Raw genomic sequence first — 57,671 nt, forward strand, 5'->3', positions numbered from 1 at the left:
ATAGAAAAGAGTTTATTCTATGGTACTTGTTCCTCAAGAATAAACAAAATGGCAATAGGTTTTCTTAGCCATATTTGAACTCTACCATGAATAAAAAAAGCCGGACTTTCGTCCGGCCATGGTATCGTTCGCAAATATTATTGCTGGCAGGTTGCACCTCTGCAGAGCCTGGGTACTCTTATATCTGCATTTGCTATATACTGCTTTTTTTAACTAATTCCACCAACTATTTTTGGCATCATTACCATTATTTCTTTAAAATAAGATCGCCGCCGGTATACCTAAACTTTTGAGGCCGATCTGCCAAATACCTTACCTGGTATCCGGCAAAAGCAATACCGTTGATATTTATTGTCAGCCTGATGGTATCGGGCAGGTTGCTGGTACTTATCCTGAATGTTTTGCCTGTTAAGGCATACAACTTTGAAAAATCGAGGCTATCCTTTTCGGATTTTAATAACCTTATTGTACCGGTGCTATCCGTACTCATGTTATCCTGAAAATAAGATAGTTTATAGCTTTTATCGCCCATCATTACACCCTTGTTGGTAAAAGTGAATGCCGGTTTGTTGTTAAATGGGAGTATAACAAAATCCTTTACAGGAGTGCCTGTTTTATCGGTTATTATAATAACTACCCGCGAATCATGAATAGATTTGCTAAACGAAACCCGGTATGAGATATTATCAGCTTTTTGGGGGTAGGGCGTTAACCGCACGGTATCGCCGGTTATCTGCCATTTGCCAATACTTGAAGTTGATTGTCCTTCGCAGGCATGCACCCAGGTAAACGTAGAATCGCTGTTGAGATAGATATTTTGCCCGCAAAATCCCTCACTAAAACCGTACTTTTTAGTGGATACGGGTTTCACGTTAGCTAAAGCCGGGCTGAAAACATCTATAATTTTCTTTGGCGCATCGTCATGACAGGATGCAAAAAGCATAACAGTAAGCAGGCAGCCGGTTATTTGCTTCATCAGCTTATCTCAAATAAACCGCGTCTTCTTCACCCTCTTCATCCATCACTACATCTACATGTTCTTTTATAACGGTTGATAAAGCCATCCCGGCAAAATCAGTAGTTATCGGGAAACTTTTGTGATTACGATCTATCAAAACCGCCGTGCGTAATTTTTTTAACGGCACATCCAGGAAAACGCCAAAGCCATACGCCAGTGTTTTGCCACTGTTTAATACATCATCAACCAGTATCACTACCTTGTTGCTGCAGTCATCCACGTCAAAATCTATATTAGCCTGCAGGCTGCTGCTTTGCTTATCCAGTTCGATAGATAATAGTTTGCTGCTAAATGGAGCGATGTTATCCAAAATGGCTTTCAGGCGCCCGGCTATATGGTTGCCACGGGGTAATATGCCGGCTATCAGTATCTCTTCCTCTTCAAAATTATCTTCCAGTATCTGGTAAGCCATACGGTCCAGCTTTTGCTGTATCTGTTGCCGGTTTAATATCAGGAGTTTCTTTTCGGGCATGGGAAGAAAGCTTTGTAAGTTTTAACGATGAACCGTTACAATGTTGGTTTTATGCGTGGTAAATATACAAGTCCGTTTTAAGGTTTCAAGTTTAAACGCTGCACAATCTATTTTTTATAAGGCACATAAACAAAGTTTGCGCCCTCAGGCACTACAACAAACACGCACATATATTCATTGGGATTTTTGTAGCTGTTGATAAAGCGTTCTTTCAATTCCGGTTTAATTACACCGCGTTCGGTAAATTCCTCCAGGGTTGAAGCGTGAATACTCCAGTCCGAATTCAAATCGTGCCTGTCCAATATCAATTCGCCTAATTTTAGCTCATGCTGGTGGGCTATAAAAATTGGATATGATGATAAACCCTCCACCATAATTTCGATGGCCACCTCATGTATCGAATCCTTAAAAAATTTAAGATCGCGTTCCAGGCTCAACAGCGGGCTATTCTTAGCCGGCTCAAGGTTCTCTTTATTACCTTCGTTTAACAGATCTTCGGGTTGCATATGTCAGAAAACTCTAAAAAATAAATTCTAAACGCTAATGGGAAAACTCTAAACTTTAATCGGAAAATTCTAAAGAAGAAAGAGATAGAGGTAAAAAATCCACCATTCCTCTTCCTGATCCCCATGCTTACCCCCTTAACACCAATAATACCACATTTTCCACATGTTGTGTATGCGGGAACATATCTACAGGTTGTATTTTAACGGTATCGTATTTTTCTTTTAATACCAGCAAATCGCGGGCCTGGGTAGCGGCATTACAGCTTACATAAACAATTTTAGGTGCCTCAATTTCCATCAGGCGGGCAACCACATCGGGGTGCATACCGGCACGCGGCGGGTCGGTGATAATCACATCCGGCTTACCGTGCTCAGCCACAAACCCGGCCACCAATACATCTTTCATATCACCCGCGTAAAATTTGGTATTGGTGATGTTGTTAATAGCCGAGTTTACTTTAGCATCCTCAATGGCAGTGGGCACATACTCTACCCCTACCACCTCTTTTACGCTGCCTGCTATAAAATTGGCAATGGTGCCGGCGCCGGTGTACAGGTCATATACCAGCTCGTTACCGGTAAAGCCTGCAAAGTCGCGGGTTATCTCGTAAAGGCGCAGGGCCTGGATGCTGTTGGTTTGGTAGAACGATTTGGGGCCTATACGGAATTTAATCCCGTTCATTTCCTCATGAATGTACTCGGGGCCTTTAAAGGCTATTACATCCTGGTCAAAAATGGTATCGTTCTTTTTTTGGTTGATGATGTATAACAATGAAGTTGTTTCCGGGAAACCGGCATCAATAAAATTCATCAGCTTATCCACCTCTTCCTGTTCCACGTAAGCAAATACCACAATAACCATGATCTCGCCTGTAGATGATGTACGCACAATCAGGTTTCGCAATGTTCCCTCGTGGTTACGCAGGTTATAAAATGAATACCCCTGCTCAATCACAAAATCGCGGATGCTGTTGCGCAGACTATTTGATGGCTCGGCCTGCAGATAGCAATGCTTTACATCCAAAATTTTATCAAAGCGGCCGGGGATATGAAAGCCAAGGGCGTTCATGTCCAGCGCTTCATCTTCTTTGTTCTCGCCATCGTATAACCAGCGCTTATCACTAAAGGTATATTCCAGCTTGTTGCGGTAGTAACGGTCGGCCGGCGATGGGATGATATCCATGATGCCATCCACCTCAATTTTGGCTATCCGGCCAAGGGCATCGGCAACAGATTTTTGTTTGAATTTAAGTTGGGCCTCATAGGTCATGTGCTGCCATTTGCAGCCGCCGCAGGTACCAAAGTGTTCACAAAATGGAGTGGTACGGTATTCCGAAGCTTGTTTCAGGTTAAAAATTTTGCCTTCGCCAAAATTCTTTTTGCTTTTGTAAACCTGTACATCTACAACATCGCCGGGTATGGCTTTATCAACAAAAAGCACAAAGTCGTCGGTTTTGCCCACGCCTTTTCCTTCTTCGGCAATATCTATTATGCGAACGTCTTCAAAAAACTTCTGTTTTGCAACTTTATTCATCAGGCTGCAAAGGTAACAATCAGAATCAAGAAGTTAGAATCAAGACCTCTAAATCTAAAAGTAAGTACTCAAACCGAAGACTTTGTAAAAGAATATAATCAATTATTCAAGATCGAAATCTCGTCTTCATTATCTCTTCTTCAATACTTATACCTATCGCCCCAAAGTTTCTTCAACTTCTCTTTTGATTCATTTTCGCGGGCATTATTACCGGGTTCATAAATTTTTGTACCGCGGATGGCGTCGGGCAAAAAGTCAAGGTCGGTGAAATTGCCTTCGTAGCTGTGGGCGTATTTATAATCTTTACCGTAGCCAATATTTTTCATGAATTTGGTGGGCGCGTTACGCAGGTGCAGGGGCACAGGTAAATCGCCGGTTTGCTTTACCAACGCCATAGCCGCGCCGATGGCAGTTGTGGCCGAATTACTTTTGGGCGAGGTGGCCAGGTAAATTGCCGTTTGCGATAATATCAGCTGCGATTCGGGCATGCCTATCTTGTTCACTGCCTCAAAACAGCTTTGGGCCAATAACAGCGCATTGGGATTGGCATTGCCAATATCCTCTGATGACAGGATGAGCATGCGGCGGGCAATGAACAAAGGATCTTCCCCGCCTGCAATCATCCTGGCCAGCCAGTACACTGCGCCGTTAGGATCGCTGCCGCGCATGGATTTGATAAAGGCCGAAATGATATCATAATGCTGCTCGCCGGTTTTATCATACAGGGCCATGTTTTGCTGCACGTGGTCCAGCACAATTTCATCGGTTAAAATTATTTCGGGGCTGTCGAAAGCGTTTACCAGCAGCTCGAAAATATTTAGCAGCTTACGGGCATCGCCCCCGGAGAGACGCATAATGGCCTCGTGGTCCTGTATCGTAATGCGCTTTTCTTTCAATACCACGTCTTCCCGCATCGATTTCTCCAGCAGGTTCAGCAAATCTTCTTCGGCAAGTGGCTGTAAAATATAAACCTGGCATCGCGACAGCAAAGCCGAGATGACTTCGAAGGAAGGATTCTCGGTTGTGGCGCCTATCAGCGTAACAATGCCGCGCTCAACAGCCCCCAGCAACGAGTCCTGCTGCGATTTGGAGAAGCGGTGAATCTCGTCAATAAACAATATCGGCAGCGTTTGACCGCCTTGCTTTAGCAGGGATGCTTTTTCAATAACCTCCCGCACATCCTTCACGCCCGAGTTAATGGCACTGAGCGCAAAAAAAGGCCGATTTAAGGATTGTGATATAATATAAGCCAACGTAGTTTTACCCACGCCCGGCGGCCCCCAAAACAGCATGGATGGCAATGCGCCCGATTCGATGGCTTTACGTAACACCGCCCCCGGCCCAACCAGGTGTTTTTGCCCCACATAATCGTCAAGCGATTTTGGTCGCATCCGTTCGGCTAATGGTGGGAGGTTGGTCATATCGTAGATGTGCAAATTTCAGATTTCAGATGTGCAGATGATGAGCTGCAAATGCTGTTAAGGGTGAATCATTCAAATGTGCAAAATGCCGCTGAATAAACAAAGCCTCACCGTTATTAAACGATGAGGCTTTCATAAAGTTTTGTAAGATCAGGTCATCATTTAACTATCCGACCTGTTTTTCATCTGCACATTTGAAATCTAAAATCTGCACATCCAGCCTTAATCTGCACATCTATTAAGCTAAGCCGTCTTCCTGTGCGCGTTTCAGTTTCCGTTTTTCAACTACCGCCGATACCAGGATGCCAACTTCGTACAAAGCAAATAATGGGATACTTACTACGGTCATGGTCATCATATCCGGGGTAGGAGTAACTACCGCTGCTACTATCAAAATAATTACGATAGCATAACGCCTGGTTTCTCGCATAAATTTGGCGGTAAGGATACCCAGGTTTGATAATACATAAACCAATATGGGTAATTCAAATACTATACCAGTGGCCAGTGTTAATGTAGATACTGATGACAGGTAGGAGTCGATGTCAAATAAATTTTCGATAGTTGAACTTACCGTATAACCCGAAAGAAAGTTGATAGATTCGGGGGTGATCACATAATAGCCAAATAAAACCCCGAGTAGAAACAAAGCGGTGGCATAAAACACAAACCCCGATGCAGCTTTACGTTCTTTTTCGTGCAAGGCCGGACGGATAAAACGCCATAACTCAAACAACAGGTACGGAAAGCCCAATGTAAGGCCAATAATTAATGACGAGTTGATTTGCAGGGTAAACTGCCCGGCCATTTCCGTATTTATTAAATGGATATGGATTTTATCGATACAAAAACCCGGACGGTGCAAAAGGTCGCCCAGTGCACAAAGCATCCGGTATGTCCAGAAGGTTGGTTTACTTGGCCCCATGATGACCGTATCAAAGATCCATGAGTAATAATAAAACACAACGCTTGTAATTACTACAATGGCTAAGGCAGATCGTATCAAATGCCCCCTTAAGGCTTCCAGATGGTCGAAAAAGGACATTTCGGCCTCCATCGTTTTGCCTTTATCTTTTATGGCTTTAATTAATTTATTGTCGCTCATTGTATGTTAAATACCGCTGTATAAACGCTATTGTGCTAAGTACGTTTTATTGAATGAAGATAGTTTGAATTTATTTTACATTTCAAACGTTTCCATAAACTTGGTGGTAAAATTACCGGCCCTGAAGTTTGGATCTTTCAGCAATTTTAAATGGAATGGGATGGTTGTTTTTACCCCCTCAATCACAAACTCGCTTAAAGCACGCTCCATGGTGCTCAAAGCTTCGTCGCGGGTTTGGGCGCAGCAAATTACCTTGGCAATCATCGAATCGTAGTTTGGCGGTATTACATATCCGGTGTATACATGGGTATCTATGCGCACACCATGACCACCCGGCGAGTGAAAGTTGGTGATTTTACCCGGTGACGGGCGGAAGTTGTTGTAAGGGTCTTCGGCATTAATACGGCACTCAATGGCATGCATGGTTGGCTCGTAATTTTTACCCGAAATTGGGATACCGGCAGCCACTTTAATTTGTTCTTTAATCAAATCAAAATTAATTACCTCTTCGGTAACCGGGTGCTCAACCTGTATGCGGGTATTCATTTCCATGAAGTAAAAGTTACGGTCTTTATCAACCAAAAACTCTACTGTACCGGCACCTTCATATTTAACGGCTTTGGCGCCTTTAATAGCGGCTTCGCCCATTTTTTTACGTAGTTTTTCGGTCATGAAAGGCGAAGGCGATTCTTCAACCAGTTTCTGGTGACGGCGCTGGATAGAGCAATCACGTTCAGACAGGTGGCAAACTTTGCCATACTGGTCACCTACTACCTGTATTTCTATGTGGCGTGGGTCTTGCACGTATTTTTCAAGGTACAAGCCATCGTTACCAAAAGCAGCGCCCGACTCGGCACGGGCCGAATCCCAGGCATTTTCAAATTCTTCGTCTTTCCAAACAATGCGCATACCCCGGCCACCGCCACCGGCAGTTGCTTTTAATATTACAGGGTAGCCTATTTTATTTGCTATCGCGATGCCCGATTTAATATCAGATAACAAACCGTCGGAGCCAGGCACAATAGGTACGCCTGCCTTTTTCATGGTTTCTTTAGCCGAAGCCTTATCGCCCATGGAATTAATCTGATCGGCTGTAGCACCTATGAATTTAATACCATACTCGGCGCAAATGGCCGAAAATTTGGCATTTTCCGAAAGGAAACCATAGCCAGGATGGATAGCATCAGCATTGGTTAATTCGGCAGCCGAAATAATGTTTGGAATATTTAAATACGAATCGCGGCTTGGTGGGGGACCTATGCAAACAGCTTCGTCAGCAAAACGTACATGAAGGCTATCGCGGTCGGCAGTTGAATATACAGCTATGGTTTTAATACCCATCTCTTTACAGGTACGGATAATTCGCAGAGCGATCTCGCCCCGATTAGCTATTAATATTTTTTTAAACATGGTTTCTTTGATGTGCAAATTACAAATGTGCAAATATGCAGATGAAAAATATTAATGATTGATGTCAAATTGTGTAAACTACAAATGTGCAAATGAATTAAAAATCATCTGCACATCTGGAATCCGCACATCAGCACATCGTTATATAGGTTCTACTAAAAATAAAGGCTGGTCGTACTCTACAGGTGATGCGTTATCAACCAATACTTTAACAATACGGCCAGATATTTCTGACTCGATTTCGTTGAAAAGCTTCATGGCTTCTATGATACAAACCACGCTGCCGGTTTTAATTTCGTCGCCAACGTTTACAAACAATGGCTTATCAGGGCTTGCCGAGCGGTAAAAAGTACCAATCATCGGCGATTTGATTGTCAGATACTTTGATGTATCCGGACCAGCGGGTGCTGCCGGGGCAACGGGTTCAATTGCAACCGGTGCGGGTGGCAATACAGCAGGCGCGGTTTGCGCCGGTATGCTGGCATGGATAACCTGCGGCTGTGTTTCGTTGGTTTTTATCGTAATCTTAAAATCCTTTTGCTCAATTGACACTTCGTTTACGCCAGATTTCGACACAAAGCGAATAAGGTCCTGAATTTGTTTAATATCCATAGTTGGGATTAATTGGTTGGGGACAAATTTTATATCTAAAGGTATACAAATGTATGCAAATGTGCAGATTACAGTTATGCAAATATGCAGATTACACTTGTATAAATTTTGTTTTAATTAGTTATCAATTAGGTAATATTAACATTTAATAATAAGCAGATGTTTTAAATTTCTGACGTACAAATCCTCACATCTGAAATCTGCACATTCCTTTTTTCATCTGCACATTTGCACAACTGAAATCTGCACATCTTAATACGCCCATCTTAAATAGATGCTACCCCAGGTAAAGCCGCCACCAAAGGCTGCCAGTATAAGGGTATCACCTTTTTTAAATTTACTTTCCCACTCCCATAAACATAATGGGATGGTGCCGTTTGTTGTATTGCCGTAACGTTCAATGTTAATAATTACTTTATCATCGCTTAAGCCTGTGCGCCTTGCGGTAGCGTCGATAATACGCTTGTTGGCCTGGTGTGGTACAAGCCAGGCAACGTCCTCGCCGGTAAGGCCATTGCGCTCCATTACCTCGTGGGCTACATCGGCCATGTTGGTAACAGCAAATTTAAAAACAGCCTGCCCTTCCTGGTAAGCAAAATGCTCGCGGGCATCAACTGTTTCATGCGATGCCGGTTTTACAGATCCGCCTGCCTTTTGGTGCAGGTAGGTAACTCCCGAGCCATCGCTTTTTAAAATCGAATCCATGATGCCGTTACCTTCATCGTTTGGCTCAAGCAATACGGCGCCGCAGCCATCGCCAAAAATAATACAGGTAGCACGATCCTGGTAATTGGTTATCGACGACATTTTATCGCCGCCAACCACCAATACTTTTTTGTGTTTACCACTCTCGATAAACTGTGAGCCGGTAGCCAGGCCAAAAATAAAACCCGAGCAAGCGGCCGAAAGATCATATCCCCAGGCATTTTTAGCACCTATTTTATTAGCTAAAATATTGGCTGTAGCCGGGAAAACATAGTCGGGCGTAGTTGTACAAAAAATGATCAGGTCAATTTCCTCGGCACCTATGCCGCGTTTTTTCAGCAGCGCCTGTACCGCCGGAACGGCCAGATCAGATGTACCCAAACCTTCGCCTTTTAATATACGGCGCTCCTTAATGCCGGTACGGCTTACAATCCACTCGTCATTTGTATCAACCAATGTTTCCAGTTCCTGGTTGGTTAATACATAGTCGGGCACGTAACCATGTACAGCAGTAATAGCGGCATGAATTTTACTCATCTTTATATTTTTACTGAAAAGCTTGTTTAATTTTATCAACCAGGCCGCTCTCCACCATGTTTTTCGACAAAAGGACCATGTTTTTTATGGCCTCGGGGCTTGAAATGCCGTGACCAACAACAACCGGTGCATTTACCCCCAAAATGGGGCTGCCGCCATATTGCTCATAGTTAAACCTATCAAAAAACTCATCTTTAAACTGTTTTTTGCGTGTAATAACATAAAACGTTTCGGCAAGCTTTAATATTACATTACCTGTAAAACCATCACATACAAAAACGTCGGCCCCTTCGCTAAACAGGTCGCGGCCTTCAACATTACCAACAAAATTAAACAGCTTGGTTTCTTTCATTAAAGGATAGGTAGCCTGGCAAAGGATATTGCCTTTCTCTTCCTCCTCACCTATGTTCATGAGAGCTACCCTTGGGTTTTGGATAGCATACACCGATTGGGCAAATAAGCTGCCCAGTACGCCAAATTGAAGCAATACCTCGGGCTTGCAATCGGCATTGGCGCCTACATCCAACAAAATACCCAAACCTCCTTTAAGTTTGGGCACAATGGTAGTCATGGCCGGGCGCACAACGCCCGGAATAGTTTTTACACTAAACATAGAACCCACCAGCATGGCGCCGGTATTTCCTGCCGATGAGAATGCCTGAATTTTACCTTCCTTAAGCAACTGAAAGCCAACCGAAATACTCGAGTTTGGTTTTTGTACAATTGCTTTGGTAGGATGTTCGCCCATGCCAATCACTTCGGTTGTATGCACAAACTCGAAATGATCGGGGCTAACATTATTTTCCTGAAGAATAGTAACCGCGGTGTCTTTATCTCCTATAAGTACCAGTTTTTGGTCGGCAGATAAAGCCTTATAAGCTTCGATTGCTCCTAAAACAGTTGCTTTGGGAGCATAATCACCGCCCATAATATCTAAGCCAATCTTCATTTTCAGAAAATAAACTTAGGCTACTGCTGCTTTCTCAATAAGTACTTTACCGTTATAGTAAACGTTACCATCAACAGTATAAGCCCTGTGCGGCAAGTGTATAGCGCCGGTAGTTTGGCAAGTTGTTAAAGTTGGAAGCTCAGCTTTGTAATGTGTTCTGCGCTTATCTCTTCTTGATTTGGATATTTTACGTTTTGGATGTGGCATGATCCTGCTATTTTATTATTTATTTATTTTTTTGAGTACATCCCACCGTGGGTCTGTATCCTCAGTTTGTTCTTCGTTTCCGGCCAGGCTGTTTAGCCTGTCAAGCATTTCTTTATCACAATATGAAGTATTACCCTCATCATCGCATACCGATATAAATGGCATGGCAACGTTTATGTATTCATATATCAGCCCGGCAATATTAATCTCATGATCATTTTTGCTCAGGGTAATAATTTCGTCATCTTCATCAACCGGCTCCTCGCTAAACTTGGCAATTTGCTGTTCGGTTATATCCAGCGTTTGCGGATATTGGGCCAAACACCTGTCGCAGCTTGCATCAACGGTGCCTTTAATGTCAAAGTTCAGAATAATCATTGTCTCCTGCTTATCCAACTCAACAACGCACTGCAAGTTAGCCTTTTTAACCAGCGAATATTCAAATTCGTCAAAAAAAGCATCATCAACAGTAAAATCAAACCGGTGTTTCCCCAGTTTTAATCCCGTAAAAGGAATCGAATATGTTCTAAGCGATTTCAATGAGCAACAATTAGCCCGCAAATGTATGGAAAAATACCATAACTGGAAAGTGTTTTTTGAAAAAGGCAAAAGGGGGAGGGTGAAAGGTAAAAGGTTGGCGGGCAACTGCTGTTATTATTGGTTGATGAGGTAGTTGGCGGGGGCAACTTATCAACGGGAGAGATTGGAGCTGCCTGGTTAAATACCTGACATGGATTCCTGTTTTTCCAGTCAAATGTATTCTTTATCTGGCGCTTTAATATTTGCTTATCTTAATAATTATAAGAATATATATATTAATTTAGCATGCAACATCGGGTGCGATACATCAATCATTCATCACACGAAAACATTCCAATTATCACTTATTTTTTCTATCAATAATAACCACTAAACCCTAAAAATCATGATTCCCGAAACCCAGCACCAAGCAGACTCTCCCAAAACAACCATCAGCCTTGAGCTTGCCAAAATCCGAATTGACAGGTGGTTAAATGCCATGCTGCAAATACCTGGCTTTAAAAAAAAACCGGAATCTATTCCACGAGCTATTTACATCTCCTTTGATGACATTGATGCATTAAAAAAAGAGTGTGAGCAATACTACTCAAAAGACACTCTGGTTGGCATCAGGGTTTATTTTGGGATAGCCGGCGAAACAATGCCCACTTCGGCAACGCCCGACGATATGCGCGGCCTTGTTGTACCTGTTTTAAAGGTTAATCCATCGGCACCGCATACCGATGCCGTGCATAAGGATGCCAGTAATCCCAACCCGAACGATACCAATGTTTATGATTTTACATCACCGTGCCCTCAATATTGCGACAAGCAAAGTGAATTATTTGTACCTATTTCTTAGGCTAATCCTTTAGTATCTGTAATGAAACACATATACGTTACAGTTTTAGTGCCTGCTACTGTGCTAATACCAATAGGAGCAGGTTTAATAAAGACGGTTTATAAAGAAACTCCATCGAAAACAATGCTGTTATACTTGCTTTTTGCAGGTATAACAGATGTTGTAGAACGCATCTTGGGTATCCATCATGTAAATAATTTACCACTCTTACATTTTTATACTATTGTTGAGTATTTATTTATTGTCAGATATTTTCAGTTGATATTAAACAATTCTGCTAATTCAATATTAATCGCGATTTTATTAATAGCGTTTCCCATTCTAAGTATCCTTGATTTTATTTTTATCCAGGATATTCATCAATATAATTCATACCCAAGACCGATAGCAGCAATAATTGTTATTGCACTATGCGTTTACTATTTTTTCAGGTACAGTGAAAATGAAATTAAAGGTCCCTGGCTCAGTGTTTCATCAAACTGGATTGCTGTCGGCTTGATGATTTATTTCTCCAGTTCATTGTTCTACTTTGCTTTTTTAAATATTATTTCACAAAAGGCAAATCAGGGTCATCATTATATGAATCTCTATTTCATTTTCGGAGGTATCCACGCCACCCTTGTATTACTGATGTACCTCATGGTGGCAGCTGGTTTTTTACAGGTAAAAAATGAAGGATAATATTTATGTTTTATTACTGATCAGCATGGGCGGCGTGTTCATGCTGGTAGTATCATTCGTGCTTATTTTTATCCGCAACCAAAACAACCTGTTAAAAAAGCAGGGCGAATTACAACAGGCAGAACTCAGACATCAGCAGGATCTGCTAAGAACAATTATCGTATCGCAGGAGGCGGAGCGCAAACGCATTGGCCAGGATTTGCATGACGATGTTGGCACCGCCTTGTCAAACCTGCGCATCACTATCGAAATGTTTAACGACACCGCCATAATGGTCAGCGACGAGTTTTCGAGCACCTGTAAGCGCCAGATAGATAAAATTGTACAGGATGTAAGGCATATCTCCCATAACCTATCGCCGCCCGGCCTCGAATTGTATGGTTTTATGGGAACTTTGGAAGATCTGGCCGAGTTCATCACTGCAACCGGCAAACTACAGGTAAACATTACCGATAACGCAAACCCGTTAACCGATAAGCTTAGTGCCGGTGTATCCCTATCTTTATACCGGGTTTTTGAAGAATTATTAAATAATACCCTTAAACACGCCGATGCCACGCAGGTAAATATTAATTTTGATATAGCAGACGATTATCTGCTGATTAGTTACCGTGACGATGGGCAGGGTATCGCTGCCTCCGATAAAACAAAAAAAGGAATGGGCAGGCAAAACATCGAAAGCAGGTTGGGCATTATAGGAGCGGCCTATGAGGATGATTTTCCAGCACACAAGGGATTTAATATGAACATCCGGCTTAAAACAGATAACATTTAATGGAGCCAGTAAGGGTAGCCATTGTAGACGATCAGAATATTTTCAGGCAAAGCCTGGCAGTACTGATTAACAGCGTACCCAATTTTGAGCTTGTTGCCGATGCCGGAAGCGCAGCAGACCTGCTCAGCATCTTGAAAACTATCCCTTCACTCCCCGAGGTGCTGTTGCTGGATATGAATATGCCCGGCATGAACGGCATCGAGCTTAATCAGCTGCTACAGGAACAATACCCGCAAATAAAAGTGATGGTGTTATCTGTACATTCGCAGGAAAGGCTTATCGCCAAAATGGTTTCGGCAGGCGCATCCGCCTATCTTTTTAAAAATTGCGATAAGGAGGAATTGATTACAGCGATACAAACCGTTCATCATACCGGCTTTTACATTAACCGGCAAACACTGGTAGCTATCCAAAATACCGCTGCCCGGCGTAGTAAAACCACAAACGTTTTCAGCACCTCGCCTTTTGAGCTTACCAACCGCGAAAGAGAGGTACTTGAGCTTATTTGTAAAGAATATGCCAGCTCCGAAATTGCCGAGAAATTATTCTTAAGCATACGCACCGTAGAGGGCCACCGTAACAACCTGCTCCTTAAAACCCAAAGCCGCAATACCGCCGGCCTGGTATTATATGCCGTTAAGCACCAGCTTATAGAGGTGATGTAACCCCGCATACGTACAATTACTTTAATACCCCGTATTACTACCTGATTTATATTAGCCGCATTACTGCGCTTAAACCGCCCACCTATATCCCGTTACTTTGAAATGTCAAAACAAATAAGAAAGCGCTTTCGATCCTGGATGACAAAAAAGGCCGATACCGAAAAGCCTGAACAGAGTAGGTAAACTTAGCACAATCAAAAAAATCTACAACCATGAGTACAGAATTAGTAGCTTCTGAATCAGAAGCAACCCAAATCATCGATTATTTGAGAGGACAAGCAGTAAGCATTCTATCATCGGTATTAACCGAGCCGCTTACCGATTTTACCGTAACCAGCCCGGGCAACTTCCCCTATTATTATCAAAACCCAAGCAACCTCCAATTTAACGCCAACACTTACAGCTGGATATCGTCAAACCTGGCTGCCGGCGCAACGCCGGTACAACTGGATGCCTCATTTATTAACTATTACATCGAAGCTATTTCAAAAGTACAGTACAAATTATCAAGCGCTGATCAAATTGCACTTAACAATGCCCAAACAGCTGCTACCAACCAGCAAGTGGCACTGCTAAACCTTTGGAAAGCCATTTACACTAAGCTGCCTCCTGCTACAGCTACCCAGCAGCCTATTGATATTATCATGAGCACTATTGCCACTACCTGGGCACAGCCTGCTACCAACCTGTATGCTATTTCGCAAAGCAAAAACCTGCACGCTTTGCTCAATAACACGCCGGCCAGCGGTCAGCCTGTTTTACCAATATTGGCCAACTACCTGAACGCGCTGGGCAGCAGCGTATCATTACAAAACGCGGTTACCATGAATGCCGGCTACCTTACTACAGTGTTAGGTAACGTACAATCGGCTTCGGGTACAAATGGCGGTATGTTGTTGGATAACAGCACTACCGTTTACAACCCGGCTTACGCGGTAAGCACCCCGCTGTCACAAATCATTAATGGCCTGGCCGCAACCAGCAACAGTATTGATTTAAGCATGACCGTTACCCGCACCAGCGAAAGCGAGTTAACTGTAAGTATCAACGGTGAAACCAGTTTTGAAATCCCTGTAGATGATTTTTTAACCGTATCTGTTGATGCCAGCGCCAGCTATTTTAGCGATAGCATAGCCACGTCATCAAATAGCATTACTGTTAACATGAGTTTTACCGGTATTACCCTGGTAAACTACGGCCCGGTAATATTTGATTTGGCCACCGGTTTAAACTGGTACTGGATGCAGCCAATTACCGAAGCCATTGCCAACGGCTCATCAGATGTTTCGGGCTTTGTATTCTCGCCAGAACCAGGTATCGATTTTTCTGATGCCGGCCCCTTTGGCTTTACAACTGGCGTTGCTATCAGCAACTACCCATCCATCCAGATCACGGTAACCAGCGAGTCATTCCAAAGCATCCAGACTACCATAGAGCAGTCGGTATCGGTAGGTGTATCCTTCCTGGGTATCTCGCTGGGTGGCGGCTCCGAGTCTACTTATTCGCACAATGCCACCTCCAACAGTTCAGCATCAACGGTTACTATAACGCTTGATCCGCCGCCATCCATGATAGCCGGCACCAATGAAAGCTCAACCGGATGGATCCTTGGCGTAGAAACCAGCTACCCTGGTGCAACGCCAAACAATTTCGAGATAGCTGCAGCATTAGGTTACCCTGCGTATCAGCTTTATGAAGATAACGCCGGTAACACCTATTGCAGCTCAAAAAAAGTAAAAAGTCATGCGGTAGGCGCCCAATTTGTTAAAGCCTGCCTTGCAGCACACCCAGGTACCAGCTGCGACGGTAAACCGTGGTTAAGCAACAGCCAATCAGGCACTGTATGGCCATAATATTATTCCCTAAACCTATCTAACCCAACAGCCACCCTTTCGGGTGGCTGTTTTTTTGAGCAAGCACATTCAAAATTGTTGGCATTGTGTTCCTTTTACATGATATCACACCAATGGCCACTGGCAAACCGTACATCATGTAATTTCGGCACCGGTCGCCCAGAGCGCCGGAGATAGGTGACTTGTACTTTACAACATGTCTTCCAATTATAATGCATACACTAATTACAACAGTAAGAACTTATTTTGAGGGCACCCGATTCCTTTTAAAGCAATTGTACCCCGAATATATCTGCCCCTACGGCTAAGCTTGTACAGTATAATCCTAAAGCTCAGTCCCCCTTCTAGCGTGCTTCTGTAAAAAAATTAAACCTTTTCCTACGCTTACGGCTGGTTGCTATAAATTTCAACCATACATTAATTCCCTTTTAAACTAATACGTATCACACTTAATGAATAAGGCGGTACGGGGTAACTGCCCAGTTGTGCTACGCTGATTGCGGCATGCGAGGGCACGATATTTTTGGGCTGATCGATGGTGTTTTTGTCAGATGGCTGGCCTTGCAGCACGTCAATTGTGGCCTTAGCGGCTGCTATATCCAAACCCGAAAGGTTTGCCCGGGCAGTTGCAGCCTGCGGGCCGGCGTTCACTACTTTTAAAATAATATCGCCGGTTTTGCTGTTTTGCACGCATGATGCTGCCAGGGTTGAGTCTGCATGGGCGCCGGGCTGGTTAAATGATATAATATTGGGGATGTATACATCGCCCTGGTTAACCGAGAATAATTGTTGAACATAGTAATTTACTGTGGGCGCCAAGGTTTTGTTATTAAAGTAGATGAGATTGGGGTTCCAGGAGGTATGTTTAAGGTTGGCCAGCAGCGGCGCGTAGGATGCCATTTGCACAATATCGCCGTTACGTTCAAGGCTGGTCATAAAGGCGGCTTCCGAAAGCGCGTTGATTAGGGCATTGCCCCATGATGCATATTCGCCAATGTATACCTTTGATTTTGGCCGGCGATAGCTGTCATACCGATTATTGTTTTTCAGGAACCATTCTGGCTTTTCGTAAAAGTGTTCGTCAACAACGGGCACTGAAAGCTGGTCGGCAAACTTCCATCCAAGGTCGTAATCTTCGCCTGCAGGTGAAGGGCCTACCGTGCCCACGATGGTAATTTCGGGATGTTTTGCGCGTACGGCATTGTATATCATTTTAAAGCGATCCCTGAAATCGTTGGTTTGCTTGTCCTCGTTGCCAATGCCTACATACTGCAGGTTAAAAGGTTTGGGATGGCCGGCCGCCGCACGTTTAGCACCCCAAACCGAGGTAACGGATCCGTTGGCATATTCAATCAGGTCGAGCACATCCTGAATGTAGCTTTTCATTTCCGTCAAAGGGATACCTTTTTGGCCGGTACCACCTATTCGCCAGGTACCACCCGAGTTTTGACAGCTTACGCCTGCAGCCACTACGGGCAGCGGTTTGGCGCCAATATCCTCGCAAAATCTAAAATACTCATAAAAGCCCAGGCCGGTACTTTGATGATAATTCCAGATGTTGCGCTGCTGTACACGCTGCTCCACAGGGCCAATGGTATTTTTCCAGCGGTATATGTTATTAAGGCCATCGCCATGCACCAGGCAGCCACCCGGAAAACGGAGAAACTTAGGCTGAAGATTGGCAACGGCCTGGGCAAGATCGGCCCGCAATCCGTTCGGCTCATTTTTAAAAGTATTGTGCGGAAACAGGGAAACTTCGTCAATAGCCAATACCGAACGCTGCCGCGCAAGTACCGTGAGGTTTGCCGAATCGGCGCTTGCCGTGGCAACAATGGTTCCGGTGTATTTTTTCCACGGACCAACCTTGGTCCGGAACGAAAATGTACCATATACAGCGCCCTTCTCTCCGCGCAGCTGCACTTGCACATCAACAGGGTTAGCCGATATTTGCCTTATGTAAACAGAGAAATCATATTTCTGGCCGGCTATGATGTTGATGCCATCGTACCCGGCATTGGTAATGCCCACACCCTGCTGCCCGGCATCGTCGATATTCAGCTGCACATAGTGCGGGTTATTGGGGTGCAAGGGTTTGGCAGTTTCTACAGATATGGTACCGTAACCATAGCCCTCGGTAGTGTACTCCCAGGAGGTTAGCGGGTTCCATGTTTTCCTGTCGCTGGCGCTGTACTCAAATGACCTGTTCTGGATAAGTTCGGCATACAGGCCGCCATCGGCCGCGTAGCTCAGGTCTTCAAAAAACACCCCAAACAGATCTTTGCTGATAGGTTTGGCACCCGGGATTTTATTTTTTTGCGCACCTAAAGAAGCGCTACCCTGGCCACTGGCCAAATCAGTAATAAACAACAGGGCCAGGCATAGCTTTGGCCAAACACACTTAACAGACATCAGGTTTAATTTTTGAGGTTTATAATAATTGTGTAAAAAACAATTATTAACAAATATATGTCTTTTTGCGATAAATAAAAATTAGCCTTGTTTTTTTGGGGTGAAACATTGCAACAGACATAGTATACCAACCGCTATTATTATTGTATTTTCAACAATTATAATGGTAGTCTTACATATTTTTGAGCCCGTTATCAAAAAGCATTTTTTGAATTTCATATTTTGACATAAGCGCCCTCGTTCAACCAAAACAACACACGAACACTTAAGTAACTGATTACGAACACAATAACCACTTACCGCCGAACAGTGTATGTAAAAAGCGAACGCTTTATACACGAATCACCTGATTATCGTCAACGGTCCCGACATGGTACTCCGCCCATGTTTAGGGTTGATGATGTAGTAGTATACACCACCCGGCACGGCGGTACCATTGTACGTGCCATCCCATGGAACCGCGTACCCTACCGAGGCGAATAGCCTGGCGCCGTAACGGTTATAAACCTCTACGGTACAGTTGGTGTAGGTATTCAGATATTTGATATTCCATTGATCATTAACGCCATCGCCATTCGGCGAGAAAGCATTAGGCACCACCGGCCCCTGCAATACCGAAACATTCACCTGCCCGCTTACCGAGCAGCCCGAGCTGTTGGTTACCGTGAGTGTATAGGTAATATTATCGGTAGGTGTAACCGTTGGGTTTAGCAAAGTAGCATCGTTAAGGTAAGTAGCCGGCGACCATAGATATGTAAGCCCTGTACCCGTTGCTGTAGCCGGCAGTTTGGCGGTTCCGCCCGATAATACCGTGATATCGGGACCCGTAGTAATAACCGGGATGGAATTTACGGTAATGCTTTGACTTGTCGAGACCGCACAGGAATTGGTAGCCGTATAAACGTAAGTTATGGTAAAAGTGCCGGCACCTGATACAGTTGGGTCAAATATACCCGCGCTACCTACCCCTGTGCCAGAGTATACACCCGTACCGGCTACCCCTGCGGTTTCCTGGGCGGCCAACTGTACAGTGCCGCCGTTAATACATACTGCCGATGGCGCAGTAAAAGTTATATCGGGCACGGCAAGCAGCGTAATGGTTTTATCCATAATAGATACGCAGCTACTCCCAGAATAAGCAACCATCCGCACCTGGTAATTTTGCGAGGCCGGCGTATGGAAGGCCGTATAGGTGTGATTATATATTTTGCCATAGCCGGGGCTTTCGTCGGTTTCAACAGTACCCGGGGTGTTACCATAATCGTAGTACCACTCTACTTTGGTAATGCTGCCAAAATCGACCGTAGATGTATTGGTGAAGCTTACCTGCTGATCGCTGCACAACGCTGATGTATTTGCTACAGTGAATGATGCTACCGGTATAGATCCATTTACCGTAAAGTTTTGGGTAATAGTAGATGTACAGCCACTTGCCGATGTTACCGTAAGCGTAACCTGGTACACCGCCGCCTGGGTATATTTATGCGATGGATTTTTTTGGGCGGATGTATTGGGATTGGCGGCAGTTGCATTGGCATCACCAAAATCCCACAAATAGGTAAAACTCCTGGTCGTGTTATCGGCAATAGTGCTGTTATCCGTAAACGTAGCCGATGCATCGGCCAGGCAAACATCGGGCATGCTGAATGCCGCTACGGGCAACGGGCTTACCGTAAGGCTTTTTGTAAGCGTGGCTGTACATCCACCCGTATTGGTGATGGTAAGTTTTACACTATAAGTGCCGGCATTGGCGTACAGGTGGGTAAAAGCTGTATTGGTGGTTTTGGTTTCGGTTGTGCCGTCGCCGTAATCCCAAAGCCAGGTGGTAATTGTGCCGGTGCCTGTTGTTGATTGATCGGTAATGGTAACTGCCTGGGTTAAACAATCGGGCGTGGTAAAGCTGAACGCCGCTACAGGCAGCGCATTGATGGTTACGGTTTTGGTGGCAACCGATGGTGTACAACCGGTATTGCCTGTTACAGTAAGCGTAACTGTATAAGTACCGGTTTTAGCATAGGTATGCGTAGGGCTTTGTAATGCCGATGTTTGCCCGTCGCCAAAGGTCCAGGCCCATGATTGTATTGTTGATCCGTTGGTTACGGAAGCATCAGTAAATACATTTGCCGTACCCAGGCATGTTTGAGCGGTAGTAGTAAATGCGGCCACCGGTGCCGGGGTAACTATTAGCGTTAAATTATTGGATGCCACAACGCAGCTGGCCGAAGTAATATTTGCTGTTATTGCCGAAACCAGGCGGTACAAGTAAGTGCCCGCCGTGGTAGGGGCTGTAATGGTATACGTGGTAGCTGTACCGGCGGTGCTTAGGTCTGTCCAGCTGCCGTTGGTATACATCTGTAGTTTTTGCAAATATCCGCTGGCCAGTGTACTGGTGGCATTAATGGTATATGTTTGCGCCGAACCCGCGCAGGTGGTTTCGGTACCCGTGGTTGAACCGTTGAAAACCGCAGAAACCGTTGAGCCATAAGGACTAAAGGTAATATCATCTACTGCGAAGTCGTTGCCCTGCGTGCCGCTGGCATTACTTACCAGTTTAATTACCACGTCGCCTGTGCCCGCGGGTAAGGTGAAGTTTGCCGTGTAATTATGCCATACATTGCCGGTTGGCACATCGCCGGTTGATACGCCCGTTCCCAATTCGGTTACACCGTCGGCGGCGTAAATGTGAAAAACCATATTAGGCAGTATACCACCGGTTGACAGTACATTTTTAATCCAAACACCAAATTGGTACTGGGTGTTGCCGCAAAGGCCGGGGACCGTGCGGGTATAAACCGTGCCGGCCTGAACGTTGCCGTTTACCACCATCATGTAGCCGTTGGTATTACCCGTTGTTTCGTAGTCGTGGTCATAACTGGTTACAAAGCCGCCGTGTACCGTGGTATTGCTTTGGTTGGTTATGGTGTAATAGTTTTCGCCTATTTGCCCGCTGGCGCTATAAACATAGGTGGTAGATCCCGAGTCGGCCGAAAGCGCGCCGGCCCTGGAGGCGGTGCCCGAGCCAAAGGTTATTTTAACTACCGGGTCGCCCAGGCTTTGTGCCTCGGCCTCGTGGAATGAAAACAGGGTGAACAGAAAACAGGCGATAAGGGCAATTAGTTTGCCGGGCTTTAAAGTAAACAACATCTATAAGCACAATTAATTATGGTGGATTGACGCAACAGTGCACAGCCAATCTGTACTAAAGATGTTGTAACATAGGCGTATTTACAGTAATGTATCGATTAACTGGCTGTTTCAATCGGTAAATGAAACACATCATTTAAACTAAAACAGGTTTGAGGACAGGGCACGTTTTGTTTGTTGATTTATGGGCGCTGGCAGCAGGTGGTTAATCATGTGCATGCAAACTTTTCAGGCACATGAATATACCCTCGTAAAATTACCCGGCAATCTTATAAATAGCCATGATTAGTATCATTTTGCTTAATGGCTTTAGGCATATTTAGATATTTAAGGGCCGATACCTTTGACCTATAATTAAAAAACAAACAAGATGAACAAATTATTATTATCCGTTTTTATAATATTAATGATAGCCTCTTTAAGAGGTTTCGGTCAACAAAAAAGTGAGTGGGACGTACGTGTTCGCGGTGTATATGTTGCGCCGCAGGAAAGTGCAACTATTGGTGTAATTGGAGGTGGTATCAATATCAGCAAGGTTGTTATCCCCGAAATTGACTTTACGTACTTCTTTATGAAGGATTTTTCGGCCGAACTGATACTGGGCACATCAAGGCATAAAGTAAACACTACGGCCTCAAATTTAACAGCTATTGGCGGCAGTTCATCTGCCGACGTTAGTTTGGGTAAGGTTTCCTTGCTGCCTCCAACGCTTACATTGCAATATCACCTACCAACGGGCATCGCATTTAAACCCTATATAGGCGCAGGTGCCAACTACACCATTTTTTATAACGCCAACGCGGGCGAGGTGGTAAAAAATGTTAGTTATCAGAATAAATTTACCTTCGCTACCCAGTTTGGGTTCGACTATGACTTGAATAAGAAGTTCTTTTTGAACATAGATGTTAAAAAAGTGTTCCTATCCACCAATGCAACAGTTGATGCATCTAATTTAACACCGGCATCAAGCCCCGAACTGGCGCCTACCCTGGCAGGCATTAAAGCCGACGTTAAAATTAATCCTTGGCTCATCGGTGTAGGTTTTGGTGCCCGATTTAAATAAACACCAGGTATCGATATAAATAAACCACCACTTACAAACAACCGCGGGCAACCAGCTTACGGTGGTTTTCCATTTTACATATAAGCTTGTTTAATAAAAAAGCCCTGCAAGTCGATGCAAGGCTTTTAGTAATATGATTAACAGGTCGGTTAAGACATTTTTAACTTCTTTTGGATATCGGCAACGTAACCTTTAAACTTTTTATCGGTATCAATCAAATCTTCTACGGTTTGGCAGGCATAAATCACGGTAGAGTGATCGCGGCCGCCAAAGAAATTACCTATTGATTTTAATGAACTTTTAGTATGCGCCTTGGCCAGGTACATGGAAATCTGGCGGGCCTGCACAATTTCGCGTTTGCGGGTTTGTGATTTCACCATCTCGATAGGTACTTCAAAATATTCGCAGACAAGGCTTTGAATATACTCCATCGAAATTTCTTTTGAGGAGTTCTTCACAAAGTTTTTCAACATTTGTTTAGCAAGGTTCAGGTCAATCTCCTTACGATTTAAGGTTGATTGTGCCAGTAACGATACCATGGCGCCTTCCAGCTCGCGTACATTGTTATCAATATTATGAGCTACATATTCGATAACATCGTTTGATAGTTCGATACCATCCTGGTAAATCTTATTTTTAAGGATAGCCATACGGGTTTCCAGATCAGGGATCTGTAAATCGGCCGAAAGGCCCCATTTAAAACGTGATAACAGGCGCTCTTCCAAACCAGCCAAATCCTTTGGCGCTTTATCTGACGTAATGATCAGTTGCTTGCCGCTTTGGTGCAGGTGGTTAAAAATGTGGAAGAAAAAATCCTGGGTTTTTTCTTTACCGGCAAAGTTGTGCACATCGTCCATGATAAGTACATCAATGGCCTGGTAAAAGTTAACAAAATCGTTAATGTTATTATGTTTAAGTGCGTCTACAAATTGCTGTGTAAATTTCTCGCACGATACATAAAGTACCAGTTTATCGGGCAGTGAACGTTTTATTTCGTTACCTATGGCCTGGGCAAGGTGTGTTTTACCTAAACCAACGCCACCATAAATCATCAACGGGTTAAATGAAGTACCCCCAGGTTTCGCGGCCACAGCGTAGCCTGCCGACCTGGCCAGGCGGTTACAATCGCCTTCAACAAAATTTTCGAAGGTGTAGTTTCTATTCAGTTGCGGGTCAACATTTAACTTTTTGAGGCCGGGTATCACAAAAGGATTTTTGATGTCCTTATTAATAGAGATAGGGATCGGCATCGATTGATTTTTTGACTCGGCTCCATTTCCGTTCGAAGGCATATTAGTTGTATAGGGTTTACTTGATGATGATTGCTCAACAACAATATTGTACTCTAAACGTCCTTCATCGCCCAATTGTTTTTTAATCGTTTTGCGTAATAACCCTACGTAGTGCTCTTCAAGCCATTCGTAAAAAAACAAACTTGGTACTTGTATCGTCAAGACACTCCCTTCCATTCTCAAGGCTTTTATCGGCTCGAACCAGGTTTTAAAGCTCTGGGCCGGTATGTTGTCCTTTATGATCTGAAGACAGCTATTCCAAACGTTAGTACAAGTTTTTTCCATAGTAAATATAAGTAATTATTTGATTTCCAACCCCTCAGTCAACTTCTTTCGGGACTGTAACGGAACATCAAATGTGTCCAAAAAAAGTGTATAAAAAAATTAAATTTTCACTTTTTTAACATTTTGCAAGTTATCAACAAAAGTTGTTTTTAAGTATAAAGTTTGTATGTAACGCAATGTTTTATAATAAAAAATGCAATTGAATTATTTTTAAATTAATTTTTCACCTTTTGATTAATGCCTTAAAAATCACCAAAATAGCTCCCTTTGTTTTGCCGTTTTTTGGCAAAATAAAAGCAATTGTATGGCCATTTTAGCCTTTTATGTTGCGCTAAAAACTAAAGCACTGGTTTAATGCTCATTAAAAATAAAAGCTGTTCTTTTGTTAATTATGGCACGATATCCACACAAACCCTAATGCCTCACCCGCGATACTAATATTCCCCAAAAACCCCTCGCAGTATATCCGCGATTTCTCCTAAGGTAGCATAATTCTCAACCGAAGATACTATAAAAGGCATTAAATTTTCTTTGCCTTCCGCTGCTATTCTTAATAGTTGTAAAGTTGTTTCAACAGCGTGATTGTCCCTTTTGTTTTTGAGTTTTTTAATTTTTTCTATCTGCGTTTTTCGAATGGAGTCATCAACTCTGAAAACACCAGAGGGAGCATCTTCAAGCTGGGTAAATTTATTTACTCCCACAAGAATTTTTTCACCTTTTTCGATATCAATCTGGTACTGATACGCTGACGCGGCTATCTCCTGTTGAATGTAATCCTGCTCTATGGCTTTAACTGCGCCGCCCATGGCCTCTATCTTATCCAGATATAATTGCGCAGCGGCTTCTACCTCGTCGGTCAGGGCTTCTATAAAGTATGAGCCTGCCAGCGGGTCTACAGTATCGGTAACTCCACTTTCGAAGGCGATGATCTGTTGGGTGCGCAGGGCTATTTTAGCAGCGGCTTCAGTTGGCAGGGATAGTGCCTCGTCGTAGCCATTGGTATGCAGCGATTGGGTGCCGCCTAATACAGCGGCCAGGGCCTGGTTACTTACCCTTATAATGTTGTTAAGTGGTTGCTGTGCCGTTAAGGTTGACCCACCGGTTTGGGTATGAAAACGCAGTTTTTGCGCACCGGCATCGGTTGCACCTAATTCTTTGGTAATATGCGCCCACATTCGCCTTGCAGCCCTGAACTTGGCTATCTCTTCGAAAAAGTTATTATGACAGTTAAAAAAGAACGAAAGGCGTTTGGCAAATACATTTATATCCAGCCCTTTTTCAAGTGCCGCTTTTAAATAGGCTTTTCCATTGGCCAGGGTAAAAGCCAGCTCTTGCACTGCTGTTGAACCGGCCTCGCGAATGTGATAGCCCGAAATAGATATGGTGTTCCACTTGGGCACCTCCTTGCTGCAGTACTCAAACACATCGGTAATTAACCGCATGGATGGGGTTGGCGGATATATATAGGTACCCCGCGCCGCATACTCCTTTAATATATCGTTTTGAATGGTGCCCGAAATCTGGCTCAGGTCTGCCCCCTGTTTTTTTGCTAACGCGATGTACATGGCCAGCAAAATAGCTGCGGTGGCATTAATGGTCATGCTGGTGGTAATATCCTTAAGCTGGATACCGTCAAACAATATTTCAATATCCTCCAGCGAATCGATGGCGACGCCAACTTTACCTACTTCGCCTTCGGATAGCTCATGGTCGCTATCGTATCCAATCTGCGTGGGCAGGTCAAAAGCTACCGAGAGGCCGGTTGTGCCCTGGCTTAATAAATAATGATACCGCTTGTTTGATTCTTCGGCCGTTGAAAACCCGGCGTACTGGCGCATTGTCCAGGCTTTGCCGCGGTACATGTCTTTTTGAATGCCTCGTGTAAAAGGGAACTGGCCAGGCAGTTCGTCCATCTTAGAGGGTTCGGTGTAAACCTCCCTTATTTCGATACCCGATGTAGTGCTGAATTTTTTAGCCATGCGGTTTAAAATAATTCTTCCAGGTCCTGCCTTACCAGGTTAATGGCTATCTCATAAGGATCATCTTCAAGCTGGCTTAGGTGAATAAGCACCGTTTTGCTCAAATCCATGGCGGTGGCGTTTTGGGGAAGGCCTTTTACCGCGTTATTTACCAGGCTCAGGGTATCATCCTTCACCCTTTTCATAACAGCCCAAACCCGGCTGCTTACATAAATTTGCTGGGTAACGTTATGCTGAAACTCGGTACGGATTTCGTTAACGATAACAATATGTAAATCGGCAGCCGAAAGGCCACCCGCATTAAGGCGGATAAGCATATTGGCCGGGTTAATACGGTCAATAAATAACACAACGCGCTCGTAGGCCTGTAACCGTAAAGGCAGGGTTTGGCTACTTACACTGCGCTTAAGCTCCAGCAGCTGCACCTGGTTTTGTTTATCAAGATATGGCTTAACCAGGTAAAAGGCTATCCATATAACTCCGGCACCGGCTACCGTAAACTTTAAAATATCAAGTAAATATTGGGTTGTAAGCATGGTTATTAAAATGTTATACAGAGGTCATAAAATAGCTGTGGATGTAAAAATCCACATTTTACCTTATATTTGTATAGTTAAATATAAAATAAGATGAGTACTGCTGTTGAAATTTTACCGGTATCATTTACACCGGGCGCCGTTAAGGAACTTTTTAAGTTAAAGGATCAACAAGAGATTGGCGATGAATTTGGCCTGCGTGTTGGTGTTGAGGGTGGTGGCTGCTCGGGCATGAGCTACGTACTGGGTTTTGACCAGAAAAAGGATGGCGACCAGGAATTCATTATTGATGGTATAAAAGTATTTATGCACAAAGCCCACGGCATGTACCTGATGGGTATGCAGATAGATTTCCAGGATGGCTTAAACGCCCGTGGCTTTACATTTAACAACCCTAACGCTGCAAGCAGCTGCGGTTGCGGAACATCATTCTCGGTATAAGGATAGAGCCAAGATTCAAGACGAAGAATATCAACGAGTGGATTAGATATAACGTAATCCAAATCGATATTTTCTATCAGCCAGGTATACAGGCAGCCCAATGGGTTGCCTTTTTGCTTTCCTCACAGTATTCTATCAATAGTTTTTTTCATCCAATATGGAGCGCTGGGCGATCGCCCAACCCAATGCATAGCTACCTTTCCTGTTTTATCAAGTATAAGATTAGTAGGGTAAAGTTCGATGCCATATCGTTTGGCCAAAAAGCCACCTTCGGCTATAATCTGATAATTGAGAGGCGTATCATCCATGAATTTTTTTATATAGCTTTTTACATCCAGCGATACAGATACAAAGACAACATTATCATTCCCCTTATAGCGGGCAACAACATCATTTAACTCGGGCACTTCCTGCATACAACCCGGACAGCCAATAAAGAAAAAATTAAGCACAACAACTTTGCCGCGCAAATCTTTCAATGATATTCTGTTTCCGTTGATGTCATGGCTGGTGAATGATGAAATCTCTTCCCCTACTTTAAAATAAGCCGATTCGTTGGGCTTAGGCCAGGCGGCCATATAGTCGTAAGGGTCGCTGTCGGGCGTAGTTAGCGCAGGCATTTCCGTGGCATTATCTTCCTTTGGCGCCGGAGCATCGTGAATAATGTTTGGGGGTTGGTTGCCTTTTATAATTATAAACTGATTATTAATATTATTCCAATCCGCGGGCCAAATGGAATATTTCCTGCTAACCACCAACTTATTCCATTCTGCCATGGGGTATATCCTCCCGGTCGAATCTTTAACCACCGATTTTTTATCCAATGCCCAGCTTATGGTTTTTGTGCTTGTTTTAACAGCATCCTGGGCGCGGGACACCGCGGTAAGGGCGGTTAGCATAACCAGTAAGCAGATGTTTCTGATCATAAATGAGGCTTCCGTGTAAACATTTAAGGATTTTGATTTCATAAGGCGGTAAACTAACGGTAAGATATTATTTATTGAGCAAATAGTCAATGGTATTTAACCCGCGAATTTGATTATTGCACCCGCAATAAAAACATTTTTGATGCTGTAACAAATTGGTATAGTGTTTAGTCATACGGTCAAGTTTTTTATTTTGATAGCATGCCGGTAAAAACCTCCTACAGAGAAAATATTTCAATAGCGTTACAATCCATTGCCGGTAACAGGCTGCGTACATCGCTTACGGCTTTAATTATCGCTATTGGTATAATGGCCCTGGTGAGTATTTTAACGGCTATTGAGGGGATACGGCAGTTTACCAATGATGCCTTTGCCGATTTGGGCGCCAACTCCTTTACCATTCAAAACCGCGGCGAAGGGTTGAATTTTGGTAACGGCGGTCACCGCAAAATGTACCCGCCCATTACTTACGACCAGGCCGATCGTTTTAAAAAAACATTTAAACTGCCCGTTATCATTGCCGTTAATATTGATGTTACCGGCACCGCTGTAGCTAAATTCGGCAGCGAAAAAACAAACCAAAATATTTCGATATCCGGGTCAAACGAAAACTACCTGGCCACCAGTGGTAAAAAACTTTCCTTCGGCCGTAACTTTTCAACTTCGGAGTTGGAGCATGGTTCAAACGTGGTGCTTATTGGCGACGAGATTAAGCAAAAGCTTTTTAAACACTCCGACCCGGTTAACCAAAACGTTTTTATTGGTGGCAACAAGTATAAAATAGTTGGCGTAATTGCCTCAAAGGGTTCAAGTTCATTTGGTGGCGATAAGTTTTGCATTATCCCGATATTAAAAGCCAAGCAAATTGACACCAATAGAAATGCGTCCTACACAGTTACCGTTAAAGTGAAAGGCCCCGGTGCTTTGGACGCTACCATTGGCGAGGCTACCTCGTTGTTCAGAAATGTACGCAGCCTGAACGTAGCCAACCAGGATAATTTTGAAATATCACGAAGCGATTCGATCCAGAAAGAACTATCAGGGCAGCTGGCCGGGATTACCGCTGGTGGATTTGCCATTAGTATCATAACGCTGATTGGCGCCGCCATTGGGCTTATGAATATTATGCTGGTATCGGTAACCGAACGCACCCGCGAAATTGGTGTGCGTAAAGCCATAGGCGCCACACCGGCCGTAATACGTAAACAGTTTTTAATTGAGGCGATAGTAATATGCCTTATAGGCGGGGCCGCGGGTATAGTATTAGGTATGGCCGCCGGTAACGTCATCGCGGTTCAGATAAGCGGAACCTTTGCCGTGCCATGGGGATGGCTAATATTCGCGGTTGTACTTTGTACATTCATTGGGTTGATTTCTGGTTACTACCCGGCTAAAAAGGCCGCAAAGTTAGACCCGGTTGAAGCCCTGCGATACGAATAAGCCGAAAGCAGAAGGCTTAAGGCTGAAAGCGGGAATAAAAAAGGATAACCCACTGTAATTCTTATCATAATAAAAATGCCGCAGGTTGTTAACAAGCGGCATTTTGCATTAATACGTATTTTTAATTATCCGCCAAACTTCAGCCATATAAAATAGCCTATCCAAAGCACGGCGTTGGAATATATGCCTGCCAGTACATCGTCCATCATTACACCGGTACCACTGGGCAGGGCCTCCATTTTACGGATACCAAGCGGTTTAACAATATCAAAAAAGCGGAACAGCACCAGCCCGCCCAATAAAATATAAAGGTTTTGCGGCAAAAATAACACCGAGATGAGCATACCGGCAACTTCATCTATCACCACACGCGAACTATCTTCGCCCCAATCCGGCTCAACCTTGTTGCTCACGTATACCCCCCAAAGGGTAATAACGATGGTTATAGCCAGTAAATAAAACGGATTTTGTAAAGTGGGAAATTGCCACAACAGCCAAATGCCGCCGCAGGTAACTATAGCTGCATAAGTGCCCCCGCCTTTTAAAAAACCGATGCCGAATATCGAGGCTATTATTTTGTTAAAGTTCATTGTCGTTCGTTCATTTGTTCATTGGTGCGTAGTTTGTTAGCCTAACTTACGGCTGGCCATTTTTGCCAACTGCTAACTGAAAACCGCCAACTGAACTACTGGTTATCCAAAACGTCTTCGGCAGCTTCGGCTACTTCCGGTTCGATGGTGTGGCGTTTGGGGAAGTTGAATAGCAGCGATGTTAATACAGGTATAATGAATATGGCTACGGTAAATACCGATGTAGCTATATCTGCACCCTCGCCTTCCATCATTTTGGAGAAACCCGTTTCCGGGTAAAAGTGGATGTATAATGATGTCGATAATTTCAAGCCCAATACACCTATCACAATAAATGCTACAGTCTCCAGGAAAGTAAATTTTTCCATCAGCTTAACAAAGGCCTGGGCAACAAAACGCATAGCCAGTATACCGATGAATACGCCTATGTAAATCAAAACCACGTGATCCGTAAAAGCTACTGCAGCAAATACGTTATCAATAGAGAAGGCCAGGTCCATTAATTCAACTAATGCAACGGTGGCCCAAAATACCCCAAATACACCTACTGTTGATTTATATAACCAGTTTTTGCTTTTGTCAACTTCTTCTCCTTCGCCACCTGCGTTTGCAGCCTGAATTTTACCTTTAAAATAATCAAAGCAAAGGTATAACAGGTATAAGCCTCCAATAGGTTTTAGCCACCATATTTTTACCAGCCACGCGGCCAGGAAAAGGCAAACGCCGCGCAATACATAAGCGCCAATGATACCATAACGTAAAGCTTTTTTACGCTGATCTTTCGGAAGATCGAGCACCATCGTTGCAAGCACGGCAGCGTTATCTACAGATAGCAAACTCTCTATCAGGATCAGGTTTAAAATAATGAGCAGGCCGGCTTTAATGTCGGGGCCTAATATTGTATGTAAATCCATATAAACAGGTAATGTGTTTTTGTTAAGGTTAAATAAACTAAATTAAATCGGTATTGAGCATGCTTTTTAAAATATTGGCTTGCACATCAATATTGCTGATATTATCCAGGAAGGTGATATCCGAGATTTTTTTATAATTATCGGCAAGCAGGGCGGCAATCTCTGGCGGCATGTTGGCTTTCATCGCAGCGGCGTTGCCTTCAAGCCTGTCGTTCTTGTCTTTCAGCTCATACATTAGCCGCTCTTTTTTCGACATATTGGTGGTCATATCCAGTCCGGCTATTTTTGCAACGTCAAAAAACACAAACAGGTTATCTCCTGGCGCATATATAAAATACCTGTCTGCATCAATAAATTTGTAAACCTCAATAACCTGTGCTCCCGATTTTAACCCGCAATAAAATTCTGTTTTAAAATCATATTTGCACAACACCCCCATCAGCTTACGCTGAATTTTGGCGTATTCATTTTTGTAAACATCAGCCAGGCTAAAGGCCGTCACCTCTTCCATCAGATCGGTGCTGATGGTGTAAAAAAAATCAGCCGCAAACCTTGAGCTAAAGGCGTTGATGTTTTTGGACAACGGATTTTCTGTTGAACTGTCCGACAATACCTGGAACAGCTTGCGCAACGACAAATTGATCTTGAGTGCCTGCCTTTGCTTTTCAAGGTTGAAGTTCGCAAGTGTATAAGTGGGATCGTTCAGCCGCTCAATCATTTCGCGGTTAATCTGAATCTCGTCAAACAACAGACTTACATTGGTCTCGTTGTTCTTTTTGATCTTTCGGAGTAGATCTATGAGGCTTTGCGTAAACTGGAGGTGGAACAGGTCGAGTTTATTGATATCCAACTCGGGGTTGGCCTCAAACAGTTTATGGATCACCTGGCTGCGCAGGTAAATTTTATAAATCATATCGTCGCCAAAAAATACAGAAAGCAGTTGCAGCTTACTGAGCATCCGGTTACTCTGATTTAAAATATTTAACCTGTTTTCGTCCATGAATCAAGTACAAATTTACGAAAAAAGAAACCCCACCCAAACCCTCCCCCGAAGGGCAGGGCTTTAAATGCAAATCGCCTGTGTTCTCACAGGCGATGGGTAAATTATGTCATTGCGAGCGCAGTGCGGCTATTACATAAAGGACGACGGGGCTTCGCTTACGCGTTAGTCACATGCTTTTTCAACTCTGTTTCCAGTGTCTGTAATTCGGTGTTAAGTACCTTCCTGTTGGCAGTACCTTCATCGTGAATTCGTTTTACCTCGGTAAGGGTTTCAATCAGCGATGCTGTTGTGCGTTTCAGCGTATCCAGGGATACTACCGTTTTTTCGTTCTCGCGGGCAACGTCGATGCTGTTTTGTTTAAGCAGCTCGGCATTTTTTTGCAGGATGGTGTTGGTGGTGTCTGATATCTTTTTCTGCATCTCCACATTTTCCTTTTGCCTGTTTAGGGCAACGGCAATGGTGAGCTGGTTTTTCCAAACCGGGATAGTGGTTGATACGATAGATTGCGCTTTCTCGGCTATGGTAGTGTTATTGCTTTGCACCACGCGAATTTGCGCCAATGATTGCATCATGATAAACCTTACTACCTTTAAATCGGCAAGGCGTTTATCCAGGCGGTTCACAAAATCGCGCAGGTCGGCAATTTCGTAATCGTTATAGGCTGATGGGTTGGCGTCCATTTGCGCCAATTGCTCGTTTAGTTCATTGTACTTTAACTGGCCCGAGATAATCAACTCCTCCATTTGGTGGATGTAAGTTACGTTACTGTCAAACATGGTTTGCAACGAACTGTTATCCTTTAGTGAATTAACACGACCAGCCTTTATCTTATTGGTTATCTTATCGATGTTGTTAATCACGGTATCGTATTTCTGGAAAAGCTTTTTGGCATCAAATACCAGCTTTTTCATGAAAGGGATATGCGAAATAAATGAAGTGAACGCGTTTTGGTTCAGCTCATCTACATCAATATAGTTCAGTTCGGTAAGCAGGTCGTTTATCAGTAAACCAACCTCGCCGGAGTTATAGGTACGTACCGAAGTTAAAAAGTTGTTACTATACTTCTCCATCGAAGCCTGCACATCGGTGCCATAGTTCAGGATGGAGTTAACATCCTTAGGGTCTAGGGCCTTGGCCACTTCGCTGTACTTTTGAACTTCGGTAGGTGTAATGTTAGCTAAATCTACATTACCCTCCTTATCCAGCAATTTTACAGGAGTTGTTGTTCCCGGAGCCGGAGTTATATCCAGGGTAACCGGGGTTATATTTATCGGGTTATTATTTGGTGAGCCTTCCATTTTCTTGAGTTTTAAGTTATGGGTATTGAGTTATGAGTTGTAAGTAATGATTTGATTATTCGGTTTTAGCTTCTACTAAAAACTCATAACTCACCACTCAAAACTATTATAAATAATTATTGGTAACAGTTTTAACGGTTTCTTCCAGTTTGCGGTCGCGGGTTGGTTCGCCAATGGCATTAAATTTCCATTCGCCGTTCTTTTTATAAAAAACGCCCATAACCATGGCAACATGGCCGGCAAAATCTTTGCTGTGTGCAATATCATAGGTAGCAAACACTTCGTTTACGCGGGTTGGCGTACCTTCATAAATGCGGATAGACGCAAAAGGAATAGTGCCGAAATCCTGTCCACGGAAACTGTTCAGCATAAATGCCACATAGGTTACCGATGCAGGCAAGCCCGGAAGATTTACTGTGATCACTTCATTGTCAATGCCGTCATTACCATTAATGTCACCTGTAAGATCATCGCCGCTATGTTTTACCGAACCATCTTTTGATTTTAAGTTGCCGAAGTAGATCACGTCTACCAGGCGTTTACTTTCGTCAAACAGGGCGCAGCTGGCGTCAAGGTCAACCGCTTCTTTGGTTACGCCAAAGCCAAAAAGGCCTTTTTTTTCAATGGCTCCCCAGTTTATGCCGACGCAAACACTTTGTAATTTGCTGCCGTTACTTTTCTCGAGACTGATGCGTTGTCCCTTTTGAAGATTAATTGCCATAGCCGTTATTGATATTTGTTTAAATAATCCTGCAGGCCGCCTTTCATGCCAACGCCAACAGCTTCAAATTTCCAGTTGTTATCTTTTTTATAGATGCGGCCAAACTCGACAGCAGTTTCTATCGAGAAATCCTCTTCCAGCTCGTACTTCAAAATATCGGCGCCCGTTTCGGCATCAAATATCCTGATGAAGGAGTTGCGTACCTGGCCAAAGTTTTGTTTGCGCGCCTCGGCCTCGTGAATAGTTACGACGATGCAAATTTCCGAGATTTTATTATCTGCCTTTGATAGGTCTACCTTTATCTGCTCGTCGTCACCATCGCCGGCACCGGTAAGGTTGTCGCCGGTATGCTCAACCGCGCCGTCCGGCGATACTACATTGTTATAAAACACAAAATATTCGTCGGCCAACAATCTTTTATTGTCGCCTAAAATAAAAACAGAGGCGTCTAAATCGAATGCGCTGCCTGTTGATGAACTATTAGTATCCCAGCCCAGCCCTATGGTGAATTTTGGGGCATGGATGCTTTCGCGCTGGCCTTTTTGCAAATTAATTGCCATGTTTAATCAGATTTTTATTGTTTATAAATAGGTTTTGGCTAATAAAGTTAAGGTTTGGGGCATAGGTATCAATGGTATGGTAACCATTGCCCAAAGCCATATCATATAGCAAGTTTACAAAATCCATTGTTTGGTTTTGTATAAAAATGCTAAAGCAATCGGTATTGTAATTCAGGATGTATTTAACTATGCGGGTATTAATGGCAAAACTGCCGCTTTGTATAATGGGCTCCAGGTCGAAAATGGTTTTCACCTGGTGGTAGTTTAAAAAATTCTCGATGTTAGGGTGGATGTTTTTATTCACCAGTTCGGCAAAGTACAGCATGTAAATATCATTGCTTAGTCCGTATGCGTTCACCATTTTCATGATCATGCGCTCATGGCTGCCGGTTATTTTAATGTCATCCAAAAATATCAGCGTTTTACCGGTCAAAAAATCCTTATCGATATGGAACGAATCGTTACCTATCAGGTTCATCCTTTGCTCGGCATTCAGTTCGCCGTAGTCTTCCTTATACGTAATGGTGCGGTGTACCTTGGTTTCCTGCACTACCGCGTATCCGTGTTGTGCCAGCCAGCGGTTAAGCCCGTACACAAACCATGTTTTCATGGCGAAGGTGGCCGTTGGGATAAACGAGTAAGGACTTGATATTACTACAATTTGCTGCGATACAGGCTGTTTTGACAAAACATGATCAATAAAACTATCAGCAAGGGCACAACCAAACTCGCGGGCTACAGCTTCATCGCCAAATTTGAAACGGCTGTAGCTATCCGGGCAAAAGCCGAAGCGGCTATCGTTATCAACATGATGTAATGAGTAGGTAGCGTTCATTAGCTTAATAAGGCTAAAATAGATTGGTTGTTTGAGTTGATGAGCAAACTTTTTATACCTGCTGCATGGGCGCCTTCAATATCAGCCTTAGCGTTATCGCCTATATGGATGATATCGTTTAAACGAATATCCTTATTTATATTGACTTGTTTGATATTTTTCAACATTAATTCAAACAAAGCCGGGTTTGGCTTCGACATCGCCACCTCATCCGAGTACAGCTGAAAATCAAAGTAATTGCTCATCTTTAATTCCGCCAGTACCTTTCTTAATGTTGTTCCTTTTATAAAACCGGTATTGCTTAACAAGCTAAAGGTACTACCTGTTTTATCTTTTAGATGCTGCAACGAGGAAATTGTTACAGGCGAGTATACCAGCGGCATATAATAGAACAACAGCTTCTCCATATCCAGGTACAGCTTGCCGGTATCAATATCCGATAAGCTTAGCTGGTTATCATTAATCAGGCTAATTACCATCAGGTACATCTCATCGGCATCAATGTTTTTGCCTGTATTTTCGTTTACGGCGTTGCACATCAAATCAACCTGCCTGAAAGCCTTGGCCACCTCATCTACACTTTTGCCCATCGGGTTAAAATCCCGGTGAAAAATTTTGGTGCGCTCTATTTTAAAATAAGGATTTGATTTGATCAGCGTAAGCCAAAGATCGAAGGAGTAGTGTTGGTACATTGCAGGCGGTGTAGGTTGTACGTGATACGTTGTAAGTTATACGTTTTGCCCAATTGGCGATATAGAGGTACAACTAAATTTCAATATTGTTAGCAGTTCTGAATATAGATATTACGCCGTATATTGTAAGTTATACGTTGTTTTACCAAACAGGCACGTACAACGTATAACTTACAACGTTCAACACAATTCAATACTGTTTAAGTAACTCTAAAAAATTATCTGTTGCAAACGGTTCGCCAATGGCGCGGAATTTCCAGGTGCCGTCTTTTCGGTACACTTCGGCAAATTTCATGGAGCACATGCCGTTATAGGTGGCATCGCCCGAGAGGCTGAATTTGGCTATCTCTTTGCCGTGATTATCAACTGCACGGATAAAGGCGTTCTCTACCATACCAAAATGCTGGTTGTTCCTTTGCCCCTGGTATATAGCAACGATAAATAAAATGCGGTCGTATTTCGGATCAAGCGAATCCAGTTTTACGATAATCTGCTCATCATCGCCATCGCCCGCACCTGTACGGTTATCGCCGGTTAGCCAAATATGGTTTGATGGGTGGCGCATGGAGTTAAAATACACCACATCGCCCTCATATAAATTTATTTTATTGCCGTTTTGTTTTTGAAAGGTGCGGCCCCTGTTGGCCACATGGCCGTTTTTATCCAGCAGGAAAGCAATGGCATCCAGGTCGTATTCCACCTCTTCGTTGCCGCCGCCAAATAGTTTACCTAAAAAACCTCCGCCGCCGCGACTTTGCCTTACATCCCAACCTAAGCCAATGGTTACCGACGACAAATCGAAGCTTTCGCCTTTATCATTTTTACGAAGGTCAATTGTTTGACCTTTTACCAGATTAATTGCCATTGCTTTGCTTATTTAATAATTTGCCCTTTAAAATATTTACTTAAAAAGAAGGCAAGGTCCTCTTTGTAACCCACGCCCGATGCCTCAAACTTCCAGGCCCCGTTGCGGCGGTATAAGCGCCCAAACTCAACGGCTGTTTCGATAGAAAAATCCTCACCCAGCTCGTATTTGCAAACTTCGCTACCGGTTTGCTCGTCAATAATACGGATATAGGAATCGCGTACCTGCCCAAAGTTTTGCCTGCGGGGTTGTGCTTCGTGGATGGTTACCACAAATAATATCTCCTGTATTTTGGCGTCAACTTTAGTTAAATCAATGTTGATGGATTCGTCGTCGCCGCCATCGCTGTTGCCGCCCGAGGGATCATCGCCGGTGTGGTGAACGGCGCCGTCCGGCGAATCTACGTTGTTATAAAAAACGAAGAACTCGTCTTCGGGTACAAACCTGTTGCCATCTATCATGATAGCCGATACATCCAGGTCAAAATCATAACCTGTGCCTTCATTTGGGTTCCAGCCCAAACCAACTGTCATTTTCGACAGTCCGATATCTATTTTTTGTCCTTTTTGAAGATTAATAGCCATTGTAAAATGTATTTATATATTGACAAGCAGGCCGCGTAATTGTTACGAAAATGGCCGCGAATTTTGCTTAACTAAGGTTTAAAATGCAGAACTAAGGTATATGTTTTTTTGAAATACAGTATGAAATAAAAATGAAGGAGAAGCCTCCACTAAAGGGCGAAACCCTCATTAGCTCCTTCAAAGTAAATTAAATGCTAATAATCCTTCCCGATATTCAACATATTTGTATAACCTTATTAACCTGCAAATAATTATGGCCAAATTACCGCCCAAAACAAACACCCGACTGGTAACCGAATATATTGAAAAACTGGATGCCCTGGTTGCCCAAATTGTACAGGCCATCAGGCAGATAGTTTTAAGCATGGACCCTGAAATTAGAGAAGAGGTAAAATGGAATGCCCCCAGCTTTTTGTACACCGGCGAAATGAAGCCCTTTAACCCTAAAGAATATAAAAGGTATATCATTGTCATGAACCTGCATAAGCGCATTTTGCTGGTTTTTCCCAGCGGGGCAAAAGTTAATGATAACACAGGGCTTTTAGAAGGCGACTATGCGGATGGCCGCCGCCTTATATATATTAAGGATATAGATGATTTAAAAAGCAAAGAAACGGGCATCAAAAAAGTGATATCAGGCTGGCTTGCCCTGGTCGAGAAATAAGCACGGTTAATTTTAAAAAAAAACTCCTTGTTTTTTTGACTCTGACGATATTTCTTTTTTTTAACATTGTACACAAATACTCATTTTCTATCCAGGCAAACCATCTTGTTATTAACTTGTAATATTTGCGATACTAAAGTTACGCAATCGATGGAAATGCCTATATTCAGCCGATTTTAACCACAAATCAAAAACCCAGGCAAGTACCACTAAAACCTTTCAATATTATCTATGCGATTAAAAACTTCCTTACTGCTGGCACTATCCGTGCTGGTATTTAACTTCAGCAAAATAGTTGTTAAGCCCAAAATTCTGGTATTCACTAAAACATCTGGTTATCACCATGCATCCATTGCGGCAGGTTCTGCGGCTATCATTAAACTTGGTGCCGAAAATGATTTTTCGGTTGATACCACATCCAACGCTGCAAAAATCAGCGAAGCCAATCTTAGCCAATACGCCGCAGTTGTTTTCCTGAGCACTACCGGCTATATGCTTAACAATTATCAGCAGGCCGACCTGGAACGCTATATGCAGGCAGGCGGCAATTTTGTTGGCGTGCATGCCGCCGCCGATGCCGAATACGACTGGCAATGGTACGGCCGTTTGGTGGGTGCCTACTTTGACAGCCACCCTGCTATGCAGGAGGCCATATTAAAAGTGGTGGATAAAAAACATCCCTCAACCCGCGCTTTGCCCGATGAATGGAAAAGAACAGATGAGTGGTACAACTTTAAAAAGATTAGCAAAAACGTGCATGTGCTTATTAAAATTGACGAAAACAGCTATAAAGGCGGCATCAACGGCGATAACCACCCAATGGCCTGGTATCATGACTTTGAAAACGGCCGCGCTTTTTATACAGAACTTGGTCATACCGACGAATCATACAGCGACCCGGTATATTTAGGCCACCTGCTGGGCGGTATTAAATATGCTATTGGCGACAATAAAAAACTTGATTACTCCAAATGTACCACGCTGCGCGTGCCCGAGGAAAACCGTTTTGTAAGAACATCCCTTATTCAGGGCACTTTTTATGAGCCTACGGAAATGACCATTTTGCCCAACCTGGATATTTTGGTAGCCCAGCGCCGCGGCGAAATCATGCTGTTTAAGAATGCCACCAAAACCATTAAGCAGGTTGGCTTTCTGAACGCTTATTTTAAAACGCTGCACACCAAAGGGGTAAATGCCGAAGAGGGTGTTTTAGGCATCCAGGCCGATCCGGATTTTAAAACCAACCACTACGTTTACATTTATTACAGCCCGGCAGATACTTCGGTAAACCGCTTATCGCGCTTTACGCTTACGGGTGATACTATTGATAATAAATCCGAAAAAATCGTATTGCAGTTATATTCTCAGCGCGAAATTTGCTGCCATACGGGTGGCTCCATAGCGTTTGGGCCAGATCATTTGCTGTTTGTATCTACCGGCGATAATACTACGCCATTTGACGAAGGCAAAAAACTGCCGCATGATACGCACGCATTTGCACCATTGGATGATCGCCCGGAACATATCAATCATGATTCCAGGCGCTCTGCCGGGAATACCAACGATTTAAGGGGCAAAATCCTGAGGATAAAAATAAAAAGCGATGGTACTTATACTATCCCGGATGGCAATCTGTTTAAACCGGGCACAGCGGGTACCCGTCCCGAAATTTATGTAATGGGCGACCGAAACCCATACCGTATAGCGGTTGATAAAAAGAACGACTACCTGTACTGGGGCGAAGTAGGCCCCGATGCCAATAACGACAGCTTAGCCACTCGTGGGCCCCGTGGTTATGATGAATTTAACCAGGCTAAAGCAGCAGGCTTCTTCGGTTGGCCGTTGTTTATTGGCCCCAATATCCCGTACCACGCTTATAACTATGAAACCGGCGAATCGGGGCCGAATTTTGACCCGCTGCACCCCATAAATGATTCCAGGAACAATACAGGCTTAAGAGAACTGCCGCCTGCACAACCTGCATTTATATGGTACCCTTATGGCGAATCGAAAGATTTCCCGCAAGTTGGCTCTGGCGGGCGTACCACTATGGCCGGCCCCATTTACTATACCGACTTGTATCCTAAAGCAACTCGCCTACCCGAATATTATAACAAAAAAGTATTTTTTTATGATTGGATCCGCGGCTGGATAAAGGTACTTACCCTGCAACCCAATGGCGACCTTGACAAAATGGAACCATTTATGGCCACTACCAAATTCAACTCTCCTATTGATATGGAAACCGGCCCCGATGGCAAAATTTATGTACTTGAATATGGCTCGGGCTGGTTTACCAAAAACAAGGATGCCGGTTTGGCCCGCATTGATTACAACACCGGTAACCGCGCGCCCGAAGTAAAAAGCATTACGGCAAATAAAGCTTTTGGTAAATTGCCTTTAGCGGTAACTTTTACCGCAACGGCAACCGATCCGGAAAATAACACAATGACATACACCTGGAACCTGGGCAACGGTATCAAAAAAACAACGGCCTTCCCAAAACTGATTTACACCTATACCAAAAAAGGCAACTACAACGTATCTGTGGAGGTTAAAGATGATGAAGGCGCAGCTACGTTAAGTAAAACCACCCCGGTATTAGCCGGCCAGGATTCGCCCGATATGAAACTAAAAATGGCTAACATTAAGGCTAACGCCGCAGGAATGACCTTAATGATGTCGTTAGATTGCAAGGCCTGCCACAAGGTAGCCGAAAAATCTGTAGGCCCGGCATTTACCGACGTTGCTAAAAAGTACCCAAAAAACGCGACATCAACCGCGCACCTTGTTAAAAAGATAGCAACCGGTGGTCACGGCGTTTGGGGCGATGTGGATATGCCCGCACACCCTAACCTAAAACCGTCCGAGATTAAACAAATAGTGAACTGGGTATACTCGCTTAAATAACCCGCTCTTATTTAATACCAACAAATCCGGCTTGCAAAACAGGCCGGATTTGTTGGTTTTGGGAGCAGTATTTTACACCCAAGTTATAGGCCGCATTGAAATTGCCGATATAAATGACAACTTTAGCATAGCCGATATAGTGGGCAATTTTAATTAAGATGTAATGGAATCACGCAAAAGTTTGTTTGTTAATGGTATTGTTCTGGTGCTGTTTTTAGTGGGATTGCTCACGGCCTGCAATAAGCCGTTAGCCCCCAGGAACAACGAGATAACCAAAATAGAAATTGCCACAGGCGAGTGCTTTGGCCCTTGCCAGTTCACTGCTACAAGTATAGATAGTTCGCTCAACTTTAAATTTTATGGTGGTAAGCTTTTGCCGGGCAAGAAAAGGAAAGTTATTAAAGGTTATTATTCGGGTACAATAAGCAAACAAACCTGGGATACATTGAACATGAAGCTGGAAGCTATTCATTATAAAAAACTTGCCAGCCACTATGACAATAGCGCCGACGATCAAACTTTGGAGCTGATTATTTATTACCAGGGAAAGGTAAAGCGCATCACGGCCCAGTCTGTTAGTTTGCCAGATAGCGTTAATAAGGTTTTTTATTGGCTGGCCGACAAATACAAAAGCGTCAAGATCACGCCTGCCAAAGACCCCTTCAAATTTGATGTAACGTTGCAATACCTCCGTGTGGATAGTATTAAATTTCCGCCATCAACTAAGCAAATGAAATAATATTTATGCCATTTTTCATCCCGGCCAATGATAGACCGATGCCTAAACTCCTGACAACTACAGCCAAAAGGCGGTCATTTTTTGAGCATTTTGATTGAAAAAATGGCAAAATAAGGGCCTTTTTTTCAAAAAACACGCTTTTTTCATCAAAATATGGTGTTTTTTCATAAAAATGAAGCTTTTTTTGCCAAAAATTAGTCTACTAACCCTATAGTGCTTATATTTGTCCTAATTGTTATTATCGATCTAACCAATTAGTTCTTTATGGTAAATAATGAGGTCAGTCAACTTAAAAAAAAAGAGAGAGCCACCTGGCTATCTCTTTTTTTGTTTTAGGCATGTTTTAATGCTTAATAATGCATCCAACCGGCAATAATAATATTCAGTAGTGCCATAGCATAACCCAGCTTTTTAGGAGTGGGGAGAGCTTTCAACTCAAACGGTATTGGATTATAAAGAAGATCTTTTTTTGACTTAGAACTTACTACTTCCGACTCATGGATTAAGAAAGAACCTCCTCCAGCACGTCGCCGGAGCGGATACTGCCAAAACCTTCAATATGCAGGGCATAATACTCCATTAACTTCTGGATAAGGTATCGCCGCTCGTCGTTACTAAATTTTAATTGATCCATACTTTCAAAACTGCATTTGAGTAGTCGGCTAAAGTTTTGCGTATGCGGCGGCGACAGGTACATTACAGTATCGGGCTTATATTTGCTGAACGTACCGTTCTTCAGGTCAAAATAGTCGGCATGGTCAATCAGGGCCCTGTCAGGATAAAAGCCCAGGTAGCGTGTAAGCCGGGCTAAAAACAGCAGGTGAAAGTTGGCTACATTGCCGGTTTGATGGTCGAGCCACTCTATCGCGCTAAAAACAAAATCAAAAATATTCTCGTCGGCCGACTGCTGTTTAATGGATTTGTATAGCACCTCGTTTAAAAAAATGGCGATGCAGCTTTTGATCACATCATAAGGGATGCTTTGTAAAACAGGTGAATTTTTAAGCTCGGCTATACGTTGCACACTGCCGGTGTTTTTATGATAAACCACCAAATCAAGCAGGTGCAAAGGCTGCAGCATATTGCGGCCTATTTTTGCTTTTGGCTTTTTGGCCCCATTAATGATGTATGATTGTAGGCCAAATTTCTCGGTAAAAATTTGCACAATTACGCTGCTTTCGCCATAATCGGTGGCTTTAAATACTATACCACGGGTTTTATGCAGCATGCCTTACCAGTAAAATAAGTTTTGGTAAAAATATTACGATGCCTGTTATAAGCGCAAATAAGGCCGCAATTACCACTGCGCTGGCGCAAACATCTTTAACCCTGCCCGCCATTTCATTATAATCCGGTGATACCAGGTCGGTTAATGTTTCAATCCCGGTATTTAAAAGTTCAATTGCCAGCACCAGGGCAATTGCAAGCATAATCCATTGCCATTCTGTAAAGGCGATATGGAGCGCAAAGCCCAACATCACCGCAATAAAAGCCAATACCAGGTGTATCCTGAAATTAGGCTGCGTTGCTGTAGCATACCTTAACCCCTTAAAAGCAAAACCAAAACTGCGTATCAGTCTTTTCATAATTCAAAAATACGTGTAATTGGTGTAACTGATATATTAAAGATTCTTCTGTGAAAAACGGCAAGGCAAACCCCGTAAAACTTGGCGGCTTTACGCCTCTGCGTGAAAATACAATAATGATAGGGCCAACACCTTCTGTAATGATATTGATATATTACAATTTGGCCGATTAGTTGTAATTTCATCGCTGCTAATCATAATACATGAAAAAAACATTACTATTCGCGTTTGCCTCCCTGCTTTCGGCTGCTGCCATAGCCCAGCAGGATGCACCAAAAGCTATTTATTATTCAATATCGTTCCCTAATGCCGCCCATCACGAGGCCGAGATTACCATGACCATTCCGCAGGCCCCAACCGGCCCTTTGCTGGTAAGGATGAGCCGCTCATCTGCCGGCCGCTATGCCACGCATGAATTTGGTAAAAATATTTATAACGTTGCTGCTACCGATGTAAACGGCAAGGCCCTTGAATTGAAGCAAGTTGAAGGTGATGTTTACTCGATAGAGGAGCATCCATCCACCGTAAAAGTAACCTATACCCTTTTTGGCAACTGGACAGATGGCACCTACGCCAGCATCGACCCAAGCCACGCCCACCTGAACATGCCCGCCACTTTTATGTGGGTTGTTGGGCAGGATAAAAGGCCTGTTACCTTCCAGTTTAACGATTTGGATAAATATGGCTGGCATGTAGCTACCCAGCTAAAACACGAGGATAAAAACGTGTACAGCGCCCCCAACCTGCAATACATGATGGATTGCCCAACCGAACTGTCTGATTATAAAATTGCCAGCTGGGATGTGATTAATTATGATAATAAAAAAGAAAAGATAAACCTTACCGTTCACTCCGATGACAGCCAGGCCGTGATAGATAATTTTGGCAAAATGGTTGCCCGGATGGTACAGGAAGAAAAAGCCGTATTTGGCGAATTCCCGGCCTACGATTATGGCGAATATACTTTTATCAGCGACATTCACCCAACCACCTCAGGCGATGGGATGGAACATCGTAACTCAACCTGCATTACCATACCAGCCCCTAAAGTTGAAGGGCTGGAAAAACGACTGCTGGGCGTTTACGCGCACGAATACTTCCATAGCTGGAATGTGAAACGCATCCGCCCCAAAACATTGGAGCCGTTTAATTTTGAACATGCCAACATGAGCAGCGAACTTTGGTTTGCCGAAGGCTTTACCCAATACTACGGCGAGCTGCTGCTGGTACGCTCAGGCTTTATTGATCTTGATGATTATACCGGCACTGTAGCTGGCCTGGTAAACCAGGTACTAAACACCCCTGCCGCCGCTAAATATCCGGCAACCCAAATGAGCCGTTATTCTGTATACGCCGATGCCGGTGTTTCTATCGATCCTAACAATAACGCCAACGATTTTACCAGTTACTACACCTATGGCGGCGCCATAGCCCTTGCGCTTGACTTGCGCCTGCGCAGCGATTTTAACATTACGCTCGACGACTATATGCGCCAGGTTTGGCTAAGCCGCGGTAAGGTAATGAAACCTTATACCGTACCCGATTTGCAAACCGACCTGGGCAAAGTAACTAACCCCAAATTTGCCGCCGACTTTTTCAGGAAATACATTACCGGCATCGATAAAAATAATTACGAAGAGTTATTGGCCAAAGCTGGTTTGGTATTACGCAAAATTAACCCCGAAAAAGGCTGGGCAGGATCATTGGCAACCACCGCCGGCCGTGGCAGGGCAGGCCAGCCGCGTGCAGGTAATGCCGAAGGCTTGCCGATACTATCAAGTACCATTATTGGCTCGCCGGTATATAAGGCAGGCCTTGATGCAGGTGACGTGATATTAAAAGTAAACGGCGCTGACATTAAAGACCAGAAAGGATTTGACGACCAGCTTACCGATAAAAAACCGGGCGACAAGCTTACTATAAATTATAAAAACCGCACCGGCAGCCACGAAACAACCATTGTATTAGAGGCAAATCCTAATTTTGAAGTAGTTACCTTTGAAAAAACAGGCAAGCCATTATCAAAAGAACAGGAAACATTCCGCAACAATTGGTTGCAATCAAAAGTTAAATAACATGAAAAAGATTTTTATAGTAACCGTAGCATTATCAGCAATTACCACGTTGGGTTTTGCCCAAAATGTAAATAAGCTGATTAAAGAAAAAAATGTTGGCCGTATTATTAAAACCCTATCGGCCGATGATATGCAGGGTCGTGCAACCTTTTCGCCCGGCATCGAAAAAGCAGCCAAATTTATTGAAGGCGAGTTTAACAGCATTGGCCTAACGCCGCTGGCTGGTAACACCGGTTTCAGGCAGGATTTTAAGATGATCCGTTCTTCCCCAGTTAAATTAACACTGAGCATTAACGGCAAAAGCATTGCGGCCGATAGCGCCTTTGCAACAGGAAGCGAATCATTTAGCTGGGCCACCAACGCCGATGTGCAGGTGGTAGAGGTAACCGGCGATAAAAATTTCAGGCAGGAGTACGGCGCCATTACACGCAGCGGTAAAAAATCGCTGGTGCTGGTTGACCCTAAATTTAAAGATTTGTTTACCCGCGTACGCGGATTTAGCGGCAGGGGCAGCGTAACCTTTAAAGGTAAGGCTACAACCCCTGTTATATTTGTATTGGGGACTTTTGATAAAGTAACCACGTTTGATGCAAGTTACGAAACCAAAAGCGAAGAACTTCCTTTGTTTAACGTTGCAGGCATGATCCCCGGTAAAACCAAACCGGAAGAGTTTGTAGTATTCTCGGGGCATTATGACCACCTGGGTATCCTTAAACCTATGGAAGGCGACAGCATTGCCAATGGTGCAGACGACGATGCATCGGGCACAACGGCTGTAATATCATTGGCTAAATATTATAAAAAGCTAAAAAACAATGCTCGCACCCTCATTTTTGTAGCTTTTTGTGCCGAAGAAATTGGCGGTTACGGATCGCAATACTTCTCGGGCCAGGTGAACCCCGATAAAACGGTTGCCATGTTTAATATCGAAATGATTGGCAAGGCATCAAAATTCGGCCAAAACTCGGCATTTATTACCGGTTATGAGCGTTCGGATTTCGGCAAGATCCTGCAAAAAAACCTGGATGGCACTGCCTTTAAGTTTTACCCGGACCCCTATCCTGAGCAGGATTTGTTTTACCGGAGCGATAATGCAACACTGGCCAGGCTTGGCGTACCGGCGCACACCATATCAACCGATCAGATAGATATCGACAAGTTATACCATACCGTAAAAGATGAGTTTAGCTCTTTGGATGTAAGTAATATTACGTCAACCATCAGGGCAATTGCGCTAAGTTCACGCAGTATTGTTGCCGGTACAGATACCCCAACAAGGATAGCAAAACTGGAGCGGTAATAGATTTCGCAAACAATCAAGAAAAAAAAGGCTTGTGCGATTCCTTCCTTGGGGAAGGGGGAGGAAGGGGTTTAGGCTACTGATAAGTAAGGCGGCGAAACCCCTCCCTGCCACCGCGCAGATCGCCGCGCCCCTCCCCAGGGAGGGAATTTAGCTCCAATATTTAGGTTCCACAATGTCCCACGTATTCAAAATAGCAGTAGTAGGTCCCGAGTCGACAGGAAAATCAACCATGTCTGATTATTTGGCAGGGCATTATCAAACCATCGCCGTACCCGAGTATGCGCGTGGCTATTGCGAAAAGCTGACAGCGCCCTGCACCTGGCAAGATGAGATTAATATGTTTTACGGCCAACTGGCTTTGGAAGAACAGTTGCTGCCCATGGCCAACAAGATACTGATCTGCGATACCACCTTTATCACCGTAAAAATATGGAGCGAAGAAATGTTCGGCCGCTCGCCCCAGGAAGTATTGGACGAATTGCCCCGGCACCCTTACGATTTATACCTACTACTCAACATCGATTTGCCCTGGCAGGACGATCCCTTACGCAATTTCCCTACCAAGCGGGAGTATTTTATGGATGTTTGGCATAAAGAACTGGGCGCCCTGAATGCCAATTATATGCTGATATCAGGCATCGGAACCGATAGGTATGAAAGCGCCGTAAAGGCGTTAGATGCGTTTTTGGCAAAATGACATAACTAAAATACTCCCTACAAAATAACGTGTCAGTAAGCCCTTAGTTATTTAATCAAAGTTATACCTCTACTACCCCATCAAATACCTGCACCGCGGGGCCTTCCAAAAATATATCGGTAAAAACCTTGCCATCGTAATCAAAACGAATATTAAGGTTGCCTCCCAATACTTTTATCGGGGTATCAATATGCCCGGTTTGCTGGTTGTGGCTTGCCATAGCAAGCGCTACCGCGGTAACACCTGTGCCACAGGCAAAGGTTTCATCCTCTACCCCCCGTTCAAAAGTGCGCACAAAGTACCCGTCATCGGTTGGTTCAACAAAATTTACATTGATGCCTTTCTCGCGGTAGGTAGCGTTGTTACGGATCACTTTACCTTCATGAAAAACATCCCGGTGGACAAGGTCATCAACCAATTTAACGTAATGGGGCGATCCGGTGTTGAGTACATAGGCATCCAGGTCGGTGTTTAGCTCTTTTACATCTATCATTTGCAGGCTTACCCAATCCCCTTCCGATGAAATTTTGGCATAATGAGGGCCATCAACCGCCAAAAATTCAGTTTCGCTGTCAATCACACCTAAAAATTTTGCAAAAGCTACAATACAGCGGCCACCGTTGCCGCACATGCTGCTGGGCTGGCCGTCGGCATTATAATAAACCATCTCAAAATCAAAGCCTTCCTTATTTTGCAAAAACATCATACCGTCGCCGCCAATTCCAAAACGGCGGTCGCACAGGCCGGCAATCAGCTTAGGATCGTTATGATCTACTATATTTTCGCGGTTATCAACCAGTATAAAATCGTTACCGGCACCCTGGTATTTATAAAATCGTATCTTCACAATAATGTCATTTAGTATCAATTACTTACCTCAAACAAATCGTTATTAAGTATGGTTGTGGTTAAGTAAAATCATTTTAACAAATTTTAACAAAAAACCTGATAACTTATCGTTGCTTATGTCGTCTATATGGTATTAAATTTGATTTGTTAATTATAAACAAAATAAAGAAAGGCAAATATAAAGATGAAAAAGATTGGTTTAACATTATTAACCGCTTTTGTTGGAGGAGCCATGGCTTTAGGCACTTACAAGGTTATCGAGAGCACGTATGCCGACAACCTGAGCTTCGAAGACAAACAGAAAGTTTATTTTACCAGTAATCCGTCGGCCCCGGTAGTATCTTCAACCGGTGCGCTTGATTTTACAGAAGCTGCCGCAGCGGTAACGCCTGCCGTAGTTTACATTCGTACTACCTACAGCAGCCAATCGGGCGGCAGCGGGCAAGACCAGTTTGAACAGATGTTTGGCGATATGTTTGGCCAGCGTGTACGCCCCCAAGGTCCGCAAATGGCATCAGGCTCGGGTGTAATCATTTCCAATGATGGCTATATTGTTACCAACAACCACGTGGTTGAAAAAGCCGATAAAATTACGGTTGCTACCAATGATCACCGCACTTTCCAGGCTAAAGTGATTGGTACCGATCCAAGTACTGACCTTGCGCTGATCAAGATAAGCGCTACCGACCTGCCAATTGTAAAATTAGGCAACTCAGATGATGCCCGTGTTGGCGAATGGGTGTTGGCGGTAGGTAACCCTTTTAACCTTAATTCAACCGTTACAGCCGGTATTATCAGCGCCAAGGGCCGTAACATAGGTATTATCGGCAGCGAGGACAACCAGGATCAAAGCAACCCGTTTGGCCGTACTCGTAATCAGCAAACCACGCCTAAATTAAATAAGGCAATCGAATCGTTCATCCAAACAGATGCTGCCATTAACCCCGGCAACAGTGGTGGCGCTCTTGTAAATACCAAAGGCGAACTGATAGGCATCAACGCCGCCATAGCATCGCACACCGGCTCATATGAAGGCTATGGCTTTGCTATTCCGGTTAACCTGGCAAAAAAGGTACTGAACGATATTAAAAAATACGGTACCGTGAAACGTGGCTTTATTGGTGTAAGCTTTACAGAGCTTAACCCCGATGTAGCGCAAAAATTGAATATTAACAATACAACCGGCTTATATGTTAATGACCTGGTTGAAGGCGGCGGTGCCCAAGCTGCCGGTGTACAGAAAGGTGATATCATTGAGAAAGTGGAAGGCGTACCTGTTTATGAATCATCTGACTTACAGGAACATGTAGGCCGCTTACAACCCGGCGATAAGGTAAACATGACTGTGTTGCGCGATGGTAAGGAGAAAAACGTTGCCGTAACGCTTAAGGCGGATGCCGCACCGGTAGCGCCACGTACAGCAGCCGTATCAAAATCGGCCGAGGAATTGTTTAACAAACTGGGTGCAAGCTTCCAGCCATTAAGCCAGGCTCAAAAGACCAAATTCCATGTAAACTCGGGTGTTGTGGTAACCCAGGTGCGTGAAGGCAGGGTGTTCGATAGCTTCGAGATCCCTGTTGGCTCTATTATTACCAGCATCAATAAATCGCCAATAAACAGCGTAGCTGATATTGATAAAGTAATCACCAACCTGCGTAATGGTAACCTGGTAATTTCGGGCTACTATCCGGATGGTACAAACTTTAACAACATGTTCCAGGTGCAGTAAGCATCTTGATGTGCAGATGTGCATATTTCAGATATGCAGATTATAATACAAAAGCCCGGTGATTGCCGGGCTTTTGTATTTATGGAGTGATTTATCTGTCAATTCTCCGAGGTAATTTCATAGATACTATATGCCTTCAAAATGATCTTCTATATTGGCCAATACCTCGCAATCGCAAAAGCCACCGTTTGCATTTAACCATGCTATTGTTTGTTGTTTAGGGAGGTTGAATTGCTGTAAATATTCTTCGGTAAATCTTAACGAATGATCGCATCCTTCGTATTCCAGCTTATTATCCAGGTAATCAAAAAGGTTGACAAAGGTTATCGCTTCCATGGAAGCGAGGTTATAAAGGCTTGTTTTTGTTGCTGCTGGAATTGAAGCTGCAGTTCCCTGCGTTTCTCTTTTTCGTCTGGTGATTTCATGAGGTAAGGCTATTTATTCTGGCGAGTTATCAATCACCAACTTACTCCACCCTTTTGAGCCTGCGTTTTTAATCTCTTTTTTCTGGGCCTCCATGGCCTTTTTAATACGAGTGCTGTAGGCCCAGCAGGTACTTTGGCGGATAGATAGAATTTCCGATAATTTATGTGACGAGATTTTTCCTTTTGTAGAGTACATCAAAAAAATCATGTAAAAAGCCTTATTGATGGGGATGCGGGTGTTTTGTAAAATGGTGTAAGCAATTACCGATTCTTCGTAACCGCATTTGGAGCAGCGGCGACTATACGGCAGATGCCCGCCTCCATAGTGCGTACCGCCACATTTACGGCAGGCGTAGCCATTTTCCCACTTCAGGTCGCTCAGGAATTTAAAACAGGTTTCCCGGTCGGGATAGATCTTGCTGAACTCCTCAAAATCAACCTCGGCCGACATTACCCTGTCGTGCGTTACCTTCTCAATATCGTTATGCAACGTAACATTATCTTTCTCCAACAACACATTCATGCGCGAAATTTCTTCGGCCTGGTGCTGCAGTAATTCGTTTACAGATCGTAGTTCCTCGTTCTGGTCGGCTATCATCGATGATTTTTCAACCAGTTCTTTGGTCCGTTCCTGCACCTGTTCTTCCAGGCGTTTGTTTAGTACGTCTTTCAATTCCTCGTTCTGCTTCATTTGCTTAATCATTGTCACCTGGGCGTCGTCCTTTTCTTTTTTCAGGATGCGTACTTTGTCGCCAATAGCAAAAGAGATAAATAGCATTTCGGTAATAAAGCAAACACTAAGGCTGTAATAATCAAACTCGGTAACCGGCAGCCACCACATGTTTAAAGCGATACAGCTTTTGATGATAAACCCCGTGAGCAAAAACAAATACCCGATAACAAAAAAACGCGCTGGCTTGTATCCTTTGGCCCAGGTATAACAACCTGCGTAAAATGCCAGCAGCAGCGGTACAAACTCTATAATCTTGTAGTTGAACCAACTATTATTAATGGTAATGCAGGCCGCAAAAAACAGGCAGCGAAGCGCTATAACCCAGCTGGTAGCCTTATATAAACGCGGTGCGTTTACCTTTAAATTGAGCAGGCTTTGCGTAAACAGCACTGCAAAAATACTGGCGGCAAACAAAGCTATGCCGTAAGCATACTGGTTCCACCCCGGATTGTTAGGCCATATATACTGATAGGCAATTCCATCGGCGCACATTTCATAAAGGCCAATACTGAGGTTGTAGGCAATGTAATACAGGTATTGCACCTTGCGCATGGCAATAAACATCATGAGGTTATACAGGCCAAAAACCAGTATCATGCCGTAAAAAACACCAAAAAAGAAATACTCGTCCAGCGCGTAACTGATAAACCAGCTAACGGTACGCAATACCATTATTACGTTAACCGAGTGGTGCGACCGGATCCGGACGTAATAAACCGCATCATTTGTTCCAGGATTATTTAAGTTAAGGCTAAAGTTTTTATGATGATAAAACCGCTCAGAAAACGGGCGGCTGCTCCCCAAAAGTATCGGTACATATTTGTTGGCGCCGATAGGCGAATAAACAGTTATACTATCAATAGTTTGATCAAAAAATTCCAGCAGCCAGCTGTTTTTGGTAGCGGGGTTTCCGCCGATTTTGATGCGGTACCAATAGGTAGAATTTACGTTGCGGGTAACCGGTGTTGGTTCGGGGTTTACGTTAAAACGGTCGTCAAAAGCAGGTGCGCCATCGCCGCTAAATTGCAGGCGGCCGGTGGTATCTTCAAAAAAATAAACTTGTTTGTATTCAAATATATGCTGCTTAACATGGTCGTCCAACCGAACAACAGTTTGGGCAGACGCCGGTGTTATAAAATAAAAAAAGAACAGTAAAACGGCAGTGAAGTATCTTTTTAATAGTTCGCACATACGCAGTTAAAAGGGGTAAGTATCTTTCGTACCCGCAGCTTGGTTTTGCGGGCACGAAAGCTGGTTAGTTTGGTTAGCGTCAGGCCGGATACAATGATAGTACATTTCTTTTTATAATCCTATTAAAGGTATATAATACAGTTATTTAAATATGATTTTCATTAGGTTTAAACACTATTTTTATCCATCTTTTTATAGTTTTTTATAAAGTAAACAAACTTACGTAACATAAGTAAAAATCGCGGAAGTGGCAATGAAATCGTTCGTGAATTTTTGCCCATCTGGTATCAATTAATTAATTGTATAACAAGTTTATATTTGCTCTGCGAGGACGGCCCAAACAGCGTGGTTAAGCAATCGAAAAAACGATGCATTTACGCTACGGGCAACATAAAAAACATAAAACAAGTACAAATGGAACACATGCAACACGATAACAAGCTGTTTAAATATATCTTTTTTTTAACCGCTATTTGCCTCTTTACTCATTTGCCTGTTGCCGCGCAAAATGTGCGGGTGGCAGCCGCCGCCAACCTGCAATCGGTTATTGAGGTGTTGCAGAAAGATTTTAAGAAGAAAACGGGAATAAGCATTGAGCCGGTAGTTGGCTCATCGGGTAAGCTTGTGGCGCAAATAAGTAACGGGGCACCCTTTGATGTATTTTTATCTGCCGATATGAGCTTCCCCGAAACGCTTTTTAAAGGTGGCTTTGCTACCAAACAGCCGGTGGAATATGCAAGGGGAAGCCTTATCATTTGTAGTTGGCAAAACATAGGGTTCGAAAATTGGGAGCGCCTGTTATTAACTGCGCGGGTGAAGAAAATAGCTATAGCCAACCCGGCCATCGCCCCTTACGGTAAAGCCGCCGAAGAGGTTTTGAAATTCAAAGGCATTTTAGACGAAGTAAAATCAAAAACTGTTTATGGCGAAAGCATATCGCAGGTAAACACCTATGTTACCACCGGCGTAGCCGATGTTGGTTTTACCACCCAATCGCTGATAAAGGAAGCCGGCTCTAAAACAGACCTGTACTACAAGGTTATCGACCCTAAATATTACAAACCTATTTTGCAGGGCATGGTACTATTGAAACATGGCGCAAATAACCCCGGTGCCGAAAAGTTTTACCAGTATATATTAAGCCCGGCGGCCAAAAGTATTTTTGTAAGCTATGGGTACCGTATACAATAACCACTATTTTTGTTGATGGACTTATCCCCAATATGGCTTACTTTAAAACTGGCAGGTATTACCACGGCGCTGCTATTTATTGTGGGGGTGCCTTTTGCGTGGTGGCTATCCGGAGGGAGGTCATTTTTCAAAATCATGATAGAAGCCATTATCACCATGCCATTGGTTTTGCCGCCATCGGTATTGGGCTTTTATTTGTTACTGGCTTTTAGCCCGCAGCACGGGCTGGGCAAATGGCTGCATGATAGCTTTGATGTACAGTTGGTATTTTCGTTCCCTGGTTTAGTATTGGCATCGGTAATTTATAGTATGCCATTTATGATTGGCCCGGTAAAATCGGCATTGGAACAGTTGCCCGCTGCTTTGGCCGAGGCTTCGTACACTTTAGGCAAATCGCGTTGGCAAACATTTAAAAGCGTGTTACTGCCCAATATCAAACCATCGCTGTTAACCGCCGTTGTACTTAGCTTTGCGCATACCCTGGGCGAATTTGGAGTGGTGCTGATGATAGGTGGCAATATCCCCGGCGTTACCCGCGTAGCTTCCATCGCGGTTTATGATGCGGTGGAAAAAATGGATTACGCGTCGGCCAACAACTACTCGCTCATTTTATTTTCCATAACGTTTGTGATGGTTATAGCTGTTTTTGTGTTTAATAAATATCAAGCCAAAAGCCCTTTAGGATGATCAGCATCAATATCGAAAAGAAGCTAAAGGCATATCATGGGCAACAGGTGCTACACATTGATAAACAATTTGCCACGGGCAGCGTCACCAAAATACATGGGCCATCGGGCTCGGGTAAAACAACTTTTTTAAAGGTAATTGCAGGGCTTATTAACCCCGAAAAAGGCATTATCAAAGCAGATAACGAAACCTGGTTTAATTCGGAAACAAAGATCAGCCTATCAACCCAAAAAAGGAATATTGGTTTTGTATTCCAACAATACGCGCTGTTCCCTAATATGACAGTGAGGCAGCACCTTGAATATGCTACCGATGACGAAAAATGGATAAGTAAACTACTATTGCTGGGCAAATTAGAATCGCTGCAAACGCATAAACCCGATTACCTGTCGGGCGGCCAGCAACAGCGCCTGGCCATTTTACGGGCATTGGCTACCAAACCCCGGTTACTTTTAATGGACGAACCCTTTTCGGCCCTGGATCCAAAAATGAAAACCGAACTCATAGCCGAACTAAAAATATTACTGAAAGAATTAAATATAACCACCATCATAGTAAGCCACAATCCGCAGGAGTTAGACGGCTGGGCTGATGCGGAGATGGTATTCAATTAAGTCGAAAGTCTTAAGCCTCAAGTCCTTTTTTGTTACCGGCAGGTACCCCACTTGTTTTTATGTAAATACCATTTCCCTGACTTCGAACTTAAGACTTTCGACTCAAAACTTTATATTCTTTATGCCAGTCAACATATCCCATGGTAGCTAAAACAAGCAAAATGGCATATAAAACCGCTGTTACATACAGGTTTTTATAGATATATAATGGTACGTAGCAAATATCTACAAATACCCAAAGCGCCCAGTTTTGCAGAATTTTCCGGGTCATCAGCAATTGGGCCATAAAACTTACCGAAGTGCAAAAACCATCGATATAAGGCACCGTACTTGATGTAAAATATTGAAGATAAAGGCCAAGCAATCCTGATAGGGCAAGAGTGGCCAATATTACCAAAGCATAGGCTTTGCTGTTAAGGCTAACTACCGGTTTTTCGTCCCGCTCTTTTTTACGGAGCCAAAAATACCACCCGTAAATGCCTGTCCCCAGGAAGTAAATTTGCAAATAGGCATCGCCAAATAAACCGTTCTCAAAAAACACCACCATGTAGGCTATTACTGCAATAATGCCGGCCAGCCAGTTCCAGATGTTTTGCCGCGCAGCCAGGTAAACGCACGCAACGGTAGTAACGGCCCCAACCCACTCCAGGTAGCTGGTTTGTTTAATGCCCTGGATAATATGCTGGCCGATAGAGAGATGTTGCATTTACCCCAAATATATAAAAGGATATTAATAAACATCCTCGGCCATATTGGCAAGCACCGGCATCATTCGGGATATTTCATAAATCGGGCGTAAATTAAGATGTTATCTATTAAAGTGCCGCACGTTAAACTTCAGGTCAGTTGATGCGGCCTTTTACCATTTACCTCGCTACCTTTACTTCCAATGAACTTTACCGACGAACTGGTACAATGGTACCTTGCCAACAAACGCGATCTGCCCTGGCGTAATACAACCGATGCTTATACGATATGGTTGTCAGAAATTATTTTACAGCAAACCCGCGTTGAACAAGGGCTGCCATATTTTAACCGCTTTGTTGAAAAATACCCAACAGCGAGCGATTTTGCAGCCGCACATGAAGACGAAGTGCTTAAACTTTGGCAGGGCCTTGGCTATTATTCCCGCGGGCGCAATATGCTTAAAACCGCGCGGCTGGTGCGGCAAATGTACAACGGCGTATTCCCCGAAAGCTATGACGAATTGATTAAACTTAAAGGTATCGGCGAATACACAGCGGCTGCCATTTCGTCTTTCTCGTCAAACGAAGCAAGGGCCGTTGTTGATGGTAACGTGTACAGGGTATTGGCCCGATATTTTGGAATCTATGACGCCATTAACTCCACCACCGGCAAAAAGACTTTCCAATCACTCGCCACAAATTTGCTTAATAAGCAAAACCCAGCATTACATAACCAGGCCATGATGGAGTTTGGGGCAATGCTTTGTAAACCTAAAAATCCGGCATGCGGTATTTGCCCGGTACATGTAGGCTGTGCTGCTTTTTTAAACAATGCAACAACTGTGTTGCCCGTAAAATTAAAAACTGTAAAAGTGCGCGAACGCTTTTTAAATTACTTTTTAGTTACAGAAGGGAACACCGTTTTAATGAATAAAAGGGGAGATAAAGACATCTGGGCCAATATGTATGACTTACCAATGGTTGAAACGCCTGAGATGCTACCAGCGCACGAATTGGCAAAACTCCCTGAAGTAACTGCCATATTTGGCGACGAACTAAACATTATAGAAGATACCGCCGTAATAAAACATATCCTTACCCACCAACGGCTATTTGTGCGGATGGTTAAAACTCCTAACATTCCACTTATTTTGAAAGAAAACTGGGCCTTTATCCCCGTTGACAACCTACCTGAACTGGCACTTCCGAAGGTCATTTTTATATTAATAAAAAACATTTTTAATTTATAAAATAATTTCCGTTATTTTATGGCATGTCTGGAATTAATAAAGTTATCCTTGTTGGCCATTTAGGCAAGGACCCTGAATTGCGTACTTTAGATGGTGGAGTATCAGTAACAAGTTTTCCGTTAGCTACCTCCGAAACCTATAACAAAGATGGTCGCAAGGTTGAACAAACTGAATGGCATAATATTGTGATGTGGCGCGGCCTTGCAGATATGGCGGCAAAATTTTTACAAAAAGGAAAGCTAGTTTATATAGAAGGCAAACTGCGCACCCGGTCATTTGAAGATAAAGACGGCATCAAGAAGTACACTACCGAAGTGGTTGCCGAAAATTTTACTATGCTTGGCCGTAAAAGTGATTTTGATACTGACGTTACAAAGTCAACAAAACACAGTGAACAAGTGAGTTATATAGACGGAGAAGACCTGCCACCGGCATACTGATAACAACACGTTTTAATTGAATTATAACAGTTACTCTTTGCACTAAAGCTAAGGGTATTTTTTGTGCTTTTTATTTTAGATAGCAGCACATGTGCTGCATTATATTTTATCGCTATATTGAGTGCAGAAAACCTTTAGCCCAAAATCATGAAACTTTTAAAATGCTTGCTATTTATATGTCTTGCGCCCGCCATGCCGTTTGCCCAAACCAGTCCGAATATCCAGGAGTTTGACAACTACGTACAGCAGGCCGTTACCGACTGGCATGTGCCCGGCCTGGCCATTGCGGTAGTTAAAGATGGTAAGGTAGTATTTGCCAAAGGCTATGGCGTACGTGAACTGGGCAAACCTGATAAAGTTGATGCGCAAACTATTTTTGGCATTGCATCAACAACCAAGGCTATGACCGCCGCCTGTGCCGCCATGCTGGTTGACGAAGGTAAACTGCACTGGGATGATAAGGTAACCGATTACCTGCCCGGTTTTCAGCTGTA

At 43.6% G+C, this 57,671-nt stretch carries 55 protein-coding genes (1 of these 55 running past the window's edge); 21 read left to right on the plus strand and 34 right to left on the minus strand.

What is annotated here, in order from left to right; all coding sequences use genetic code 11:
• Nucleotides 1–247 precede the first annotated feature (247 nt).
• From AC1DU2_RS04630 to AC1DU2_RS04685, 12 genes are all read right to left on the minus strand, one after another.
• Complete coding sequence (locus AC1DU2_RS04630; RefSeq protein WP_477383023.1) at nucleotides 248–976, minus strand: hypothetical protein; 729 nt, start codon at nucleotides 974–976, stop codon at nucleotides 248–250.
• Nucleotides 977–980: 4 nt separating this feature from the next.
• Complete coding sequence (locus AC1DU2_RS04635) at nucleotides 981–1,490, minus strand: phosphoribosyltransferase family protein (protein ID WP_477356456.1); 510 nt, start codon at nucleotides 1,488–1,490, stop codon at nucleotides 981–983.
• A gap of 107 nt (nucleotides 1,491–1,597) precedes the next feature.
• Nucleotides 1,598–1,996 (minus strand): hypothetical protein, encoded by a 399-nt coding sequence (locus AC1DU2_RS04640; protein ID WP_477383024.1) that lies wholly within the window; start codon nucleotides 1,994–1,996, stop codon nucleotides 1,598–1,600.
• A 127-nt stretch (nucleotides 1,997–2,123) separates the two neighbouring features.
• Entirely contained in the window at nucleotides 2,124–3,530 is a 1,407-nt protein-coding gene (gene rlmD, locus AC1DU2_RS04645) for a 23S rRNA (uracil(1939)-C(5))-methyltransferase RlmD (protein WP_477383025.1), read from the minus strand.
• A gap of 140 nt (nucleotides 3,531–3,670) precedes the next feature.
• On the minus strand, nucleotides 3,671–4,951 hold the full coding sequence (locus AC1DU2_RS04650; RefSeq protein WP_477383026.1) for a replication-associated recombination protein A: 1,281 nt from the start codon (nucleotides 4,949–4,951) through the stop codon (nucleotides 3,671–3,673).
• A 238-nt stretch (nucleotides 4,952–5,189) separates the two neighbouring features.
• Nucleotides 5,190–6,056 (minus strand): twin-arginine translocase subunit TatC, encoded by an 867-nt coding sequence (gene tatC, locus AC1DU2_RS04655; RefSeq protein WP_477356448.1) that lies wholly within the window; start codon nucleotides 6,054–6,056, stop codon nucleotides 5,190–5,192.
• Between the two features lie 75 nt (nucleotides 6,057–6,131).
• Nucleotides 6,132–7,466: an acetyl-CoA carboxylase biotin carboxylase subunit gene (gene accC, locus AC1DU2_RS04660; protein WP_274211099.1), complete on the minus strand. Its 1,335-nt coding sequence runs from the start codon at nucleotides 7,464–7,466 to the stop codon at nucleotides 6,132–6,134.
• 141 nt (nucleotides 7,467–7,607) lie between these two features.
• Nucleotides 7,608–8,078, minus strand: a complete 471-nt coding sequence (gene accB / locus AC1DU2_RS04665; protein WP_477356446.1) for an acetyl-CoA carboxylase biotin carboxyl carrier protein — start codon at nucleotides 8,076–8,078, stop codon at nucleotides 7,608–7,610.
• A gap of 252 nt (nucleotides 8,079–8,330) precedes the next feature.
• Nucleotides 8,331–9,320, minus strand: a complete 990-nt coding sequence (locus AC1DU2_RS04670) for a beta-ketoacyl-ACP synthase III (protein WP_477383027.1) — start codon at nucleotides 9,318–9,320, stop codon at nucleotides 8,331–8,333.
• A 10-nt stretch (nucleotides 9,321–9,330) separates the two neighbouring features.
• The gene (gene plsX / locus AC1DU2_RS04675) at nucleotides 9,331–10,269 is read right to left on the minus strand and encodes a phosphate acyltransferase PlsX (protein WP_147055385.1); all 939 of its coding nucleotides are present in this window, start codon (nucleotides 10,267–10,269) and stop codon (nucleotides 9,331–9,333) included.
• 15 nt (nucleotides 10,270–10,284) lie between these two features.
• Nucleotides 10,285–10,476 carry a 50S ribosomal protein L32 gene (rpmF, locus tag AC1DU2_RS04680; RefSeq protein ID WP_477356441.1) on the minus strand — a complete coding sequence of 64 codons (192 nt, stop codon included), beginning with the start codon at nucleotides 10,474–10,476 and terminating at the stop codon, nucleotides 10,285–10,287.
• 15 nt (nucleotides 10,477–10,491) lie between these two features.
• Nucleotides 10,492–11,016 carry a YceD family protein gene (locus AC1DU2_RS04685; protein ID WP_477356439.1) on the minus strand — a complete coding sequence of 175 codons (525 nt, stop codon included), beginning with the start codon at nucleotides 11,014–11,016 and terminating at the stop codon, nucleotides 10,492–10,494.
• A gap of 385 nt (nucleotides 11,017–11,401) precedes the next feature.
• Between AC1DU2_RS04685 and AC1DU2_RS04690 the strand changes: the two genes are divergently transcribed.
• The 5 genes from AC1DU2_RS04690 to AC1DU2_RS04710 all read left to right on the plus strand — a co-directional run bounded on the left by AC1DU2_RS04690 (nucleotide 11,402) and on the right by AC1DU2_RS04710 (nucleotide 15,831).
• Nucleotides 11,402–11,857: a hypothetical protein gene (locus AC1DU2_RS04690; protein ID WP_477383029.1), complete on the plus strand. Its 456-nt coding sequence runs from the start codon at nucleotides 11,402–11,404 to the stop codon at nucleotides 11,855–11,857.
• A gap of 21 nt (nucleotides 11,858–11,878) precedes the next feature.
• On the plus strand, nucleotides 11,879–12,538 hold the full coding sequence (locus tag AC1DU2_RS04695; protein ID WP_477383031.1) for a hypothetical protein: 660 nt from the start codon (nucleotides 11,879–11,881) through the stop codon (nucleotides 12,536–12,538).
• Complete coding sequence (locus tag AC1DU2_RS04700) at nucleotides 12,528–13,313, plus strand: sensor histidine kinase (protein ID WP_477383033.1); 786 nt, start codon at nucleotides 12,528–12,530, stop codon at nucleotides 13,311–13,313. Before AC1DU2_RS04695 ends, AC1DU2_RS04700 begins: the two co-directional genes overlap by 11 nt.
• Entirely contained in the window at nucleotides 13,313–13,978 is a 666-nt protein-coding gene (locus AC1DU2_RS04705) for a response regulator transcription factor (RefSeq protein WP_477383035.1), read from the plus strand. Before AC1DU2_RS04700 ends, AC1DU2_RS04705 begins: the two co-directional genes overlap by 1 nt.
• A 212-nt stretch (nucleotides 13,979–14,190) precedes the next feature.
• A complete protein-coding gene (locus AC1DU2_RS04710; protein ID WP_477383037.1) occupies nucleotides 14,191–15,831 on the plus strand; it encodes a hypothetical protein in 1,641 nt (546 codons plus the stop codon).
• A 417-nt stretch (nucleotides 15,832–16,248) separates the two neighbouring features.
• Here AC1DU2_RS04710 and AC1DU2_RS04715 read toward each other — a convergent pair whose 3' ends face one another.
• Nucleotides 16,249–18,240, minus strand: a complete 1,992-nt coding sequence (locus AC1DU2_RS04715; RefSeq protein ID WP_477383038.1) for an alpha-L-arabinofuranosidase C-terminal domain-containing protein — start codon at nucleotides 18,238–18,240, stop codon at nucleotides 16,249–16,251.
• Nucleotides 18,241–18,582: 342 nt separating this feature from the next.
• Nucleotides 18,583–21,384, minus strand: coding sequence for a PKD domain-containing protein (locus tag AC1DU2_RS04720; RefSeq protein WP_477383039.1), 2,802 nt, complete (start codon nucleotides 21,382–21,384; stop codon nucleotides 18,583–18,585).
• Between the two features lie 370 nt (nucleotides 21,385–21,754).
• Here AC1DU2_RS04720 and AC1DU2_RS04725 point away from each other — a divergent pair, with 370 nt between their 5' ends.
• Nucleotides 21,755–22,447, plus strand: a complete 693-nt coding sequence (locus tag AC1DU2_RS04725) for an OmpW/AlkL family protein (protein WP_477383040.1) — start codon at nucleotides 21,755–21,757, stop codon at nucleotides 22,445–22,447.
• Nucleotides 22,448–22,596: 149 nt separating this feature from the next.
• On the opposite strand, the gene dnaA is transcribed toward AC1DU2_RS04725, so the two are convergent.
• From dnaA to AC1DU2_RS04740, 3 genes are all read right to left on the minus strand, one after another.
• Nucleotides 22,597–24,024, minus strand: coding sequence for a chromosomal replication initiator protein DnaA (dnaA, locus tag AC1DU2_RS04730; RefSeq protein ID WP_090651550.1), 1,428 nt, complete (start codon nucleotides 24,022–24,024; stop codon nucleotides 22,597–22,599).
• 434 nt (nucleotides 24,025–24,458) lie between these two features.
• Nucleotides 24,459–26,003, minus strand: coding sequence for an acyl-CoA mutase large subunit family protein (locus AC1DU2_RS04735; RefSeq protein WP_477383042.1), 1,545 nt, complete (start codon nucleotides 26,001–26,003; stop codon nucleotides 24,459–24,461).
• 5 nt (nucleotides 26,004–26,008) lie between these two features.
• Nucleotides 26,009–26,539, minus strand: coding sequence for a DUF7935 family protein (locus tag AC1DU2_RS04740; RefSeq protein ID WP_147055355.1), 531 nt, complete (start codon nucleotides 26,537–26,539; stop codon nucleotides 26,009–26,011).
• Between the two features lie 93 nt (nucleotides 26,540–26,632).
• On the opposite strand from AC1DU2_RS04740, the gene AC1DU2_RS04745 reads away from it, so the two are divergent.
• Entirely contained in the window at nucleotides 26,633–26,980 is a 348-nt protein-coding gene (locus AC1DU2_RS04745) for a HesB/IscA family protein (protein ID WP_147055353.1), read from the plus strand.
• Between the two features lie 122 nt (nucleotides 26,981–27,102).
• Here AC1DU2_RS04745 and AC1DU2_RS04750 read toward each other — a convergent pair whose 3' ends face one another.
• Nucleotides 27,103–27,906 carry a peroxiredoxin family protein gene (locus AC1DU2_RS04750; RefSeq protein WP_477383043.1) on the minus strand — a complete coding sequence of 268 codons (804 nt, stop codon included), beginning with the start codon at nucleotides 27,904–27,906 and terminating at the stop codon, nucleotides 27,103–27,105.
• A 201-nt stretch (nucleotides 27,907–28,107) separates the two neighbouring features.
• Here AC1DU2_RS04750 and AC1DU2_RS04755 point away from each other — a divergent pair, with 201 nt between their 5' ends.
• Nucleotides 28,108–29,346, plus strand: a complete 1,239-nt coding sequence (locus tag AC1DU2_RS04755) for an ABC transporter permease (protein WP_477356419.1) — start codon at nucleotides 28,108–28,110, stop codon at nucleotides 29,344–29,346.
• 125 nt (nucleotides 29,347–29,471) lie between these two features.
• On the opposite strand, the gene AC1DU2_RS04760 is transcribed toward AC1DU2_RS04755, so the two are convergent.
• From AC1DU2_RS04760 to AC1DU2_RS04805, 10 genes are all read right to left on the minus strand, one after another.
• A complete protein-coding gene (locus AC1DU2_RS04760) occupies nucleotides 29,472–29,936 on the minus strand; it encodes a phosphatidylglycerophosphatase A family protein (RefSeq protein ID WP_477383044.1) in 465 nt (154 codons plus the stop codon).
• A gap of 95 nt (nucleotides 29,937–30,031) precedes the next feature.
• A complete protein-coding gene (locus AC1DU2_RS04765; RefSeq protein ID WP_477383045.1) occupies nucleotides 30,032–30,850 on the minus strand; it encodes a TerC family protein in 819 nt (272 codons plus the stop codon).
• Between the two features lie 37 nt (nucleotides 30,851–30,887).
• On the minus strand, nucleotides 30,888–31,850 hold the full coding sequence (locus AC1DU2_RS04770; protein ID WP_477383047.1) for a hypothetical protein: 963 nt from the start codon (nucleotides 31,848–31,850) through the stop codon (nucleotides 30,888–30,890).
• Between the two features lie 158 nt (nucleotides 31,851–32,008).
• Complete coding sequence (locus AC1DU2_RS04775; protein WP_477383049.1) at nucleotides 32,009–33,151, minus strand: toxic anion resistance protein; 1,143 nt, start codon at nucleotides 33,149–33,151, stop codon at nucleotides 32,009–32,011.
• A 106-nt stretch (nucleotides 33,152–33,257) separates the two neighbouring features.
• On the minus strand, nucleotides 33,258–33,872 hold the full coding sequence (locus AC1DU2_RS04780; protein ID WP_477383051.1) for a TerD family protein: 615 nt from the start codon (nucleotides 33,870–33,872) through the stop codon (nucleotides 33,258–33,260).
• A gap of 5 nt (nucleotides 33,873–33,877) precedes the next feature.
• Nucleotides 33,878–34,432 carry a TerD family protein gene (locus AC1DU2_RS04785; protein WP_477383054.1) on the minus strand — a complete coding sequence of 185 codons (555 nt, stop codon included), beginning with the start codon at nucleotides 34,430–34,432 and terminating at the stop codon, nucleotides 33,878–33,880.
• Complete coding sequence (locus AC1DU2_RS04790; protein ID WP_477356405.1) at nucleotides 34,422–35,267, minus strand: phosphoribosyltransferase family protein; 846 nt, start codon at nucleotides 35,265–35,267, stop codon at nucleotides 34,422–34,424. The genes AC1DU2_RS04785 and AC1DU2_RS04790 overlap by 11 nt, the downstream gene beginning before the upstream one ends.
• The gene (locus AC1DU2_RS04795) at nucleotides 35,267–35,959 is read right to left on the minus strand and encodes an HAD family hydrolase (protein ID WP_477383056.1); all 693 of its coding nucleotides are present in this window, start codon (nucleotides 35,957–35,959) and stop codon (nucleotides 35,267–35,269) included. The genes AC1DU2_RS04790 and AC1DU2_RS04795 overlap by 1 nt, the downstream gene beginning before the upstream one ends.
• 190 nt (nucleotides 35,960–36,149) lie before the next feature.
• Nucleotides 36,150–36,824 carry a TerD family protein gene (locus tag AC1DU2_RS04800; RefSeq protein WP_477383058.1) on the minus strand — a complete coding sequence of 225 codons (675 nt, stop codon included), beginning with the start codon at nucleotides 36,822–36,824 and terminating at the stop codon, nucleotides 36,150–36,152.
• A gap of 8 nt (nucleotides 36,825–36,832) precedes the next feature.
• Nucleotides 36,833–37,408 (minus strand): TerD family protein, encoded by a 576-nt coding sequence (locus AC1DU2_RS04805; RefSeq protein WP_477383060.1) that lies wholly within the window; start codon nucleotides 37,406–37,408, stop codon nucleotides 36,833–36,835.
• A gap of 253 nt (nucleotides 37,409–37,661) precedes the next feature.
• On the opposite strand from AC1DU2_RS04805, the gene AC1DU2_RS04810 reads away from it, so the two are divergent.
• The 3 genes from AC1DU2_RS04810 to AC1DU2_RS04820 all read left to right on the plus strand — a co-directional run bounded on the left by AC1DU2_RS04810 (nucleotide 37,662) and on the right by AC1DU2_RS04820 (nucleotide 41,721).
• A complete protein-coding gene (locus AC1DU2_RS04810; RefSeq protein WP_477383062.1) occupies nucleotides 37,662–38,072 on the plus strand; it encodes a DUF1801 domain-containing protein in 411 nt (136 codons plus the stop codon).
• A gap of 231 nt (nucleotides 38,073–38,303) precedes the next feature.
• Nucleotides 38,304–40,982 carry a ThuA domain-containing protein gene (locus tag AC1DU2_RS04815; RefSeq protein ID WP_477383064.1) on the plus strand — a complete coding sequence of 893 codons (2,679 nt, stop codon included), beginning with the start codon at nucleotides 38,304–38,306 and terminating at the stop codon, nucleotides 40,980–40,982.
• A gap of 163 nt (nucleotides 40,983–41,145) precedes the next feature.
• On the plus strand, nucleotides 41,146–41,721 hold the full coding sequence (locus AC1DU2_RS04820) for a DUF6438 domain-containing protein (RefSeq protein ID WP_477383066.1): 576 nt from the start codon (nucleotides 41,146–41,148) through the stop codon (nucleotides 41,719–41,721).
• Nucleotides 41,722–42,223: 502 nt separating this feature from the next.
• Here AC1DU2_RS04820 and recO read toward each other — a convergent pair.
• Entirely contained in the window at nucleotides 42,224–42,949 is a 726-nt protein-coding gene (gene recO / locus AC1DU2_RS04825) for a DNA repair protein RecO (RefSeq protein ID WP_477383069.1), read from the minus strand.
• Nucleotides 42,939–43,307, minus strand: a complete 369-nt coding sequence (locus AC1DU2_RS04830; RefSeq protein ID WP_477356391.1) for a diacylglycerol kinase — start codon at nucleotides 43,305–43,307, stop codon at nucleotides 42,939–42,941. The genes recO and AC1DU2_RS04830 overlap by 11 nt, the downstream gene beginning before the upstream one ends.
• A gap of 203 nt (nucleotides 43,308–43,510) precedes the next feature.
• Here AC1DU2_RS04830 and AC1DU2_RS04835 point away from each other — a divergent pair, with 203 nt between their 5' ends.
• From AC1DU2_RS04835 to AC1DU2_RS04845, 3 genes are all read left to right on the plus strand, one after another.
• A complete protein-coding gene (locus tag AC1DU2_RS04835; protein ID WP_477383071.1) occupies nucleotides 43,511–45,382 on the plus strand; it encodes a M61 family metallopeptidase in 1,872 nt (623 codons plus the stop codon).
• A 1-nt stretch (nucleotide 45,383) separates the two neighbouring features.
• Complete coding sequence (locus AC1DU2_RS04840) at nucleotides 45,384–46,682, plus strand: M20/M25/M40 family metallo-hydrolase (RefSeq protein ID WP_477383074.1); 1,299 nt, start codon at nucleotides 45,384–45,386, stop codon at nucleotides 46,680–46,682.
• 175 nt (nucleotides 46,683–46,857) lie between these two features.
• Nucleotides 46,858–47,382 (plus strand): AAA family ATPase, encoded by a 525-nt coding sequence (locus tag AC1DU2_RS04845; protein WP_477383076.1) that lies wholly within the window; start codon nucleotides 46,858–46,860, stop codon nucleotides 47,380–47,382.
• Between the two features lie 61 nt (nucleotides 47,383–47,443).
• Here AC1DU2_RS04845 and dapF read toward each other — a convergent pair whose 3' ends face one another.
• Nucleotides 47,444–48,229 (minus strand): diaminopimelate epimerase, encoded by a 786-nt coding sequence (gene dapF, locus AC1DU2_RS04850; RefSeq protein WP_477383078.1) that lies wholly within the window; start codon nucleotides 48,227–48,229, stop codon nucleotides 47,444–47,446.
• Nucleotides 48,230–48,415: 186 nt separating this feature from the next.
• On the opposite strand from dapF, the gene AC1DU2_RS04855 reads away from it, so the two are divergent.
• The gene (locus AC1DU2_RS04855; protein WP_477383080.1) at nucleotides 48,416–49,960 is read left to right on the plus strand and encodes a Do family serine endopeptidase; all 1,545 of its coding nucleotides are present in this window, start codon (nucleotides 48,416–48,418) and stop codon (nucleotides 49,958–49,960) included.
• A gap of 126 nt (nucleotides 49,961–50,086) precedes the next feature.
• Here AC1DU2_RS04855 and AC1DU2_RS04860 read toward each other — a convergent pair whose 3' ends face one another.
• Nucleotides 50,087–50,296, minus strand: coding sequence for a DUF2695 domain-containing protein (locus tag AC1DU2_RS04860; RefSeq protein ID WP_477356379.1), 210 nt, complete (start codon nucleotides 50,294–50,296; stop codon nucleotides 50,087–50,089).
• Between the two features lie 102 nt (nucleotides 50,297–50,398).
• The gene (locus AC1DU2_RS04865; protein WP_477356377.1) at nucleotides 50,399–52,309 is read right to left on the minus strand and encodes a 7TM diverse intracellular signaling domain-containing protein; all 1,911 of its coding nucleotides are present in this window, start codon (nucleotides 52,307–52,309) and stop codon (nucleotides 50,399–50,401) included.
• A gap of 414 nt (nucleotides 52,310–52,723) precedes the next feature.
• Here AC1DU2_RS04865 and modA point away from each other — a divergent pair, with 414 nt between their 5' ends.
• The 3 genes from modA to AC1DU2_RS04880 are packed head-to-tail and all read left to right on the plus strand — an operon-like array spanning nucleotide 52,724 to nucleotide 54,801.
• Nucleotides 52,724–53,500, plus strand: a complete 777-nt coding sequence (gene modA, locus AC1DU2_RS04870) for a molybdate ABC transporter substrate-binding protein (protein WP_477383081.1) — start codon at nucleotides 52,724–52,726, stop codon at nucleotides 53,498–53,500.
• Nucleotides 53,501–53,515: 15 nt separating this feature from the next.
• Nucleotides 53,516–54,187 (plus strand): molybdate ABC transporter permease subunit, encoded by a 672-nt coding sequence (gene modB, locus AC1DU2_RS04875; protein ID WP_477383084.1) that lies wholly within the window; start codon nucleotides 53,516–53,518, stop codon nucleotides 54,185–54,187.
• On the plus strand, nucleotides 54,184–54,801 hold the full coding sequence (locus AC1DU2_RS04880) for an ATP-binding cassette domain-containing protein (RefSeq protein ID WP_477383086.1): 618 nt from the start codon (nucleotides 54,184–54,186) through the stop codon (nucleotides 54,799–54,801). Before modB ends, AC1DU2_RS04880 begins: the two co-directional genes overlap by 4 nt.
• 88 nt (nucleotides 54,802–54,889) lie before the next feature.
• Here AC1DU2_RS04880 and pnuC read toward each other — a convergent pair whose 3' ends face one another.
• Nucleotides 54,890–55,507 carry a nicotinamide riboside transporter PnuC gene (gene pnuC / locus AC1DU2_RS04885; protein WP_477383087.1) on the minus strand — a complete coding sequence of 206 codons (618 nt, stop codon included), beginning with the start codon at nucleotides 55,505–55,507 and terminating at the stop codon, nucleotides 54,890–54,892.
• A 183-nt stretch (nucleotides 55,508–55,690) separates the two neighbouring features.
• Between pnuC and mutY the strand changes: the two genes are divergently transcribed.
• The 3 genes from mutY to AC1DU2_RS04900 all read left to right on the plus strand — a co-directional run.
• A complete protein-coding gene (gene mutY, locus AC1DU2_RS04890) occupies nucleotides 55,691–56,737 on the plus strand; it encodes an A/G-specific adenine glycosylase (protein WP_477383088.1) in 1,047 nt (348 codons plus the stop codon).
• 23 nt (nucleotides 56,738–56,760) lie between these two features.
• Nucleotides 56,761–57,177, plus strand: coding sequence for a single-stranded DNA-binding protein (locus AC1DU2_RS04895; protein WP_477356365.1), 417 nt, complete (start codon nucleotides 56,761–56,763; stop codon nucleotides 57,175–57,177).
• 147 nt (nucleotides 57,178–57,324) lie between these two features.
• Nucleotides 57,325–57,671, plus strand: the beginning of a protein-coding gene (locus AC1DU2_RS04900; RefSeq protein ID WP_477383089.1) for a serine hydrolase. The gene runs 1,147 nt beyond the window's last position; the window shows 347 of its 1,494 coding nt (coding positions 1–347); it begins with the start codon at nucleotides 57,325–57,327; its stop codon lies off the right edge, out of view.

It is taken from the genome of Mucilaginibacter sp. P4_C11 (assembly GCF_056402115.1).

Excerpts from the sequence above, each read along its gene's own strand:
- AC1DU2_RS04630 (WP_477383023.1), bottom strand. The coding sequence starts at position 976 with ATGAAGCAAATAACCGGCTGCCTGCTTACTGTTATGCTTTTTGCATCC.
- AC1DU2_RS04635 (WP_477356456.1), bottom strand. The coding sequence starts at position 1,490 with ATGCCCGAAAAGAAACTCCTGATATTAAACCGGCAACAGATACAGCAA.
- AC1DU2_RS04640 (WP_477383024.1), bottom strand. The coding sequence starts at position 1,996 with ATGCAACCCGAAGATCTGTTAAACGAAGGTAATAAAGAGAACCTTGAG.
- rlmD (WP_477383025.1), bottom strand. The coding sequence starts at position 3,530 with ATGAATAAAGTTGCAAAACAGAAGTTTTTTGAAGACGTTCGCATAATA.
- AC1DU2_RS04650 (WP_477383026.1), bottom strand. The coding sequence starts at position 4,951 with ATGACCAACCTCCCACCATTAGCCGAACGGATGCGACCAAAATCGCTT.
- tatC (WP_477356448.1), bottom strand. The coding sequence starts at position 6,056 with ATGAGCGACAATAAATTAATTAAAGCCATAAAAGATAAAGGCAAAACG.
- accC (WP_274211099.1), bottom strand. The coding sequence starts at position 7,466 with ATGTTTAAAAAAATATTAATAGCTAATCGGGGCGAGATCGCTCTGCGA.
- accB (WP_477356446.1), bottom strand. The coding sequence starts at position 8,078 with ATGGATATTAAACAAATTCAGGACCTTATTCGCTTTGTGTCGAAATCT.
- AC1DU2_RS04670 (WP_477383027.1), bottom strand. The coding sequence starts at position 9,320 with ATGAGTAAAATTCATGCCGCTATTACTGCTGTACATGGTTACGTGCCC.
- plsX (WP_147055385.1), bottom strand. The coding sequence starts at position 10,269 with ATGAAGATTGGCTTAGATATTATGGGCGGTGATTATGCTCCCAAAGCA.
- rpmF (WP_477356441.1), bottom strand. The coding sequence starts at position 10,476 with ATGCCACATCCAAAACGTAAAATATCCAAATCAAGAAGAGATAAGCGC.
- AC1DU2_RS04690 (WP_477383029.1), top strand. The coding sequence starts at position 11,402 with ATGATTCCCGAAACCCAGCACCAAGCAGACTCTCCCAAAACAACCATC.
- AC1DU2_RS04695 (WP_477383031.1), top strand. The coding sequence starts at position 11,879 with ATGAAACACATATACGTTACAGTTTTAGTGCCTGCTACTGTGCTAATA.
- AC1DU2_RS04700 (WP_477383033.1), top strand. The coding sequence starts at position 12,528 with ATGAAGGATAATATTTATGTTTTATTACTGATCAGCATGGGCGGCGTG.
- AC1DU2_RS04705 (WP_477383035.1), top strand. The coding sequence starts at position 13,313 with ATGGAGCCAGTAAGGGTAGCCATTGTAGACGATCAGAATATTTTCAGG.
- AC1DU2_RS04710 (WP_477383037.1), top strand. The coding sequence starts at position 14,191 with ATGAGTACAGAATTAGTAGCTTCTGAATCAGAAGCAACCCAAATCATC.
- AC1DU2_RS04715 (WP_477383038.1), bottom strand. The coding sequence starts at position 18,240 with ATGTCTGTTAAGTGTGTTTGGCCAAAGCTATGCCTGGCCCTGTTGTTT.
- AC1DU2_RS04720 (WP_477383039.1), bottom strand. The coding sequence starts at position 21,384 with ATGTTGTTTACTTTAAAGCCCGGCAAACTAATTGCCCTTATCGCCTGT.
- AC1DU2_RS04725 (WP_477383040.1), top strand. The coding sequence starts at position 21,755 with ATGAACAAATTATTATTATCCGTTTTTATAATATTAATGATAGCCTCT.
- dnaA (WP_090651550.1), bottom strand. The coding sequence starts at position 24,024 with ATGGAAAAAACTTGTACTAACGTTTGGAATAGCTGTCTTCAGATCATA.
- AC1DU2_RS04735 (WP_477383042.1), bottom strand. The coding sequence starts at position 26,003 with ATGGCTAAAAAATTCAGCACTACATCGGGTATCGAAATAAGGGAGGTT.
- AC1DU2_RS04740 (WP_147055355.1), bottom strand. The coding sequence starts at position 26,539 with ATGCTTACAACCCAATATTTACTTGATATTTTAAAGTTTACGGTAGCC.
- AC1DU2_RS04745 (WP_147055353.1), top strand. The coding sequence starts at position 26,633 with ATGAGTACTGCTGTTGAAATTTTACCGGTATCATTTACACCGGGCGCC.
- AC1DU2_RS04750 (WP_477383043.1), bottom strand. The coding sequence starts at position 27,906 with ATGATCAGAAACATCTGCTTACTGGTTATGCTAACCGCCCTTACCGCG.
- AC1DU2_RS04755 (WP_477356419.1), top strand. The coding sequence starts at position 28,108 with ATGCCGGTAAAAACCTCCTACAGAGAAAATATTTCAATAGCGTTACAA.
- AC1DU2_RS04760 (WP_477383044.1), bottom strand. The coding sequence starts at position 29,936 with ATGAACTTTAACAAAATAATAGCCTCGATATTCGGCATCGGTTTTTTA.
- AC1DU2_RS04765 (WP_477383045.1), bottom strand. The coding sequence starts at position 30,850 with ATGGATTTACATACAATATTAGGCCCCGACATTAAAGCCGGCCTGCTC.
- AC1DU2_RS04770 (WP_477383047.1), bottom strand. The coding sequence starts at position 31,850 with ATGGACGAAAACAGGTTAAATATTTTAAATCAGAGTAACCGGATGCTC.
- AC1DU2_RS04775 (WP_477383049.1), bottom strand. The coding sequence starts at position 33,151 with ATGGAAGGCTCACCAAATAATAACCCGATAAATATAACCCCGGTTACC.
- AC1DU2_RS04780 (WP_477383051.1), bottom strand. The coding sequence starts at position 33,872 with ATGGCAATTAATCTTCAAAAGGGACAACGCATCAGTCTCGAGAAAAGT.
- AC1DU2_RS04785 (WP_477383054.1), bottom strand. The coding sequence starts at position 34,432 with ATGGCAATTAATTTGCAAAAAGGCCAGCGCGAAAGCATCCATGCCCCA.
- AC1DU2_RS04790 (WP_477356405.1), bottom strand. The coding sequence starts at position 35,267 with ATGAACGCTACCTACTCATTACATCATGTTGATAACGATAGCCGCTTC.
- AC1DU2_RS04795 (WP_477383056.1), bottom strand. The coding sequence starts at position 35,959 with ATGTACCAACACTACTCCTTCGATCTTTGGCTTACGCTGATCAAATCA.
- AC1DU2_RS04800 (WP_477383058.1), bottom strand. The coding sequence starts at position 36,824 with ATGGCAATTAATCTGGTAAAAGGTCAAACAATTGACCTTCGTAAAAAT.
- AC1DU2_RS04805 (WP_477383060.1), bottom strand. The coding sequence starts at position 37,408 with ATGGCTATTAATCTTCAAAAAGGACAAAAAATAGATATCGGACTGTCG.
- AC1DU2_RS04810 (WP_477383062.1), top strand. The coding sequence starts at position 37,662 with ATGGCCAAATTACCGCCCAAAACAAACACCCGACTGGTAACCGAATAT.
- AC1DU2_RS04815 (WP_477383064.1), top strand. The coding sequence starts at position 38,304 with ATGCGATTAAAAACTTCCTTACTGCTGGCACTATCCGTGCTGGTATTT.
- AC1DU2_RS04820 (WP_477383066.1), top strand. The coding sequence starts at position 41,146 with ATGGAATCACGCAAAAGTTTGTTTGTTAATGGTATTGTTCTGGTGCTG.
- recO (WP_477383069.1), bottom strand. The coding sequence starts at position 42,949 with ATGCTGCATAAAACCCGTGGTATAGTATTTAAAGCCACCGATTATGGC.
- AC1DU2_RS04830 (WP_477356391.1), bottom strand. The coding sequence starts at position 43,307 with ATGAAAAGACTGATACGCAGTTTTGGTTTTGCTTTTAAGGGGTTAAGG.
- AC1DU2_RS04835 (WP_477383071.1), top strand. The coding sequence starts at position 43,511 with ATGAAAAAAACATTACTATTCGCGTTTGCCTCCCTGCTTTCGGCTGCT.
- AC1DU2_RS04840 (WP_477383074.1), top strand. The coding sequence starts at position 45,384 with ATGAAAAAGATTTTTATAGTAACCGTAGCATTATCAGCAATTACCACG.
- AC1DU2_RS04845 (WP_477383076.1), top strand. The coding sequence starts at position 46,858 with ATGTCCCACGTATTCAAAATAGCAGTAGTAGGTCCCGAGTCGACAGGA.
- AC1DU2_RS04855 (WP_477383080.1), top strand. The coding sequence starts at position 48,416 with ATGAAAAAGATTGGTTTAACATTATTAACCGCTTTTGTTGGAGGAGCC.
- AC1DU2_RS04860 (WP_477356379.1), bottom strand. The coding sequence starts at position 50,296 with ATGGAAGCGATAACCTTTGTCAACCTTTTTGATTACCTGGATAATAAG.
- AC1DU2_RS04865 (WP_477356377.1), bottom strand. The coding sequence starts at position 52,309 with ATGTGCGAACTATTAAAAAGATACTTCACTGCCGTTTTACTGTTCTTT.
- modA (WP_477383081.1), top strand. The coding sequence starts at position 52,724 with ATGGAACACATGCAACACGATAACAAGCTGTTTAAATATATCTTTTTT.
- modB (WP_477383084.1), top strand. The coding sequence starts at position 53,516 with ATGGACTTATCCCCAATATGGCTTACTTTAAAACTGGCAGGTATTACC.
- AC1DU2_RS04880 (WP_477383086.1), top strand. The coding sequence starts at position 54,184 with ATGATCAGCATCAATATCGAAAAGAAGCTAAAGGCATATCATGGGCAA.
- pnuC (WP_477383087.1), bottom strand. The coding sequence starts at position 55,507 with ATGCAACATCTCTCTATCGGCCAGCATATTATCCAGGGCATTAAACAA.
- mutY (WP_477383088.1), top strand. The coding sequence starts at position 55,691 with ATGAACTTTACCGACGAACTGGTACAATGGTACCTTGCCAACAAACGC.
- AC1DU2_RS04895 (WP_477356365.1), top strand. The coding sequence starts at position 56,761 with ATGTCTGGAATTAATAAAGTTATCCTTGTTGGCCATTTAGGCAAGGAC.